The following is a 54,141-nucleotide window of genomic DNA, read 5'->3' as shown; positions in this document are numbered from 1 at the left end:
GCGAGGCACCGAGTGGTGGGGCAAAGACCTTTTGGTTACTTTTGGCTGGGCCGGCATTCCGGGCGTTTGCCAAAAGTGACCCGCTGTAAGAGCGGAACCATAGGCGGCCGTTACCTAAATAATGGATATGTACCCCGAACAAAAACCTCAGCGCACCAAGCTCAAATCCAACCGCCCATCACGCACCGGCGGACACCAGTAATACCCCCCAGTCAACGGCTTGCTAATGCGATACAACCCATCAACAATCCCATCCTCAAGCCCACTCATCCGCCGCAGTTGCGCTTCAAACGCATCAAACGAATGCCCAAACGCCAGGAACATCAACCCCGCCTGACCATTCTCGGCCCATGGCATCGACCGCCGCACCACAAACGCCTCCGGGGTAAAACTCTCCTGAGCCGTACGCTTGGTGTGCGCCGACTCCGGCGCGTCCTCCAGCTCCTCGTTATCACCATGGCGCCGACCAATAATGTGGTCCCGCTCCAGAGCCGGCAACGCCGCAAACCCATCCAGATCATGCTGCCACTGCTGGATCGCCGCAAAGCTCGCACCACCCTGCGCCACCGCAGCCTCCACCGCCGCATCATCATGCGGATTCTCAGTGCCATCCTCATAGTCGGTCAGGTCAAACCCGGTCTTGTAGCGAAACCCCTCGGTCATCTGCACCAGACCAAACCCCGGCGCCAGGGCCTTCTCGAACGCCCGGCTGCGCAACAGCAACTCACCGCGATCCACACCGTGCAACCAGACCCACAGCGCCTGCTGGGTCGACGGATTCTCCGCCCCCGGCCCGTTCACATAAGGGAACGCCCGCAACCCGTCAATCCGGGCGCCAAGGGCATTGACCAGCGGCTCACCAAAACCGACCACCGCACTGGCGTCCACCAACTGCACCAGCGCACCCAGTGCGGCAGGCACGGCATCCAGCGACTCAATGGCAAAAAACAGATGGCGTGCCTGCAACGGCACCGGTGCGGCAAGAATGCCCGGCTGGTACTGACTCATGTGAACTCCTTCAAGAAAGCCGCGCAGTTTACCCGGCGAGCTCACGGTTGTGCTCAAGGTTTTCCAAGGTTCGCGGGTTAATGCGTCTAGCCCTTGCCACACGGGCCGTTGATGGGTGAATCTCTAGTCACGTTTTGCAACCATTCCAGGGGTAGCGACATGACCACCGACAACCTGCTCGCCCAGCTGTTTCCCACTGCTGCCGAGATTCCCGAGCAATTCCGGCTCGCGGCGCCCATCGAACAACGTGATTACCTGGTCGGCGGCCAGTTGCATGTGTGGAACGGCCCTTTGGCCGAAGTGCGCAGCCCGGTGCAGTTGCGCGGTGCCGACGGTGACACGCCGGTGATCATCGGCAGCACCCCGCTGCTGGACGCCGACACCGCCTTGACCGCCCTCGACGCTGCCGTGGCCGCCTACGACCGTGGCCAGGGCGCGTGGCCGACCATGCGCGTGGTGGATCGCATCCAGCATGTCGAAGCGTTTTTGCGGCGTATGCGCGAACAGCGTGACGCAGTGGTCAAGCTGCTGATGTGGGAGATTGGCAAGAACCTCAAGGACTCGCAGAAAGAGTTCGACCGCACTTGCGACTACATCACCGACACCATCAACGCCCTCAAGGAACTCGACCGCCGCTCCAGCCGCTTCGAGCTGGAACAGGACACCCTGGGGCAGATCCGCCGGGTGCCGCTGGGCGTGGCGCTGTGCATGGGCCCCTACAACTACCCGCTGAACGAGACCTTCACCACGCTGATCCCGGCGCTGATCATGGGCAACACCGTGGTGTTCAAGCCGGCCAAGCTCGGTGTGCTGCTGATTCGCCCGTTGCTGGAGGCGTTCCGCGACAGCTTCCCGGCCGGCGTGATCAACGTGATCTACGGCAGCGGTCGCGAGACGGTCAGCGCGCTGATGGCCAGCGGCAAGATCGATATCTTTGCGTTTATCGGCACCAACAAGGCCGCCAGCGATTTGAAGAAACTGCACCCGAAACCGCACCGGCTACGCGCGGCGTTGGGCCTGGATGCAAAGAATCCCGGGATCGTGCTGCCGCAGGTCGACCTGGACAATGCGGTCAACGAAGCTGTCACCGGTTCGCTCTCGTTCAACGGCCAGCGTTGCACCGCGTTGAAGATCCTGTTTGTGCATGAGGACGTGGTCGACAGCTTTATCGAGAAATTCAACCGCAAGCTGGCGACCCTCAAGCCTGGCATGCCGTGGGAAGACGGTGTGTCGCTGACGCCACTGCCCGAGCAGGGCAAGGTGGATTACCTCGGCGGCCTGGTGACCGACGCACTGGCCCATGGCGCCAAGGTGGTGAACGAGAATGGCGGCGCCAGCCGTGGCTCGTTTTTCTACCCGGCGGTGCTGTACCCGGTGAACCCGCAGATGCGCGTGTACCACGAGGAGCAGTTCGGCCCGGTGGTGCCGATCGTGCCTTACCGCGACCTGGAGACGGTGATCGACTACGTGCTGGAGTCGGACTTCGGCCAGCAACTGAGTATCTTCGGCACCAGCCCGAGGGAAGTCGGGCGCCTGGTGGACGCGTTCGCCAACCAGGTGGGCCGGATCAACATCAATGCCCAGTGCCAGCGCGGGCCGGACAGTTTCCCGTTCAACGGGCGCAAGAACTCGGCCGAGGGCACGCTGTCGGTACATGATGCGTTGCGGGTGTTTTCGATCCGTACCCTGGTGGCGACCAAGTTCCAGGCGAGCAACAAGGAACTGGTCAGTGACATCCTGCAGGAACGCACGTCGAGCTTTCTGACCACTGACTATATTTTCTGAGCCCGACACCGATCTAAAAATGTGGGAGCGGGCTTGCTCGCGAAAGCGGTGGTTCAGTCGCCGGATGTATTGACTGACACGCCGCCTTCGCGAGCAAGCCCGCTCCCACATTGGAACTGAGTGAAGCCTGAACAACGAGGTTACCCTGATACCAATGAATCTCCCTCTCTTCGCCCGCCGCTTGCTGCGTCCGTTGCTGGACCCGTACCGGCGCTACCGTCACGCCAAGTTGATCCACGCGGTGCGGGTTTCCATTGGGTTGCTCGCAACGATCCTGCTCACCACCGGCATCAACCTGCCCCATGGTGAGTGGGCCTCGGTGACGATGCTGATCGTGATCGGCGGTTTGCAGCACCACGGCAATATCGGCAAGAAAGCCGTCGAGCGCGCCTACGGCACGTTGATCGGCGCCAGCGTCGGTTTGCTGCTGGTGCTGCAACAGGCGTATCTGGGGCAGCCACTTTTGACCTATTTGCTGATGTCGGTGGTGTGCGGGTTCTTTTCCTATCACGCCATCGGCAAGGGCGGATACATCGCGTTGCTGTCGGCCATCACCGTATTTATCGTTGCGGGCCATGGCGATAATCCGATATCGGACGGGTTGTGGCGCACGGTCGACATCCTGATCGGCATCGTCCTGGCCCTGGCGTTTTCCTTCGCCCTGCCGCTGTATGCGGTGTATTCCTGGCGCTACAACCTGGCCAGTGCCTTGCGCGATTGCGCGGCGATTTATAGCCGGATCATCAGCGGCCAATCGGTCACCGATGATGAACACCTCAAGCTGCTGAATCGCCTGAACGCCGCGATGCTGCAACTACGCTCGCTGATGCCATCGGTGTCCAAGGAAGTGCGGATTTCCATGACCGAGCTGGACACCCTGCAGCGGCATTTGCGGATGTGCATCAGCACCCTGGAGATCCTCGGCAACACCCGCCCCGACCCACGGGACAAGGAAGCCCTGGCTCGCATGCAGGTGGCGTTGAAAGCCGAGCACCGGCAGATTCGGGTGCAGTTGATCGGGATGGCGCGGGCGTTGCAATCCGGGGCCACCGACCGGCTGGAACGTCCGAGCACCACGCCGACCCACGAACAGACCTTTGAAGTGCCGGTGGTCAACGCGTTGGACGGTTACCGGTTATTGACCCTGCAACTGGCAGCCAATATTGACGCCATGCGCCAGCGCCTGGCCAAGAGCGCCAGCCACTGGAAAATCTGATCAGCCCCGGTGCAGCGCCTGTATCAACAGCTGCTGCAACGCCTGTAACCGGGGCTCGGGGCTGTCCTCGGCAAAGCGCAACACGTTCGCCACTTCGGGCAGCGGCATCCGCTGGTCGAAGAGGCGATACACTTCCACGCGCTTGTCGAGATGGTCACTGCTGAGCAGGCCGATGCCCAACCCGGCGGCGATGGCCGATACCACACCCTCCACCGACCCACATTCCACCACCACCTGCCAGCGAATGCCCAAGGCGCTCAGGCGTTCCTGGGCCAGTTGCCGGTAAAAACAGCCGGGGCCGAAGGTGATCAGCCGCACGCATTCGTCAGGCGCAGGCTGCCAGCCTGGCCGGGCGCACCAGTGCACCTGTTCGGTCCACAGCAATTGGTCCCGCGCTTCGATACGCGGGATGAAATCCTGGTGCAGCGCCAGGTCCAGCTCACGGTCCACCAGGGCCTGGCGAAGCACGTGGCTCTGCTCCACCACAATTCGCACATCCAGTTGGCGGTGTTGCCGGGAAAACTGGCCGAGCAAGTTCGACAACTCGGCCATCGGCACCTGTTCGGTGGCGCCCAGGCGGATGGAACCTTGTAACTGCACCGGATTGAAATGCGTCAGCGCCGCGTCGTGGGCGCCTGCGCAACGACATCCGTGGGGCTGTGCTGCTGGTGGTGGAAAACGCCGGGCACTTTCTGATGGAGGATGCGCCGGAACGGGTGAGTGAGTACCTTGTAGACTTTATCGGCCAGGTTCACAGTAAACGCTGACTGCCATTTGTCGGGATTACACAAGCCAATAGACTTCACACTTTCTCTTACATATTTTTCACGTTTTATTCACATCCAGAGACGTAGGGTAAAGCCTCATCCGTTACAAACGTTGTAGTTAAAAACCCGCCGCCCCAGCGGGTTTTTTTTGCCCGGGATTTGAGTGGCCACACGGTTTCTGGAGAGAGGAGTCGAAGCAAACCGGCTCATTGCGAGCCGGTCTTGATGGGTCAACGAGCCACCTTGTTGACAGGCGACGCCGCTTGCTCACGTATCGCGCGCTGGGTATCGAGCACCCGCGCCAGGGCCGTTTCGGCTTCAGGACTTTGCTGCGGCACACGAATCGCCGCCGACACCAGGGTAATCAGCTTGGCCATGACCTCGGCATCCGTGGCCGGGCGTCCCAGGCTCATGGAGTTCATCAGCAAACGCAGCTCGGTACCGGCCATCACCCCGGAGATCGCCTTGAGGGCAAATTGCAGGCGTACCCCCAGCTCGTTGCGCGGCAAGTCCGGAAGCGCCAGGGCGAAGGCTTCGAAGAAGCGCTGGAACACCGGCTGGTAATGCACCTTGAGGTATTCCTGGATAAACGGCGACGTGTCGCTGTACACCCGCCCCAGGAACCGGATGAATGAACGCCCTTCCCCGCTGGCCGGGTCGCTGCGTTCCAGGCCCATGGCCGGGGCGAACAGCACCCCGAGCAAGGTGTCGCAATCCAGCGGGCCGTCGGATTCGGCTTCGCACCGGGCGAGCAACTCCAGGCGCTGCTCGTTGAGCGGCTCCAGGCGCTGCATCAGCAGGGTTTTCATCAGGGAGTCCTTGTCCCCGAAGTGGTAATTCACCGCAGCGAGATTGACCTGGGCCCTCTCGGTTATCTGCCGCAACAAAACAGCGTCATAGCCGTATTTGATGAAAAGAGCCTCTGTCGCATCCAGCAATCGGGTCTTGGTAACGTTTGGAGCGCTGAGTTTCTTCGCGACCATAGGGATTGGGGTTCCACTGCGGAAATATTGTTTTAAAAATTAATTTGATTTTTTATACCGGGGCCGCTGCCTGAAAGCAAGTAGTGACACAGCGCCATACTATTCAAAGCCAACAGCAACGGGCTCATTGAGGGTAGCTGATGGATTTTTGCAGTGCCGGAAACGTCCCTTTGAAGAATCGTTTCAAAGGGTAAAACCGCTCTATATCCATGGCTGGCGGAACGGCTGGATCGCGGTTAGTATTCAAACAATATTTTAAAAACAAGAAATAAAACCAGTCCGTGACGTGTACCAGGCAGCTCCTGAACTTGTTACAAGGATTTTCGGGGGAAGCACGGCGCTGTCGAGGCTGCAGGCGTAGTCATGATGACAGATACCCCCGCGCACCCAGGCTTTATCTCCTTGCAAGGCATCGGCAAAAGCTATCAGCTGGCCGGTCAACACCTGTCGATTCTCAATGATGTATGCCTGGCCATCGAAACCGGTGACAGCTGCGGCATCCTCGGCGCCTCCGGCTCCGGCAAAAGTACCCTGCTCAATATTCTCGGCCTGCTGGATTTGCCCGACTGCGGCCAGTACCGCTTTGCCGGCCATGACATCTTCAGCGCCAGCCCCGATCAACTGGCGGCGATCCGCAATCAGCAGATCGGTTTCGTCTTCCAGAGTTTCAACCTGCTGCCACGCCTCAGTGCCCTGGACAACGTCGCCCTGCCCCTGAGCTACCGCGGCGTGTCACGCCACGACTCGGTGGAACAGGCCCTGCGCATGCTCGACCAGGTGGGCCTGGCCGAGCGCGCCCACCATCGCCCGGCCGACCTTTCCGGCGGCCAGCGCCAACGGGTCGCCATCGCCCGGGCATTGGTCGGCAACCCGTCGGTGATCCTCGCCGACGAACCCACCGGCAACCTCGACAGCACCACCGCCCAGGAGATCATGGACCTGTTGCTGGCGCTCAACCGCGAGCAGCAGGTGACGCTGATCATCGTCACCCACGACCCGCACATTGCCGAACGCCTGAATCGCAAGATCCTGGTGCGCAATGGCGTGGTGCAAGAGGCCGGGCGCCTATGAGCCTGCGGGTCGAACAAAGCCTGAGCCAGTTGCTGTACGAGGCGTTTGTCAGCCTGCGCACATTGGGCAAGCGCTCGATCCTGGCCTTGCTGGGCATCGTCATCGGCAGTTCCTCGGTGGTGGCGCTGATCAATATCGGGCACAACGCCGCCGAAGACGCGGCGATGATTTTCAAGGACATGGGCACCGACACCCTGGTGGCGCAATTCCCGCCCAGGGGTGCCAGCACTGCGCAAATGCCCGCCAGCCTGGACCTAGAAGCCGTGCGCCGCAGCGTTCCAGGCATTGCCCATATCGGTGCGGTCTCGCTGTTCAGCGGGCCAGTGGTGTTCCATGGCCGTACCTGGAACGCAAGCCTCGTCGGCAGTACGCCGGACCTCAAGGATGCCATGCGCCTGTCGGTGCGCGACGGGCGCTTCCTGTCGAGTTTCGATGCTGGGGAAACCTATGCGGTCGTCGGTGACCAGGTCGTCCAGGCCTTGAGCGTGCCCGGCGACCCGCTGCAACTGGGCGACCGGGTACGTATCAACGATTACCTGTTCCTGATCGTGGGCATTCTGCACAGCCAGCCCCGGGCAATGCTGATTCCCGTACAGGCCAACGAATCGCTGTTCGTCCCCGCCCCGGGCATGCGCCGGATCTACGCCAGCCCGCAAATCGGCAACGTGATCATCCGTGCCACCCCCGGCCAGGATATGGAACGCCTCGCCCAGGACTCAGCCGTGGCACTGCGAGCCCAGCTCACCGACCACGATGTCGACATTCAGGTACCCCAGCAAATGATCGATGGCATGACCCGCCAAAGCCGGACCTTCGCCTACCTGCTGCTGGCCCTGGGCGCGATCTCCCTGGTGGGCGGCGGCGTCGGCGTGATGAACGTGATGCTGATGAACGTATCGGAACGGCGCCGGGAAATCGGGATCCGCATGGCCCTCGGGGCGCGCCAGCGCGACATTCGCAACCTGTTCCTGCTGGAAGCCGTGACCCTGACCGCCGTGGGTGCGGTATGCGGCGCGGTACTGGGCATGACCGCCGCGTACCTGTATGCCAGGCTGTCCGGCTGGCAGTTTTCCCTGGCGGTGGCCGCGCTGCCGCTCGGGGTCGGCAGCACGTTGCTGGTGGGGCTGTTTTTCGGGATCTATCCGGCGGTGTCGGCCTCGCGGCTGCAGCCGGTGGAGGCCCTGCGCGATGAATAAACGGCTGCTGTTGTTGACCGCCTTGGTAAGCCTGCACAGCGTGGCCGCCGACGTGGTGATTCGCCCCTCCGCACCCAGTACCACCCGCAGTGGCTATGAACGCAGCGTGTCGCTGAATGCCCAGTCCACCACCCTGACCCTGGGGGATGCGGTGTACCTGGGCCTGCGCAACAACCCGGCGATTCGCAGCGCGTACCTGCAACGGGTGGCGCAGAAATTCGACCTGCGGGTGGCTGAAGACACGTTCAACCCCAAGCTGACCCTGAACAGCTACTACCGCACGACTAAAGGCACTGAAGACAGCTCCCGCAACGCTAACCTCGCGCCCAATGCCACCTTGCTCGGTGAGTACGGCACGCGCCTGAGCATGAACTGGACCCAACAACTGAACAACGCCGATCGCGCCGGACGCTACCGCAGCGACGGCCTCGACCTGTCGCTGATCCAACCGCTGATGCGCGGTGCCGGCTGGGACGCCACCACCGCCCCGCTGCGCCTGTCACGCCTGTCGGAACAGGCCAACCGCCTGAACCTCAAGGCCAACGTGGCGCAAACCATCAGCAACATCATCGCCACCTACCGCGAGTTGCTGCGGGCCCAGGAACAACTGAGCATCGTGCAGGACGCCCTCAAGCGCTCCGGCACTTTGCTTGAAGTGAACAAGGCACTGATCAGTGCCGGGCGCATGGCCGAGTTCGAGATTGTGCAGACCGAAGCCGATATCGCCACCCAGCAACTGGGGGTGGAAGAAGCCCAGAACCAACTGGACACCAGCCGCCTGGCCCTGCTGCGTCTGCTGGCCCTCGACCTGTCGACACCGATCCGCGCCACCGAGGCCCTTGAAGCCAGGCCCATGGACATCGATAAACGCCAGGCTTTCGTGCTGGCGCAGAACCAGCAGCCGGAATACCTCGCCACCCTGCTCGGCAGCCAGCAGGCCGACCTCAACCTGGTGATCGCCAAGGACTCCGGCCGCTGGCAAGTGGACCTGGTGGCCGGTGCCAACCAGATTCGGGCCGCCACCAATGACGATAACGGCTACAACAGCAACCGGCGCTGGGACAGCTACGCGGGCGTGCAGGTGCAGATTCCCATCGGCGACATCAGCACTCGCCAGGCCGAGGTGCACGCGCGGGTCGATGTGGAAAACCAGGAGATCATCATCGCCGACGCCCGCCAGCAACTGGAGCGCGACGTCAACGATGTGGTGCGCGACCTGGGCACTCGCTGGCGCCAGTATGAAATTTCCCAGCGGGCGGTAGAGTTGTCCAAGCGCAAGATCGAAATCGAACGGGAAAAACTCAGCGCCGGGCGCTCCACGAACTTCCAGGTATTGAGTTTCGAAACCGACCTGCGCAACGCCGAGAACTCGCGGCTCAATGCGCTGATTGCCTATTTGAACGCCCAGACTCAGCTCGACTTGACCTTGGGCATGACGCTGGAAAGTTGGGAAATCGCCCTCAATGACTACTAATAAGAAGCGCCTGTTGGGCGTCGTGTTGATTGTGCTGGTGGCCGGCGTCGGCGTCTCGCTGCTCAGCCGTCAAAGCCCGGCCGCCAACCAGCCCGGCAACGCCGAGCAGTGGCTGGCGGTGAAGGTCGACCCGCTGGTGCATCAGATCGGCCTGGTGGGCAAGATCGAGCCTGACACCACCATCACCCTCACCGCGCCGTTCGACGGTAATGTGCAGGCCAACCTGGTGGAACAGGGCCAGCGGGTCGAGGCCGGGCAGGTGCTGCTGCGCATGGACCCGGCCACCCTCGAAGTGCAACTGCGCGACGCCCTCTCCGCCCAGCTCAAGGCCCGGCGCACGGTGCAGGAAATGCAGGACTGGGACAGCGGCCAGCAAGTCGGGCGCGCCCGCCGCACCCTGCGCACTGCCGAAATGACCGCCAGCAACACCCAGCGCAAACTCACCGAAAGCGAAAACCTGTTCAAGCGCGGCATCATCCCGCGCAACGAACTCGACGACCTGAAACAACAGGCCACCCAGCAACAACTCGACCTGACGGCCGCCCGCGCTGAGCTGCAACAGACCGTTGAACAAGGCAAGGGCGAATACCGGCAGATCGCCGATATGGAGCTGACCAACGCCACGGTGAAATATGAAGCCCTGCGCACCCTGCTCGATGGCAAGGAGGTCAAGGCACCGTTCTCCGGCATTGTGGTGCCGGCGCCGGGCAGTAACTCATCGACCCAGGGCGGCGGGAGCAATAGCGCGCCGGTGCAGGCCGGGAGCAAGGTCAGCCAGGGCCAGGTGCTGTTTGGACTGGCGAATATCGAGAAACTGAAAATCGTCGCCAAGGTGTCGGAGCTGGACATCAACCAGTTGCACCAAGGGCAGGCGGTGGAGGTGATGGGCGACGGGTTTGATGGGGAACGGCTGACGGGGTCGGTCAGCGTGGTCAGTGGCTTGGCGATTGCCAGCGACAGCCAGGGCAGCGCGCAGTTTCCGGTGACCCTGTCGATTCCCAAGCTGACCCCGCAACAGTTGCAACGGGTAAGGTTGGGGATGAGTGCGCGGTTGACCATTGTGACCTACAACAATGACCAGGCGATTGTCGTACCGGCCCAGGCGATCAGTCGCGGGGATGGGGTGATGACGGTGGAATATCGGGCAGCGATGGATAAACCGGTGGAGCGGGTGACGGTGACCACCGGGCAGTCGACGGCCCAGGGGGTTGAAGTGTTTGGGTTGAAGCCTGGGTTTGTGAAGGTCGGTCCATGAACCCGACCTGTAGGAGCTGGCTTGCCTGCGATAGCAATCTCTCAGTTGATAAAGATGCAGCTGACCCACCGCTATCGCAGTCAAGCCAGCTCCCACATTAGATTCAGAGGTGTGCCAACCTCGCGGCCAGCGCCTTGGCCTGAATCGCGACATCCGTCACTGCGGTACTTTCCCACCACATCCCGCGCAACGGCGGGCCCATGGCAAACAGCCGCCGGCTGACATTCCCGTGGGCATCCAGCACCGCCCCCGACACATCCGCCGCAATCCCCAACGCCAACGGCCCGGGCTGAATCAGCCCGCGCTTGAGCAACTGCCTGGGCAACGGCCGGGCCACGCGCCGCCAGTCATATTCAATCCCGCTGGAGTTGATCAGCGCTGCCCCCGACACCTGCACCACATCCTGCTCTCCACGATGACGCAGGCGGATCGTCACCTCACCTTGCGAAGGTACCAGCCCCTTGTACGAAGCCGCCCGGATCCGCAGCCGCCCTTCCCCATGCAACCGCGCCACCAACTCGGCACTCAACGGCGGCGAACGGTGGTGGTGGCTTTCCCACCAGGGCCGCACATGCCGCACGAACTGACGTTTCTCGCCCTCGCTGGCCTGGCTCCACAACCGCCCGATGTTGGCACGCACGGTGTCCAGCGGCGCTTGCCAGTCAATCCCCTGCTCCAGCGCGAGCCGGCATTGGCGCCGCACCTCCCGCAGCAATTGCCGGGGGCTGCGCAGGCTGTGGTCTTCTCCCAGGAAGTCGACCCAGGCCGGCGGCTGCCGACGGACATGGGGCAACAGGCCGTGGCGCGAAAAAATCTCGATGGGCCCGCGATGGCCGGCCTGTTCCAGGGACACCACGGCGTCCACCATGGTCAGCCCGGAACCGATGATCAGCACGGTGGATTGCGGGTCCAGTTGGGTCATGGCCGGTACATCCCACGGATCGACGGCAGCGGCATTCAAGCCGCTGGATTCGGTCTGTGGCGTGCGTGCCGCCGGGAACATGCCGGTGGCCAATACCGCACAGGCACCGCGCAGTTGCTGGCCGTCGCTCAAGGTCAGCCGCGTGGCGTGTTCATCCACCTCAAGGTCTGTCACCTCGGCGCGAATGTGCTCGACGGTCGACGCGGAGATCGCCTTGGCCTCGGCCAGCCGCTGCTGCGCGTACAGGCCAAAAATCCCGCGGGGCGGAAACAGTTCGCTGATGGGCACGTGCTGCTGGTCCGACTCGGGCCAGCCGCCGCCGGCGATGTAGGCGGTCAGCCACTGGGTCAGGTCATCGGCGTTGTCCGGGTCGACGCTCATGCGCGCGGCGTTGCCGTTCAAGGTGTGCCCAAGCTCTACCGCACTGTAGGCCTCGCCGCGCCCCAGTTCCTGGCGCGGCTCGATCACCAGGATCTGCCGCGTGCCCGGCAGGCGCAGCAACTGCACCGCCAGCATCGTCCCGCTCAGGCCGCCGCCGACAATCAGCACATCGGCGTTGCGAATGGCGCTCGTCGCCTGTCCGCGTTCGGTTTCACTCATGAAATTGCGCCCTTACTGTCTGCCTGAATGGTTGTGGTAAAAATCGCCCCGTGCAGTATCCAGCACATCGACCCGGGACGCCTAGTTCAGCCCGACTGCGGGAAGCCCAGGCTCTGGCCGCTAATCAGCCATTGCTCCAGCACCGTCGCCAGGCCGCCTTGCCAGTGGGTGCTTTCCCCGCTCCACAATTCGGTCTTGCCCGAAGGCTGCCACCAGCGACAGAGCCGTTGTGAGGTGTCCACAGGGTCGATCCGTCGCACCATCGCCAACGTCTGGAGCCCAGGGACATACGCGTGGGTAGGCCGGATGCGCCACACTTGTTGCTGCAGGGCAGCGGGCTCGAGGTCATCCGCCAGGGTCAGGATCTGGCCACCGATCACCTGGGCGGCCAGGGCCAGCAGCAATAGGCCGGGTTCGAAGGCACCGCTGAGGGCCAGCCGCGACTGCTCGGTAAAGCCCTGCTGACGCAAGCCATCAGCCAGGCGCTCGACATCCCGCAACGCATCGATCCAGCGCCAGGCATACCACTGGCCGTCACGCTTGTGGCGCAGGGCGCTGTGCAACGGGGTCACCTGTGCCCAATGGCGCAACTGCGCCAACGCCTCGGGCAACACCGTAACCCGTTCGGCGGGCCATTCCACATCCAGCGCAAGTTCAAGTTCATGCACGCTCATAGGGTGATGCTCCTATTGGTGAAACAAGCATGCGGTGGTCCGCTGGCCGGATTTATGTGGGCGGCGGTGGGACGGCTCGACTCGCTCGCGAAAACGGTGCGTCAGGCAACATCAATGCTGAATGTCAGTCCGCATTCGCGAGCAAGCCCGCTCCCACATTTGTTTTATGTACACCCGACAAATCACGATAGCTGGCCCCCGGATGGTTGTCCGCCAACCGCGCGCCGTCCCCAAACAATTTCTCCCGCAGGGTGCCCTGGGCATATTCGGTCTTGTACACGCCGCGCTTCTGCAACTCCGGCACCAGTAACTCGACCGCGTCGATAAAGGTCTCGTGGGTCAGTGCATAGGCCAGGTTGAAGCCGTCCACATCGGTCTCTTCAACCCATTCCTGCAACAGATCGGCCACGGTTTCCGGGCCGCCGACGAACAGCGGGCCGAAGCCGCCGATGCCGACCCAGTCTGCCAGTTCATTCGGGGTCCAGACCTTGTTCGGGTCGGCAGTGGAGAAGGCTTCCACCGCCGATTGAATGGCGTTGGTATGCACATGCTTGAGGGGTTCATCGGGCTTGAACTGGCTGAAGTCGATGCCGGTCCAGCCGGAGATCAGGGCCATCGCGCCTTCGTAGCTGACATAGGATTTGTATTCGTCGAACTTGGCCTTGGCCTTGGCATCGGTCTCGCCAACGATCACCGTCTGCAAGTTGAAGATCAGGATTTTCTTCGGGTCACGCCCCGCCTCGGCCGCACGGCGGCGGATATCGGCAACGGTTTTCTTCAGCAGCACTTTCGACGGTGCGGCAACGAACACGCATTCGGCCTGTTCGGCGGCGAACTGTTTGCCACGGCTCGACGCCCCGGCCTGGTACAGCACCGGCGTGCGTTGTGGCGACGGTTCGCACAGGTGAATGCCGGGCACCTGGAAGTGTTTGCCGACGTGGCGGATCTCGTGGATCTTGCTCGGGTCGCTGAAGATCCGCCGTTCGCGGTCGCGTAACACCGCGCCCTCTTCCCAGCTGCCTTCCCAGAGCTTGTAGCAAACCTCCAGGTATTCCTCGGCGTAGTCGTAGCGCGCATCGTGTTCGGTCTGGGCTTTCTGGCCGAGGTTCTTCGCGCCGCTTTCCAGGTACGAGGTGACGATGTTCCAGCCGACGCGGCCCTTGGTCAGGTGGTCGAGGGTGGAAAGGCGCCGGGCGAACGGGTACGGGTGTTCGAAGGACAGTGAAGCGGTGAGGCCAAAACCCAGGTGTTCGGTGACCAGCGCCATGGGTGCGATCAGCGACAGCGGGTCGTTGACCGGCACCTGGGTCGCCTGGCGAATCGCTGCGTCACCGTTGCCGTTATAGACGTCGTAGATGCCCAGCACGTCGGCGATGAACAGGCCGTCGAACTTGCCGCGCTCGAGAATTTTTGCCAGGTCGGTCCAGTATTCCAGGTCCTTGTACTGCCATGAGCGGTCACGCGGGTGGGCCCACAGGCCCGGCGACTGGTGGCCGACACAGTTCATGTCGAAGGCATTCAAACGGATTTCACGAGGCATTAAACGTTACTCCGGGGGGCGACACCGTTGAGGTGGTAGTTGCCGACAATCTGGTATTTCCAGCGCAGGGGATCATCAAGGGTCGGCGGCAGCGCAGTACGCTGGCCGGTGAGTTCGAATTCGGCGTTGCTGGCAGCGATGAGGGCCTCGGCAGCCGCTATCTGGGCTTCTGTGAGGGCCACCGGGCCTGGGTGGGTTTCGGCACGCTCAAACAAAGCAGCCGCTACCTCCACGCGAATCTGCAAATCGCCAAAGCGGCTGATCACGTAGGGGTCATCACTTTTCTCGACAAAGCGCCGGGTGCTTTCCAGCAGTTGGCGCGCCTGATTCAGTGCGGTCATGGATGCAGCTCCTCAGTTCCAGGCATGGCGTGCGGGCTTGACGCCGTTGAGCACGAAGTTGCCGATCAGGTGGTATTTCCAGCGGGCCGGGTCGTGCAGGGTGTGGGTACGCGCGTTGCGCCAGAAGCGGTCGAGGTTGTGCTTGCCGGACACCGAGCGGGTGCCGGCCAGTTCGAAGAGTTTGCTGCTGGCGAGCAAGGCGGTTTCCGCCGACAGCACTTTGGCCTGGGCGACGACCAACGAGGCATTGGCCACGGTGTCTTCGTTGGGGTTGGCCAGGGCCTGGTCGACGGCAATGCCGGCCTTGGCGAGGATCGCTTCGGTGCCGTGGACCCGCCATTCCAGGTCGCCGATGGCGGCGATGGTGAACGGGTCTTGCCAGCCGTGATCCTGCTGGCTGTCGATCCAGGGCCGGGCCTGGCGTGCATGAATCTTGGCTTGTTCCAGGGCCCCGAGGGCGATGCCGGTGTCGACGGCCGCCTGGATGATCTGCGAAATCGGGCCGTTGGCGGTGGGTTGGTCGAAGGCCTGGTGGGCGGGGATCACCGCACTCAGCGGCACCTTCACACCGTCGAGGGTCACGCCGCCGCTGGCGGTGGTGCGCTGGCCGAAGCCGTCCCAGCTGTCGATCACTTGCAGGCCCGGCGCGTCCCGTTCGACAAAGGCGATGAACGCCTGGTCTTTTTCGTTGACGCCCACCGTCGGCACGATATGGGCGAACAGTGCGCCGGTGCAGTAGAACTTCTCGCCGTTGATGTACGCACTGTCGCCGTCGAAGCGCACTTGTGTGTCAAACGTGCCGGCGTTCTTGCTCTTGGCTTCGGAGAAGGCATTGCCAAACCGATAGCCCTGCAGGACCTTGGCGAAGTAGTGCTGCTTTTGCTCCTCGCTGGCGGTTTGCAGGAGGATGTCGACGACGCCCAGGTGGTTCTGCGGAATCTGCCCCAGGGACGGGTCGGCGGCGGAGATCAGCTTGATCACCTCGGCCACCGTCACATAGGACACTCCCGCGCCGCCATAGGCCTTGGGAATGGTGATGCCCCACAGGCCACTGGCAGAGAATTCGTCCAGCTCGGCCACCGGCAGGCGTCGCTCGCGGTCGCGCACGCCGGCGTCCACGGCAAAACGCTTGGCCAACTCGGTGGCAACCGCAATGGCCTCGGCGTCCGAACGGATGATGTGGGCAGGTTGTAGGGGTTGGGCTGACATGGGCCGACTCCAGGCTCCAGAGAGATACTGGAGTGATTGCAGGAGTCGTGCCCGAATGCAATGTGCAATGAAATCAGCGGGTTGCCGGTATATCAGGGAAGTCGTTGGCGGTTCAAAACAGCAAAGTGTCCAACCACTGTTGCGCTGCCAACAGTTGATCATCCGGGAGCAAGGCCCCGTGGTGGCTTTCAATACCGGCGACACTGACTTCGGTATTGAAAGCCAACTCACTACCACTCAGGCATCGGCAGGACGGTCGTCCACGATATAAAAACTATGGTCAGAAAGGCGCTCGTCATGTCCATCTTGACGCACGCCATATTTTGCCTCCACCACCTCACGGCGGAAGACAATACCGTTCACAACATCTTTGTATTGGTGCTCCAGCGACTTTACCTCGATGTGACCAAACAGCAAGCCGTTCCCCCTGACCGTCCACCTGATTGTTTGCCCAATGGCCAGTCCCGGATACGCGGGAATAATGATCGAGGCTTGCCCACCCTGCATCTCGGGATAATTCACATGGTTCCCGTGAGAGGGATTAATGCGTGGACGGGGAAGCAAGTCACTACTCTTGATGTGCTTTGAGTCTTGCGCTGTCATCAGTGTGCTCTCCATTTAGTGAAGCCAACTGCCCCTTCCGCCCGCGCTCCGATTGAGCCAGTTCTCTGAGCAGTAACTCCCACACTAGATTCAATCCAACGCTGATGTAAGCTGTGAAATCTGACAGTTGACAACACTCAAAGCCAAGAGTCTTAAATCACCACGTTGCGCACAAACCGCACCGCCACGTCGCCGTCATTGCGATAGGCGTGAAGGTAGCGGCTGGCGAACATCAGGAACTCACCGGTGGCGACGTTTTTTTCCTCATCCCCCAGCACCAGCGTCAGGGTGCCTTCGAACACAAACAACTGCACGCTCCAACCCTCGGGGTCCGGTTCAGGCATGTAGCGATCGCCGGGCTCCAGGCGCATCTCCCATAGTTCCACCTCGCGACGCGCGGTGGCCTTGGCCAGCAGCACGGCTTTGCTGCCGGGGATGTCACCGGCCCAGGCCAGTTCGTTGATACGGCTGTGATCAGCGGCATCCGGGGCCTGGATCAAGTCGCTGAAGGCCACGTCCAGGGCTTCGGCCACCCGGTCGAGGGTCGACAGGCTGACGTTTTTCTCCCCCGCCTCGATTGCCACCAGCATGCGCCGGCTGACGCCGGATTTTTCGGACAGCGCCGTCTGGCTCAACTCAGCCGCATGGCGCAGGCGCCGAACGTTCTGGCTGACGTGTTGCAGGACCGAGGCCCGTTGCGGATTTTCTTTGTGCACTATATTGCTCACAGGGTGGGGTTGCGCAGTATACTGCCCAGCTTGCGGCGCATTGTGCGGTCCGCGCCCTTCCTGTGCAAGACCGAGCAGCCATGATCACCTCCCCGTTGTTTTCCCGTTTCAGCAAAGCCGAATGTGTATTGGTGGTGATCACCATGTTTTGGGGCGGCACCTTTTTGCTGGTGCAGCACGCCATGGCCGTCAGCGGCCCGATGTTTTTCGTCGGCCTGCGTTTTGCTGCGGCGGCGCTCATCGTCGGGGCGTTCTCATTCCGCAGCCTGCGGAACCTGACGCTGTTTGAATTGAAGGCTGGCTGCTTTATCGGTGTGGCGATCATGTTCGGCTACGGTTTGCAGACCATTGGCTTGCAGACGATCCTGAGCAGCCAGTCGGCATTTATTACTGCGCTGTATGTGCCATTCGTGCCGCTGCTGCAATGGCTGGTACTGGGACGGCGGCCGGGGTTGATGCCGAGCATCGGCATCATGCTCGCGTTTACCGGGCTGATGCTGCTGACCGGCCCGGCCGGGGCATCATTGAATTTCAGCCCCGGTGAAATCGCCACGTTGATCGGTGCGGTAGCGATTGCCGCCGAGATCATCCTGATCAGCGCCTTTGCCGGGCAGGTGGATGTACGCCGGGTAACGGTGGTGCAACTGGCCACGGCGTCGGTGCTGTCGTTCCTGATGGTGGTGCCGATGGGCGAGGCGCTGCCGGGGTTTTCCTGGTTGCTGCTGTTCAGCGCGGTGGGCCTGGGGCTGACCAGCGCGGTGATTCAGGTGGCGATGAACTGGGCGCAGAAAAGCGTCTCGCCGACTCGCGCCACGCTGATTTATGCCGGGGAGCCGGTGTGGGCCGGCGTAGTCGGGCGGATTGCCGGGGAGCGCTTCCCGCCGATTGCCATGGTGGGCGCGGCGTTGATCGTGGCGGCGGTGATTGTCAGTGAGATGAAAACCCGCCGGCAGCGGCTCGCCGAGCCCCAGGCCGAACTGGAACATGAAAACCAGGGTTGAACGGCCTCAGAGGCGCAACTCACCGTCCAGGTTGATGGCCTGCAGGAACGCCTCGTCATGGGACACCACGATCAGCGCGCCCTGGTACTGATTGAGCATTTGCTCCAGGGCAATCCGGCTGGGCAAGTCCAGATGGTTGTCGGGTTCGTCCAGCAACAACAATTGCGGCGGATGCTCGGCGTAGAGCTGTGCGGCCAGGGCAATTTTCAGGCGCTCGCCACCGCTCAGTTGGCAGGTGTCGAGCATCGCGCGGTCAGCATCAATGCCCATTTGCGCCAGCCGTGTACGCGCTTCGCTTTGCGGCAGTAGCGGATTACTTTCGTAGAGCCATTGCACCGCCGTGCGCTCGGGGTGCTCCAGCCCGGCGTGTTGGTCCAGCCAGCCGATATGACAACTGCGCACCAACTCACCGGCAGCCACCGGCAACTGGCCGGCAATCACCCGCAACAGGGTCGACTTGCCACTGCCATTGGCTCCCAGGATCGCCATGCGCGTCGGGCCGGTCAGGGTGAGATTGATCGGTGCGCGGTTGCCAAACGGCAACACCACGTCGTTCAACTGCAGCACCAGCTTGCCCTGGGGCACCACGCTTTCCGGCGACAGCATCATGCGCTGGATCTCGGGCGCACACCGCGCACGCGCCTCGGCGATCCGTTGCTGTTGCTGCTCACGCGCCAGCTGCTGGTTGAGGCGCAACTTGCCCTGGCTGTTTTCACTGCGCTCTTTCTGGGCGTTGGTGATCAGTTTGGTCTGGTTGCCATCCCGGGCCTGGCGGTCGCCCCGGGCATTGCGGCGTTGCTGACGCTCCATCTGGATAACCGCTTCACGTTGTTCACGTTTGGCGTGCGCGCGCTCCCCCTGCAACGCCGACTGGAACGCCTGCTGCTCCTGCTCCCGTGTCGCCGCATAGTGGCTGTAATTACCGCCGTACACCGCCAAGCCCTTGGGCGACAGTTCGACAATCTCATCCATGTGCTCCAGCAGCCCGCGATCATGGCTGATCAGCACCAGGCCGCCGGGCCACCGATCAATCTGCTGGGCAAGCTTGTGCTGCTGATCAATGTCCAGGTGGTTGCTGGGCTCATCGAGGATCAACCAGTCTGCCCTCGACAACCAGGCGCCCAGCAAAGCGACGCGCTGGCGTTCGCCGCCACTGAAGGCCGCGGTTGGCGAGTCGGCAGTCAAGTGCCCCAGGCCGATTTGCTCCAGGGCCGCCGCCAGTCGAGGCGCGCAATCCCATTGATCAACGGCCAGTGCATGGTCGTGTTCGTCCACGCTGCCCTCGGCGATGCGCGCCAACGCTGCCAGCACTTGGTCGACACCCGCCAACGCCGCCACGCTGGGATAGTGTTCGGGCTCCAGCAGTTGCGTCACCGCGTACACACTGCCCTCGCGGCGCACATGCCCGCGGGTGGGCTGCAGGGTGCCCGCGAGCATTGCGCCCAGCAAGGACTTGCCAGTCCCGTTGGCCCCCACGAGGCCGGTCGCACGGGCGCTGAAGGCATGGTTCAGGTTGTCGAACAGGCTGCGTCCATCCGGCAGGCTGCAGGCGACATGGTCAAGGTGGAGCAATCGCTGGGTCATCACACGTCCTTATGCAACAGGCTGAAAAAAACCTTTGAACAGCATACCTTCCCTGGATACAGGCATTGAAACAATGCCAAACAGCCTTTTTCAGCCTACCTTGTAGGATCCTGCCACATCTTGCCGTTTGGTGATCAAGATTCCGGCACGTATGATGCATCCCAAACTCCCGCAGATTAGAAGCCTATGTCCCTGATAGTTCTACTGCTTCTGCCTTTTATCGGCAGCTGTCTGGCGGCCTTGCTGCCGCACAACGCACGCAACACAGAGTCCCTGCTGGCCGGCCTTGTGGCCCTGGTCGGGACGGTTCAAGTCGCCCTGCTGTACCCCCAGATCGCCCATGGTGGCGTGATACGTGAAGAATTCATGTGGTTGCCCAGCCTCGGGCTGAACTTCGTATTGCGCATGGACGGTTTTGCCTGGTTGTTCTCGATGCTGGTGCTGGGCATCGGGACCCTGGTGTCGCTGTACGCCCGGTATTACATGTCGCCGGAAGACCCGGTGCCGCGCTTCTTCGCGTTTTTCCTGGCCTTCATGGGTGCGATGCTCGGCCTGGTGATCTCCGGCAACCTGATCCAGATCGTGTTTTTCTGGGAGCTCACCAGCCTGTTCTCGTTCCTGCTGATCGGCTACTGGCACCACCGCGCCGATGCCCGGCGTGGCGCCTATATGGCGCTGATGGTCACCGGCGCGGGCGGCTTGTGCCTGCTGGCGGGGGTGATGCTGCTCGGGCATATCGTCGGCAGCTACGACCTGGACCAGGTCCTGGCTGCCGGTGATCAGATCCGTGCCCATTCGTTGTACCCGATCATGCTCGCCCTGGTGCTGATCGGCGCCCTGAGCAAAAGCGCGCAATTCCCCTTCCACTTCTGGCTGCCCCACGCCATGGCTGCACCGACGCCGGTGTCGGCCTACCTGCACTCGGCAACGATGGTGAAGGCCGGCGTGTTCCTGCTGGCCCGCCTGTGGCCGTCGCTGTCCGGCAGCGAAGAGTGGTTCTGGATTGTCGGCGGTGCCGGTGCCATTACCCTGCTGCTCGGCGCTTATTGCGCCATGTTCCAGAACGACCTCAAAGGCCTGCTGGCCTACTCCACCATCAGCCACCTCGGGCTGATCACCTTGCTGCTGGGCCTCAACAGCCCGCTGGCCGCTGTCGCCGCCGTATTCCATATCCTTAACCACGCCACTTTCAAGGCGTCGCTGTTCATGGCGGCGGGGATCATCGACCACGAAAGCGGCACCCGTGACATCCGCAAGCTCAGCGGCCTGTTCAAGCTGATTCCGTTTACCGCCACCCTGGCGATGGTCGCCAGTGCGTCCATGGCCGGCGTGCCGCTGCTCAACGGTTTCCTGTCCAAGGAAATGTTCTTCGCCGAGACCGTATTTATCTCCGCCACCGCCTGGGTGGAAATCGCCCTGCCGGTCATCGCCACCATCGCCGGTACCTTCAGCGTGGCCTATGCCCTGCGCTTTACCGTGGATGTGTTCTTCGGCCCCAAGGCCACCAACCTGCCCCACACCCCGCACGAGCCGCCACGCTGGATGCGTGCGCCGGTGGAGTTGCTGGTGTTTACCTGCCTGCTGGTGGGGATTTTCCCGGCCCAGGTGGTCGGTTCGATCCTCGCCGCAGCGGCCCTGCCGGTGGTCGGCGGCGAACTGCCGGAATACAGCCTCGCCATCTGGCACGGCTGGAACGCGCCAATGATCATGAGCCTGGTGGCCATGTCCGGCGGTGTCGTGCTCTATCTGCTGCTGCGCAAGCAACTCAAGTTGGGCCGCTTCAAATACCCGCCGATCATCAGCTACTTCAATGGCAAGCGCGGCTTCGAGCGCTGCCTGGTGGTGATGATGCGCGGGGTGCGCAAGATCGAAAAACGCATCAGCACCAAACGCCTGCAAACCCAGCTGTTCCTGCTGGTGCTGGCGGCGGTGATCGCCGGGTTGATCCCGATGCTCTACAGCGGCATCAGTTGGGGCGACCGGCCGAAGATCCCGGGCTCCATCGTGTTCGTCACCCTGTGGCTGCTGGCAATCGCCTGCGCCCTGGGCGCCGCCTGGCAAGCCAAGTACCACCGGCTGGCAGCCCTGACCATGGTCAGCGTGTGCGGGATGGTGACCTGCGTGACCTTCGTCTGGTTCTCGGCGCCAGACCTGGCGCTGACGCAACTGGTGGTTGAAGTGGTCACCACCGTGCTGATCCTGCTGGGCCTGCGCTGGCTGCCACGGCGGATCGAAGAAGTTTCCCCACTGCCCAGCTCGCTGCGCAAGGCACGCATCCGCCGCCTGCGGGACTTCCTCCTGTCCACCGTGGTCGGTGGCGGCATGGCGCTGCTCTCCTACGCGATGCTGACCCGCCAGACCCCCAACGACATCTCCTCCTTCTACCTCAGCCGTGCCCTGCCAGAAGGCGGTGGCAGCAATGTGGTGAACGTGATGCTGGTGGACTTCCGGGGCTTCGACACCCTGGGAGAAATCACCGTGCTCGGCGCCGTGGCGCTGACCGTCTACGCCCTGCTGCGCCGCTTCCGCCCGTCGAAGGAAAGCATGGAGCTGCCCGCGCAACAGCGCCAACTGGCACCCGACGTGGCCACCGACCTGATCAACCCGCGCCAGGCCAGCGACACCGCCCTGGGCTTCATGATGGTGCCGGCGGTGCTGGTGCGCCTGCTGCTGCCGATTGCGCTGGTTGTCTCGTTCTACCTGTTCATGCGTGGGCACAACCAACCGGGCGGCGGGTTTGTCGCCGGCCTGGTGATGTCCGTCGCGTTCATCCTGCAATACATGGTCGCCGGTACCCAGTGGGTCGAGGCGCAGATGAGCCTGCGGCCGATGCGCTGGATGGGCTTTGGCTTGTTGTCGGCAACCCTGACCGGGCTGGGCGCACTGCTCGCCGGCTACCCGTTCCTCACCACGCACACCTGGCACTTCAGCCTGCCGGTGCTGGGGGACATCCACGTCGCCAGCGCGCTGTTCTTCGACGTCGGTGTGTACGCCATGGTGGTCGGCTCGACCTTGCTGATGCTCACCGCCCTCGGCCACCAATCGGTGCGCGCCCATAAACCCAGTAACCAGGCGAAAGCCGTTGCCAGCCCAGGAGGAGCCGCCTGATGGAAGAAGTCATCGCAATTGCCATTGGGGTCCTGGCGGCCTCCGGCGTCTGGCTGATCCTGCGGCCACGGACGTTCCAGGTGGTGATGGGCCTGTGCCTGCTCTCCTACGGGGTCAACCTGTTCATCTTCAGCATGGGCAGCCTGTTCATCGGCAAGGAGCCGATCATCAAGGATGGCGTGCCGCAAGACTTGCTCAACTACACCGATCCGCTGCCCCAGGCCCTGGTGCTGACGGCAATCGTGATCAGCTTCGCCATGACCGCACTGTTCCTGGTGGTGCTGCTGGCATCCCGGGGCCTGACCGGCACTGACCATGTGGACGGCCGGGAGCCCAAGGAATGACCTGGATGAATCAACTGATCATCGCGCCGATCCTGCTGCCGTTGCTGACCGCCGCGCTGATGCTGATGCTCGGCGAGAAGCACCGCCCGCTCAAGGCGCGGATCAACCTGTTCTCCAGCATGGTGGGCCTGGGCATCGCCGTGCTGTTGCTGTACTGGACCCAGAAAGGCGGCCCCGGCTCCATCGGTGTGTACCTGCCGGGCAACTGGCAGGTGCCGTTCGGCATCGTGCTGGTGGTGGACCAACTCTCGGCGATGATGCTGGTGCTCACCGGGATCATTGGCGTCAGCGCCCTGCTGTTCGCCATGGCCCGTTGGGACCGCGCCGGCACCAGTTTCCATGCGCTGTTCCAGATTCAGCTGATGGGCCTGTATGGCGCCTTTCTGACCGCCGACCTGTTCAACCTGTTCGTGTTTTTCGAAGTGCTGCTGGCGGCGTCCTACGGCCTGATGCTCCACGGTTCCGGCCGGGCGCGGGTGTCGGCGGGGCTGCATTACATCTCGATCAACCTGCTGGCCTCGACCTTGTTCCTGATTGGCGCGGCGCTGATCTATGGCGTCACCGGTACCCTGAACTTTGCCGACCTGGCACTGAAAATCCCCCTGGTGCCGGAAGCCGATCGCGGCCTGCTGCATGCCGGTGCGGGCATCCTCGCCGTCGCCTTCCTGGCCAAGGCCGGAATGTGGCCGCTGAACTTCTGGCTGGCGCCTGCCTACTCCTCGGCCAGTGCGCCAGTGGCGGCGATGTTTGCGATCATGACCAAGGTCGGCGTGTACACCGTGCTGCGTCTGTGGAACCTGCTGTTCTCCGGCCAGGCGGGTGCCTCGGCACTGTTTGGCGGCGACTGGCTGATCTACGGCGGCATGGCAACCATCGTCTGCGCGGCGCTGGCGATGATCGCGGCGCAACGCCTGGAACGCATGGCCAGCCTGAGCATCCTGGTGTCCGCCGGGATCCTGCTGTCGGCGGTGGGTTTTGCCCAGCCAAGCCTGACCGCCGGGGCGCTGTTTTATCTGGTCAGCTCCACCCTGGCGCTGAGTGCGCTGTTCCTGCTGGCCGAATTGATCGAGCGTTCGCGCTCGGCCAACGACATGCCCCTGGACGACGAAATCGAAGCCCTGCCCAAGGCCATGGAATCCCTGCATCCACCGCCCGGCACCAATCTCGACGATGAACAGAAAGCCGTGGTCGGCCAGGTGATTCCCTGGACGGTGGCGTTCCTCGGCCTGAGTTTTATCGCCTGCGCCCTGCTGATCATCGGCATGCCGCCGCTGTCCGGGTTTATCGGCAAGCTCAGCCTGCTCAGCGCCTTGATCAACCCGATGGGCCTGGGCAATGCCATCGACGAATCGGTGCGTCCGGCCGCCTGGGGCCTGGTAGCACTGCTGATCTTCTCCGGCCTGGCTTCGCTGATCGCCTTCGCCCGCCTCGGCATCCAGCGTTTCTGGACCCCGGAAGAACGTCCATCGCCGCTGCTGCGCCGCTTCGAATGCGTGCCGATTTTCTTCCTGCTGGGCCTGAGCATCGCCCTGACGTTCAAGGCCGAGCCGCTGATGCGCTATACCCAGGCGGCCGCCGAGAGCCTGAACAACCCGGAACACTATGTGATGGCGGTCATGGCGACGCGTCCGGTGCCGAGCCCTGAAGCCAAGGCCGCCGCCCTGGAGGTGCAGCCATGAAGCGCCTGTTCCCTGCCCCGTGGCTGTCATTGGCATTGTGGTTGTTGTGGCTGGTGCTGAACCTGTCCGTCAGCCCCGGCAACCTGCTGCTGGGGGCAATCCTCGGCTTTGCCGCACCGCTGATGATGGCGCCGTTGCGCCCGCTGCCGATCCGCATCCGCCGCCCGGGGGTGATCATCCGGTTGTTCTTCCTGGTGGGGCGTGACGTGATCATCTCCAACCTCGCCGTGGCCTGGGGCATCCTGACCTGCGGCTCGCGCCCACCGCGTTCGCGCTTTATCAAGATCCCCCTGGACCTGCGGGATGCCAACGGCCTGGCCGTGCTGGCGATGATCACCAGCGTGACGCCGGGCACCGTATGGTCGGAACTGGCCCTGGACCGCAGCGTCCTGCTGATCCACGTGTTCGACCTGGATGACGAAGCGCAGTTTATCGAGCACTTCAAACACGCCTACGAACGGCCCCTGATGGAGATCTTCGAATGAGCGCCCTGCTCTCCAATGCGATCCTGTTCAGCCTGTTCCTGTTCTCCCTGGCCATGGTGCTGACCCTGGTGCGCCTGTTCAAAGGCCCGTCGGCCCAGGACCGGGTGCTGGCGCTGGATTACCTGTACATCCTGGCCATGCTGATGATGCTGGTGCTGGGTATTCGGTATGCCAGTGACACGTATTTTGAAGCAGCGCTGTTGATTGCGCTGTTTGGCTTTGTGGGGTCATTTGCCCTGGCGAAATTCCTGCTGCGTGGGGAGGTGATCGAATGATCAATGTCGACGTGTTGCCGCTGTGGGTTGAAGTGATCGTCGCGGTATTGTTAGTGCTTAGCAGCCTGTTTGCGCTGATTGGGGCGATTGGGTTGTTGCGGATGAAAGACTTTTTCCAGCGCATGCACCCGCCGGCGCTGGCCTCGACCTTGGGCGCCTGGTGCGTGGCGTTGGCCTCGATCATCTACTTTTCGGTGCTCAAGTCCGGTCCGGTATTGCACGGCTGGTTGATCCCGATTCTGCTATCGATCACGGTGCCGGTGACCACGTTATTGCTGGCACGCACTGCGCTGTTCCGCAAGCGCATGGCTGGGGATGATGTGCCGGCTGAAGTCAGTAGCCGTCGCACTGACAGCGGCAGCTGATCCCGGCAGGCGCCGCAGTGGTGAAATTCGTTCTCCAATAGAATCCATAAAATAGAACCTCAATCGCTAATCCCGGTATCGGGATCACTTTATGAGGTTCTCCCCCATGGCATTCACTCCCCTTGTCCAGGCCCATCTCGACGCGTGGGTTGCCTGCGCCGCTGACTTCGGCCCATTTCTCACGGGCCAGGAAACCACCCTCACCCTCAATGAGCAGCGCAAGGCTTATGAGCAGGTGCTTTGTTCCCATCCGATTCCCGCCGGTGTCAGCTTTTGTGACGTCGATATGGGTGGCGTACCGGGCATGATGGTCGTGCCTGATGGGTTTGAGGGTGACCAGGTGCTGCTTTACATCCACGGCGGTGGTTATGTCGGCGGCAGCCCGCGGGGCTACCTGGGCCTTGCCGGCCACTTCGCAAAACTGCTGGGTGCAAAAGTCTACCTGCCCGACTACCGCCTGGCGCCCGAGCATCCGTTCCCCGTACCTATTGATGACACGTTGCAGGCTTATCGCTGGCTGCTCGACCAGGGCAATGACCCCAGGTCCATCGTGTTCTCGGGCGATTCGGCCGGCGGCGCAATGGTGGTGTCGGTGATGGTCAAGGCCCGCAACGCAGGCCTGCCACTGCCCGCCGGGGGCGCCGCCTTGTCGCCGTGGGCCAACCTGGAACACACCGGCGCCTCCATCGACAACCGTGACGGCCTCGACCCGCAAGCCTCCCGCCTGGGGCTGACGCTGCTTGCAAAAGCGTTTCTCAATGGCGTGCTGCCGAATGATCCCGATGCGTCGCCGGTGTTCGCGGACGTCCGGGGATTGCCGCCCATTCTGGTGCAGATCGGCGAAAACGAAGTCATGCTCAGCGACGCCATGCGCCTGGCCACCCACCTGGGGGAAAACCGGGTACGCGTGTCGCTGGAGGTTTGGCCCGGGATGTTTCATGTCTGGCATTTGTTTGCGGCAATCTTGCCCGAAGGCATGCAGGCCGTGGCGAATGCGGCGTTGTTTCTGGACCAGGCAATACGTGGCAGCCGTAGCGCTTGAGGGGTTGCCCATAGCGCGGGAAAGGCAGCGCTCCTGCCGATAACTATCTGTCACCTGGGGCCCCACCGCCCCACCTACCTTTATCGGACAACGTATCCCGATACAGGTAATGATCATGTATACCCATTCCGATGCACTGACCACGCTGTTTGATTTGCTCAACTCGCTGAATGCGCTGATTTCACATTTGACGAGCCAGCAACAGGCAGCCAAGCAGCGGGGTCTCGAGTTGTATCAACTCGGTGAATTCGAAGAGTGCGAAATCCACCTGACCATCTCCGCCTCGGCCGGCGATGCGCCGTCCCAATACGCCCTGGGCGAAGCCATCCGGCGCCGGGTCGGCAGTGTCGACCCCGAGGCCCAGGCGTGGTACCGCCTGGCCGCTGCCCAGGATCATGTGTACGCCCTGATGCGCCTGGGTGGCGAAACCAACCTGGCCAAGGCCAAGGCCCTCGCCCAGGCAGGTGCCGATGCTGGCGACGGCGCAGCGATGCTGCAGCTATATGAACTGACCAAAGATCGCTCGTGGCTGAGAAAGGCAGGTGATGCCGGCTGCGCCGAGGCCTATTACATTGCGGCGCTGTTGTACGACAAAAACCCGGAGGCCAGTGACAACCGCGACTCCATGCTCAGGTATGCGGCCTTCAAGGGCTTCCCGCCAGCGATGAAGTGGCTGGCCAACATGCAGACCTACTACCGCAACCTCTCCTACCAGCGCATACACCTGGAAAAACGGCTGGCGCTGAATGACCTTGATGGCGTCATGACCTATGCCGGTGCGCTCGGCGGGTTCGATATCGATGAAAGTGGCACCAACCGCTATCACTACCCCGAGAACAAAATCCACGCCTATGGGCTCTACTGGCTGGTCATGGACAGTACCCGGCAAAACCCACGGCACGCCGATGCCGCAGGCTACCTGCAACAACTGGCCAGCGCGCTGACTGCCGAAGAAATGGAAACAGCCAAGGCGTATGGCCGCCAGTGGAAAACCGAGCACCCGGCGCTGTCGGAGTTCAGGTTGACCTACAGCGACCTGAAATGACCGGCGTTTGATGAAGGATTCGAGAGCACATCCGGCAGTTAAGGATTAATTAATCCAAAAACAGCTTGGCGAAGTATTTCCAGGCTGGTACGGTTTAGTGGATTATTTAATCCACTAAACTTCAGGCCTCCCCCATGACAGCTCACACCCCTCGCTTCAACCACAAAGTCGCCCTGGTCACCGGCGGTTCCCGCGGTATCGGCGAAGCGATTGTCCGCCGGCTTGCAGCTGAAGGTGCAGCGGTCGCGTTTACCTATTCCTCCTCTGCCGACAAGGCGCAAGCGCTGGTTGGCCTGATCGAAAGCAAGGGCGGAAAAGCCTTGGCGATTCAGGCCGACAGCGCCGATGTGGCGGCAATAGATCGGGCGGTCGCGGCCACTGTCGAGCATTTCGGCGCCTTGAATATCCTGGTCAACAACGCCGGGATCCTGCTGATGGGCACCGTCGACACCTTCAGCCTGGAAGACTTCGACCGAATGTTTGCGGTCAATGTGCGGGCCACGTTTGCGGCGGCCAAGGCCAGCTCGGCGGTGATGCACACGGGTGACCGAATAATCACCGTCGGCAGCGTGGTCGCCCAACGTTCGGGCTTCCCGGGCTCCAGCGTCTATAGCATGACGAAGTCGGCGATCGCCGGTATGATCCGCGGCCTGGCGATTGATTTCGCGCCGCGCGGCATCACCGTCAACAACGTGCAGCCGGGCCCGACCAGCACCGACATGAACCCGGCAGACGGGCCCCATGCGGACATGATCAAAAGCCTGATCCCCTTGGGCCGCGTAGGTACCGCCGACGATGTTGCCGGCATGGTTGCTTATCTTGCGTCCGAAGAAGCGGCATTTGTCACCGGCACAAGCATGACCATCGATGGCGGCTACCTGGCCTGAGCCTTCACCTGCAATTTCCCCCGAGGTAACCATGGCAAGACCCAGAGCATTCGACCGCGACCAGGTGCTGCGCGAGGCCATCCGGGTTTTCTGCGACAAGGGTTTTGCCGCGGCCTCGACTGAAGAACTGATGCAGGCCATGGGACTGAGCCGCCAGAGCATGTACAACACCTTTGGCGACAAACGTCAGTTGTACCTGCTGGCGATGGCCGAGTATCAGCGCACCGGTGTCGATGACTTGATCGAGCGCCTGAACCAGGGCCCGACCCCGCTGCTGGCACTGCACGACACCCTGCAATCCTTCGCCACCCGCGCCCTGCGGGAAGGGACGGCGGGTTGCATGGGCGTCAATGCCATCTGCGAGTTCGGCCTGGAAGATGATGAGATCAATCAACTCACCGCCCACAGCGCCGAACGCTTGCGCAATGCATTCGAACAGACGCTGGAGCGTGCGCAGGAACAAGGCGAATTGACCGTCGGCACCGATCGCTCGGGCGCGTGTGATTTTCTGATGGCCACCCTCAGCGGCATGAAAGTCGCCAGCAAGGGCGGCGCCACCACTGAGCAGCTGGAGCGCATTGCGGGTTTTGCACTGCGGGCGCTGAGCGCAAACGCGTGATCAGCCCACTACAGGATCGGCGCGCCAAATCGGTCCAGTCGTGGCATCCAGTGGTCCAGGATCTGCGCTGACGCCAGGATATGGTGCGCATGCCCGATCAACAGCCGACGCGGCACAAACCCGATATAGCGGGAGTCATCGCTGTTATCGCGATTGTCGCCCAGCATGAAGTAACTGTCGGCAGGCACCACCACCGGGCCGAAATCGCGCAGCGCCCGTACTGTCGGCATGAACTGCACCGTGCGCTGGCTGCTGTTCGCACGCTCCGTCACCTTGATCCCCGGAACTGTTTGGCCAGGCGCGATGGGCTCGCTGATGTCCTGCCCATTACTGTAGGTGGCCGGCGTACCGTTGACCCACAACACCTCGTCGCGCATTTCCAGGGTATCGCCGGGGATACCGACAATGCGTTTGATCAAGCGCGTGCCGTCCTTGGGCGAGGAGAACGTGACGACATCTCCGCGCTGGGGGTTATCCAGTCTCGCCAGGGAAATATCGGTGAGGGGCAATTTGAGGTCGTACGCGACGCGATTGACCAGCACCACATCGCCCTCAAGCAACGTCGGGCGCATGGAACCGGACGGGATGGGATTCCAGTCAGCCAGGGAGGTGCGGAAAACCCCGAAGCACAGCCAGAAAATGATCGCGTAACGGTAGCGGATTAACCAACGGCGCATAGAGCCTCGCAATACGAAAAGGCACACCGGCCTGCGCCGGGTACCCACGGTGATTTTTGGCAATGCTCGCTTATTGCATCGCAAGATTAAATTAACATTAGCGTTGCCGACCCATGACAGTCGATATTTTCAAGCACACGGAAAAGGAGTTTCACGCCCCATGGATAGCAAATGTTCGGTCTTTATCGCAGCCAGCGTCGACGGCTTTATTGCCCGGCCAGACGGTGATATCGAGTGGCTTCATCGCCCTGAGTACGAAGGCGCCGAATTGAACGGCGTGACCTATGAACACTTCATCGCCACCGTGGATGCGCTAGTGATGGGCCGCAAGACCCTGGAAAAAGTGTTGTCCTTTCCGGAGTGGCCCTATGAGGGTTTTCCGGTGTTTGCGCTCTCTCATCAGCCGCTTGAGCTACCTGCACATTTGAAGGGCAAGGTTGAGGTCGTGAGCCAGGATGTGAACGCCCTCGTGGCCGAGTTAGCCGAGCGCGGGATGAAACACCTGTATATCGACGGCGGCCAGACGATTCAGCAGTTTCTTGAGGCGGGTTTGATCGACGAGATGATCATCACGCGTATTCCGGTTGTGCTGGGCCAGGGGATCCCCTTGTTCAGCCAGTTGGGTGGCGAGCATGAGCTTCGGCATATCGGCACGTATGCGTCGGATAATGGGTTTGTTCAAAGCCGGTATGAGGTCGGTGGCAAGCGCTGATGCTCATTGAGTAATTGGGTTAAATCGAGGTGTCTGTATCGCAGGCAAGCCAGCTCCCACATTAAGCAGCTATGCGCTTGATCCTGAACCGGCCTGATCTGTCCTTGAATGTGTCAACTATGTCCCCGCACAGGCGTCCGGCCCGTGGTCCGCTGCAAGCGCGGTCGCCATAGCCGCCAATACCCGAATAACGGATAGACAGGCCAAAAAAAACGCCCCGAACCAGTCGGGGCGTTTTTCATTCAGCAATCACCAATCAAGCCTGATCAGCCAACCGCCACGTCGTCCCGCCCTTCCCGTCTTCCAACACCACACCCATCGCGGTCAGTTGGTCACGGATACGGTCAGACTCCGCCCAGTCCTTGTTGGCCCGGGCAGTCAAACGTGCCTGGATCAGCGCATCAACTTCAGCGGCATCCACACGCCCTTCAGCGCCCGCCTGCAGGAAGTCATCGGCTTCCATCTGCAATACGCCCAGCACGCTAGCCAGCTCTTTCAAACGTGCGGCAAGCCCCGCCGCTGCGTCGAGATCGCTCTCGCGCAGGCGGTTGATCTCACGCACCATTTCAAACAGCACCGCGCAGGCCTCAGGCGTACCGAAGTCGTCGTTCATCACTTCGGTGAACCGCGCAACAAACGCTTCGCCGCCCGCAGGCGCCACGGAGGGCAGGCCTTTCAACGCGTGGTAGAAACGCTCCAGGGCGCCCTTGGCGTCCTTGAGGTTGTCTTCCGAGTAGTTGATCGCGCTGCGGTAATGGCTCGACACCAACAGGTAGCGCACCACTTCCGGGTGGTACTTTTCCAGCACGTCGCGAATGGTGAAGAAGTTGTTCAAGGACTTGGACATCTTCTCGCCATTGATGCGAATCATGCCGCAGTGCATCCACGCGTTGGCGTAGGTCTTGCCGGTGGCCGCTTCGCTTTGGGCGATTTCGTTTTCGTGGTGCGGGAACTCAAGGTCGCTGCCGCCGCCATGAATGTCGAAGGTCTCGCCCAGGCAGCAGGTGGACATCACCGAGCATTCGATGTGCCAGCCCGGGCGCCCGGCGCCCCATGGCGACTCCCAGCTCGGCTCGCCGGGCTTGGTGCCTTTCCACAGCACGAAGTCCAGCGGGTCTTGCTTGGCTTCGTCGACTTCGATCCGCGCACCGATGCGCAAGTCTTCGATTTTCTTGCGCGACAGCTTGCCGTAGCCCATGAACTTGGCGACGCGGTAGTACACGTCGCCATTGCCCGGGGCGTAGGCGTAACCCTTGTCGATCAGGGTCTGGATCATCGCGTGCATGCCCGGGATATGGTCCGTGGCGCGCGGTTCCATGTCCGGCTTGAGGATGTTGAGGCGTGCCTCGTCCTCGTGCATCGCAGCAATCATGCGCTCGGTCAGCGCATCGAACGACTCGCCGTTTTCGTTGGCGCGATTGATGATCTTGTCGTCGATGTCGGTGATGTTGCGCACATACGTCAGGTCATAACCGCTGAAACGCAACCAGCGGGTCACCAGGTCGAAGGCAACCATGCTGCGGCCGTGGCCGATGTGGCAGTAGTCGTACACGGTCATGCCGCACACGTACATGCGCACCTTGTTGCCATCCAGCGGCTTGAAGACTTCTTTGGTCTTGCTGAGTGTGTTGTAGATCGTTAGCACGACAGTTCCTTAAAACAGAATCACTGGCCCCACGAATCACGCAAGGTCACGGTACGGTTGAATACCGGCTGACCAGGTTTCGAGTCCTTGATATCCGCGCAGAAGTAACCTTCGCGCTCGAACTGGAAACGGTCTTCCGGCTGTGCGTCGCCAAGCGATGGCTCGGCACGACAACCCGTGAGAACTTGCAGCGAGTCAGGGTTGATGTTGTCCAGGAAACTGGCACTGTCTTCGGCCTTCTCGGGATTCGGCGAGCGGAACAGGCGATCGTACAGGCGCACTTCGCACTCGACGCTGGCCGCCGCCGGCACCCAGTGCACCACACCCTTGACCTTGCGGCCTTCCGGGTTCTTGCCCAGGGTGTCCGGGTCGTAGGAGCAACGCAGTTCGACGATGTTGCCATCGGCGTCCTTGATCGCTTCGTCGGCACGGATCACGTAGCTGCCGCGCAGGCGTACTTCGCCGTTCGGCTCCAGGCGCTTGTAGCCTTTTGGCGGCTCTTCCATGAAGTCATCGCGGTCGATGTAGATTTCACGGGCGAACGGCAGCTTGCGCACGCCGAGTTCTTCTTTCTGCGGATGACGCGGCAGTTCGAGGTTTTCGACCTGGCCTTCCGGGTAGTTGGTAATCACCACCTTCAACGGACGCAGCACGCACATGGCGCGCGGGGCGTTCGCGTCGAGGTCCTGACGGATGCTGAATTCGAGCATGCCGTAGTCGACCACACCGTCGGAGCGGTTGGTGCCGACCATCTCGCAGAAATTGCGGATCGATGCCGGGGTGTAGCCACGGCGGCGGAAGCCCGACAGCGTCGACATACGCGGGTCGTCCCAGCCAAACACGTGCTTTTCATCGACCAGTTGCTTGAGCTTGCGCTTGCTGGTGATGGTGTAGTTCAGGTTCAGGCGGCTGAACTCGTACTGACGCGGGTGCGCCGGTACCGGCAGGCTGTCGAGGAACCATTCGTACAGAGGACGGTGGCTTTCGAACTCCAGGGTGCAGATGGAGTGGGTGATGCCTTCGATGGCGTCCGACTGACCGTGGGTGAAGTCGTAGTTCGGGTAGATGCACCACTTGTCACCGGTCTGGTGGTGATGGGCGTGGCGGATGCGGTACATGATCGGGTCGCGCAGGTTCATGTTCGGCGAGGCCATGTCGATCTTGGCACGCAGTACGCGGGCGCCGTCCGGGAACTCGCCGGCGCGCATGCGGTTGAACCAGTCCAGGTTCTCTTCCACCGAACGGTCGCGGAACGGGCTGTTCTTGCCCGGCTCGGTCAGGGTGCCACGGTATTCCTTGGCTTGCTCCGGGGTCAGGTCGTCAACGTAGGCCTTGCCGGCCTTGATCAACTCGACGGCCCAGTCGAACAGCTGGTCGAAATACTTGGAGGCATAGCGCACTTCACCGGACCATTCGAAGCCCAGCCACTTGATGTCGCTCTCGATGGCGTCGATGTATTCCTGGTCTTCCTTGGCCGGGTTGGTGTCGTCGAAACGCAGGTGCGTGACGCCACCGAACTCCTGGGCCAGGCCGAAGTTCACACAGATCGACTTGGCGTGGCCGATGTGCAGGTAACCGTTGGGCTCAGGCGGGAAGCGGGTGACGATCTGCGTGTGCTTGCCCGAATCCAGGTCCGCCTGGATGATCGGGCGCAGGAAATTGACCGGGACGGCAGGTCCGGCCTTGGAATTCGAGGTAGGGTCGACAGTGGGCTTGCTCATAGGATCCTTGAACAGACGAAGTACTTGGCCGGGTGAGGCCGACAAACAAAGGGCTTATCATAGCCGATGCTGTCAAGGCCCTGACAGAGCGTGGCCAAAAACTGCTGCATTTATTGCATGGGCGGTAAAAAACCACCTCGAAATTCCCGCAGGTCACGCTAAACTGCGCGCCTTGGCTGCCGTTTTTGCCAAGCAGGTAAGGCGCAAAACGCCCAAACCCACGAATTCCTTGAAAGAGTAGTGAACATGACTCAAGTCAAACTGACCACCAACCACGGTGACATCGTCATCGAGCTGAACGCCGAGAAAGCGCCGATCACCGTCGCCAACTTCATCGAGTACGTTAAAGCCGGCCACTACGAAAACACTGTTTTCCACCGTGTCATCGGCAACTTCATGGTCCAGGGCGGCGGTTTCGAGCCTGGCATGAAAGAAAAGAAAGACAAGCGTCCCAGCATCCAGAACGAAGCGGACAACGGCCTTTCCAACGACAAGTACACCGTCGCCATGGCCCGTACCATGGAGCCGCATTCGGCCTCCGCGCAGTTCTTCATCAACGTCGCCGACAACACCTTCCTGAACCACAGCGGCAAGAACGTGCAGGGCTGGGGCTACGCGGTATTCGGTAAAGTCACCGAAGGCCAGGACGTTGTCGACAAGATCAAGGGTGTGCAAACCACCGGCAAGGCAGGTCACCAGGACGTTCCGGTAGAAGACGTTATCGTCGAGAAAGCCGAGATCGTTGAGTGATATTGCTGATTTCAGATTTGCATCTGGAAGAGGAGCGCCCGGACATAACCCGGGCGTTTCTGGATTTACTGCACGGCCGCGCCCGTTCCGCCCAGGCGTTGTACATTCTGGGGGACTTCTTTGAAGCCTGGATTGGCGACGATGGGATGACGCCCTTCCAGCGTTCGATTTGCCTGGCCCTGCGCGAGCTGAGCGACAGCGGCACCCAGATTTTCATCATGCATGGCAACCGGGATTTCCTGATCGGCAAGGCGTTCTGCAAAGCCGCAGGCGCAACCTTGCTCAAGGACCCGAGTGTGGTGCAACTCGCAGGCGAGCCCGTGCTGTTGATGCACGGCGACAGCCTGTGTACCCGCGACCTTGGCTATATGAAGCTGCGGCGCATCCTGCGTAACCCCATCACGCTGTTCATCCTGCGCCACCTGCCCTTGCGCACGCGGCACAAGCTGGCGCGCAAGCTGCGCAGTGAAAGCCGCGCGCAGACGCGAATGAAGACCAACGACATTGTCGATGTAACGCCCGAGGAAGTGCCGAGGGTGATGCAGCAGTTCGGCGTGCGTACGTTGGTGCATGGCCACACCCACCGCCCGGCGATTCACAAGTTGCAGATTGGCGAGCAAGCGGCCAAGCGCATTGTGCTGGGGGATTGGGACAAGCAAGGGTGGGCATTGCAGGTGGATGAGCAAGGGTTTCAACTGGCGGCGTTTGACTTCGTCAACCCGCAGTTGGCCTTGCCTGGCGCCTGATCCTCAGACACAACACCCATCAAATGTGGGAGCTGGCTTGCCTGCGATAGCATCACCTCGATGCATCTGATGTACCGAGGTGCCTGCATCGCAGGCAAGCCAGCTCCCACATTGACCGAGTTCGGTCTTTCGATCAGTGGCCAGAAGCCTCCGGCCCCGCCTTCGCTGCAAACGGCGGTTTCGCCAGCCATACAATCACGATCAACGCCATGAACATCCACCCCAGCAACGTGAAGTAATCCACGGTGGACATCATGTACGCCTGGCTCGTCAGTATCTGGTCCAACTGCGCATACGCCTTGTGCCCTGCCCCGCCGAGCGCCTGCAAGGCGTCCCGGGTGGCCGAGTCGTAGGTGGTCATGTTTTCGCTCATGTAGGCATGGTGCTGGTCCGCCCGGCGAATCCAGATCCAGGTGGTCAACGAGGCCGCAAAGCTGCCGCCCAGGGTCCGCAGGAAGGTCGCCAGGCCAGCGCCGTCGGCGATTTGCGCCGGCGGCAGGTCGGACATCAGGATGCTCAAGGTCGGCATGAAGAACAGCGCTACGCCGATCCCCATGAACAACTGCACCAGGGCGATGTGCGTGAAGTCCACTTCATTGGTAAACCCGGCGCGCATGAAGCAACTCAAGCCAATCGCCAGGAACGCCAGCCCGGCCAGCAGGCGCAGGTCGAACTTGTGCGCATATTTGCCCACGAACGGCGACATCAACACCGGCAGAATCCCGATCGGCGCCACCGCCAGGCCCGCCCAGGTGGCGGTGTAGCCCATCTGGGTTTGCAGCCATTGCGGCAGGATCAGGTTGATCCCGAAGAAACCCGCGTACCCGAGTACCAACACAATCGTGCCGATGCGAAAGTTGCGATAGGCGAACAGCCGCAGGTTGACCACCGGGTGCTCGTCGGTCATTTCCCAGATCACGAACACCGCCAGGGCGACAGCCGAGATCACCGCGCCGATGATGATGAAGTTCGACTCGAACCAGTCCAGGTCGTTGCCCTTGTCGAGGATGATCTGCAAGGCGCCGACGCCGACGATCAGGCTGAGCAAGCCGACGTAGTCCATCGGTTGGTAGCTGGTGACCACCGGGCGTTTCTTCAGTTGCGAGCGCACCACCATCACGGCAAAGATGCCGATGGGTACGTTGATAAAGAAGATCCACGGCCAGCTGTAGCTGTCGGTAATCCAGCCGCCGAGGATCGGCCCGGCAATCGGCGCCACCACCGTGACCATCGCCAGCAACGCCAGGGCCATGCCACGCCTGGCGGGGGGATAGACCGCGATCAGCAGCGTCTGGGTCATCGGGTACAACGGGCCGGCAACCAGGCCTTGCAATACCCGAAAGCCGATCAGCTCGGGCATCGAGGTGGAAATACCGCAGAGAAACGAGGCCAGCACAAACAGGATGGTGGCCCACAGAAACAGCTTCACCTCGCCGAAGCGACGGCTCAGCCAGCCGGTGAGCGGCAGCGCGATGGCGTTGCTCACGGCAAACGAGGTGATGACCCAGGTGCCCTGCTCCGAACTCACGCCGAGGTTGCCGGAAATCGTCGGCAGCGCCACGTTGGCGATGGTGGTGTCGAGCACCTGCATGAAGGTCGCCAGGGACAGGCCGATGGTGGCCATCAGCAAGCTGGGCGGCGTGAAGGAGGCGTTAGCGTTACTCATCGCGAATCCTGTGCAACATGATTGGCGCTACGGCCGCCGGGGCCGCAGCTGATGGATTGGCGAATCAGCGCTGGGCAGCCTTGGGAGCGGCGACGCTGTTGTCATGGATCAATTGGGTGATCATCGCGTCGGCTTCGGCCAACTGGCGGTCGTAAACGTTGGTGGTGAACGACGCCTTCTGCGGCGCCTGCTGGGCCAGTACCGGGCCGCTCTGGTCGTGCAGGTCGACGTCGACCACGGTGGACAGGCCCACGCGCAGCGGGTGCTTGGCCAACTCATCGGCGTTCACATGGATACGCACTGGCACCCGTTGCACGATCTTGATCCAGTTACCGGTGGCGTTCTGCGCCGGCAGCAAGGCAAACGCGCTGCCCGTGCCCGCGCCGAGGCTGTCGACGGTGCCACTGAATTTCACGTCGCTGCCGTAGATGTCGGATTCGATATCCACCGGCTGGCCGATACGCATATTGCGCAGCTGGGTTTCCTTGAAGTTGGCGTCAATCCACAGTTGATCCAGCGGGATCACGGCCATCAGTGCAGTACCCGGCTGGACCCGCTGGCCCAGTTGCACGGTACGCTTGGCCACATAGCCGGTCACCGGTGCGATCAGGGTGCTGCGGGCGTTGGTCAGGTAAGCCTGGCGCAACTGTGCGGCGGCAGCCTGCACGTCCGGGTGGGACGAAATCACCGTGTCATCCACCAGGGCGCTGCTGGTCTTGAACTGTTGCTGCACGTTGGCCAGGGCGTTTTGCGCCGAGGTCAGGTCGTCACGGGCGTGGGACAGTTCTTCCTGGGAAATCGCCCCGCCGGCAGCGAGGTTCTTGCGTCGGTTGTAGTTGTCCTGGGCCTTTTGCACGTTGGCTTGTTGCGCCAGCACCTGGGCTTTCATGCCATCGACGTTGCTGTACAAACCACGCACCTGGCGCACGGTGCGGGCCAGGTTGGCCTGGGCACTTTGCAGGCCGACGGCCGCGTCGTTGGGGTCGAAGTTGATCAGCACCTGGCCTTCATGCACCAGGTCGCCGTCGTCAGCGCCGATGCTCACCACGGTGCCGGTCACCAGCGGGGTGATTTCCACCACGTTGCCGTTGACGTAGGCGTCGTCGGTGCTTTCGCTGAAGCGACCATACAATTCGTACCAACCCCACACGCCCAAGGCGCCGAGGATGACGATCAGCGCCAGCACAAACAGCATGACTTTGCGTTTGCGCGGATTGCTGGTGTTGGGTTGTTCAGCCTTGTTTGTTTCAGGAGCGTTGTTGCTGGTTTCGGCAGTGGCCATGACAAGTACCTTGAATTATTCAGTGCGCGTGGCTGGGGTGGTCGAGGCCACGTTATCGGCGTGGAAACCGCCGCCCAGGGCCTGCATCAGTTGAATCGAAAGATCGATTTGCTCGGCATTCAGGGTGGCCAACTGACGCTGGGCCTGGAGCAGTTGCTGTTCGATGCTGAGCACGTCCAGGTAATTGCCGATACCTGAGCTGTAACGCTGGACGCCGGTGTCGTAGGACTGCTGGGCAATGTCAGCGGCGTGTTGCTGGGCCTGGATCTGGCGGCCGGTCTCGCGCAATTGCGAGAGTGTGTTGCCGATATCGCCCAAGGCTTGCACCAGGGTTTTGTTGTACTGGGCCACGGCCAGGTCGTAGTCGGCGTCGCGAGCGTCGAGGTCGGCGCGCAGGCGGCCGCCGTCGAAGATCGGCAGCGAGACGGTCGGCGCAATGCTGAAGAAGCGGCTGGCCGAACCAAACATCGCATCCCCCAGCAACGACTCGGCCCCGGCGCTCGCGCTCAGGTTGAGGTTGGGGTAGAAACGGGTCTTGCTGGCCGCGATGTTCTTGCTCGCCGCCTCCACCCGCCAGCGTGCGGCGATCAGGTCCGGGCGACGGCCCACCAGCTCGGCAGGCAACACCGAAGGCACCGCAACCGCGCTCGGCTTGAGCACGTTGGGGCGTACCAGTTCGCTGCCACGGTCCGGGCCTTTGCCGAGCAACACCGCGAGGGCGATCTTCGCGCTCTGCAGTTGTTTTTCCGCATCGATCAGTTGCGACTGGGAGCTGGCTTCCAGGCTTTCGGTTTGCTGGTACTGGTACTGGCTGTCGATCCCGGAGTTCAGGCGACGCTGGCCCAGGTCGAGCATCTGCCGGGTGCGCTTGAGGTCATCATTGGCCAGGTCACGCACGATATGGGCCTGGCCCAGGTCGCTGTAGGCCTTGGCGACGTTGGCCGCCAGGGTCAGGCGCGCGGCCTGTTGGTCGACTTCGGCCGCGCGGGCCTGGCCCAGTGCGGCTTCCCAGGCGGCGCGCTGGCCACCCCACAGGTCGAAATTGTAATTGAAGCTGGCACCGATGTTACGCACGGTGGCGTAGGCATCGCCCTGGCCCAACGGGTCCTGGTCCTTGGCCAGGCGCGAACGGCTGACACCGGCGCTGGCATCCAGGGTTGGCATGCGCTCGGCGTCGGCAGCATAGGCAGCGGCTTCGGCCTGGTGGGCGCGGGCGCTGGCCACTTGCATGTCGGGGCTGTTCTGCAGGGCTTCCTGGATCAGGCCGTCGAGCTGTGGATCGCCAAGGCCTTTCCACCAGTCGGCGGTGGGCCAGGCAGCGGTGGACAGGGTCACGCCGCTGAGGGATTTGCCGGTTTGCAGGTTATTGGCTTCGAGGCGTTTGCCTTCTGTGTCCAAGCCGCTGAAATTGGCACAACCGGCCATAGTCATGGCCACCAGCACAAGGCTGAGGCCGGCACGCAAGGAGCGATTGTTCATGCACTACCTACCCGCTGGATGGTGATGGGGTCACCCGCAGCTATCAGAATTTTCTTCAGGATTTTTTCCAGGGTTTGCAATTCACCCGGCTCCAGGGCGCCCGCCAACTGGTTCAGGGCCTGGGCACCGATGTGCGGCAGCATGTCGGCCACGCGCTGGCCTTCGGCGGTCAGCACCAACTGCACCTGGCGCCGGTCCTGCTCGGAACGCTTGCGCGCCAGCAGGTCCTTTTGTTCCAGGCGGTCGAGCATGCGGGTCATGGAGCCGCTGTCCAACGACAGGTTGCGGCACAGCTCGGCGGGGGTGTCGACGCCGTACTGGGCCATGATGATCAACACCTTGAACTGCGCGGCCGTGATGCCGTGGGGTTCCATGTGGGTGTCGATGATCTTGTCTTTGAGCAGCGCAGCCCGGCCCAGCAGCAGGCCGAGGTGGCAGTTGTGGAAGTTTTCGGGGGTGAAGTGCTTCATCGAGATCAACCTATTAACTGCCTAAGCAGTGAATGTATGTCACGATGTTACTGCCTAGGCAGCGAATGTCAAACGAATAGTTAGGTTGCTTGCTAATTAGCGGATAAATGGTGGGAGCCGGGCTCCCACCATTACCGTGGACGGATCAGAAATCCCGCTTGTAGAAAATATCCAGGGAGCTGGCCACGCCGCTGGCCACTTCCAGGTACACCTTCTTGCTCAGCAAATAGCGCAAGGCGATGGTGTTGGCCGGCTCGAACACCCCAACGCCATAACGCAGGCTGAGCTTCTCGGAGATCTTGCCGCTGGCCACCACGGCGGTGTTGTTGCCGCTGCCCTGGGTGTCCAGTTCAAAGTCCTGGATGCCCAGGTTCTTGGCGATGTCCGACGTGACCCCGGCACTGCCCATCAACCCAAGACCCAGCGCCGCTTCGGCCAGCATGTTGTTGTCCTCACCGTTGGTGGTGCGCGAACGCCCCAACACCAGGTACGACAAGGCATCCTCCTGGGCCATGGCCGGCTCCGAGAAAATTTGCGTAGTCGGCTGCTCGGCACTGCCGCTCAGACGAATACCGGCGGTGACGGTCCGGGACGGCTCGGTGGTGATCCGCACCGCTTCGATATCCAGGAACGGCTGGTCAATCGGCCCGGCAAACAACAATCGCGCGCGGCGCACAGTCAGGCGTTGGCCGTAGGCACGGTAGCGGCCGTCGTTGAGCCACAGTTCACCACGGGTGTCCATGTTGTCGCCGATGTGCACATGGCCTTGCAGGTTGGCGGTAAGGCCAAACCCGGCGAAGCTCAGCTTGTCCTTGCCTACCTCCACATCGATGTCCATCGCCATGGCCATCGGCGGCTTGCCCTCTTCGGTCTGGCTGCCGACGATCACCGTGTCATCCGAGACCTTGACCGTCGATGGGGGCAATTCCCGCACGGTGATCTCGCCCTTGGGAATCTGCACCTTGCCGGAGATCGCCAGCTTGTCGTTCTTCATGCTGATCTTCAGGTCGGGCGCCACCTCCAGGGCCGCGTACGGTTCCACGGTGACCGGCAGTTGCGTGCCTTGCAGCGCGATATCCACCGCCAGGGCCTGGCCCCAGTCGATCTGCCCCTTGATAGTGCCCTGCCCGGCCTTGCCGCTGCGCCAGCCGCCATTGAGCTGCACGCTTTCGCCGGCAATCAACGCCTGGATATTCAGGCCTTCAATGCTGGTGGGCAGTTCCGGGCCGGAGATTTCCCCCCCCACCAGGTTGATGCTGCCGTTGACCTGAGGCGCCAGCAGGCTGCCGCCGATTCGCCCGTTACCGTTGAGCTTGCCGTTGAGCTTCTCGACCATGGGTACAAAGGGGCGGGCCACCGCGAGGTCGAGGCCGGTCAGGGTGAAGTTGCCGGTGATCGGCTTGTTCTTCGCCAGCGGATTGAGCTGCGCCTGCAACAGCAACTCGCCGAGCTTGCCGCCACGGAAATTGAGCTGGGTGTCGATGCGCGTGGGGTTGAGGGTGGTTTCCAGCTTCAGCGTGTCGTAGGGGAAATCCAGCCACTGGTCCTTGTCCTTGACCCGCAGGGTACCGCCGCTGGCGTCCACCGAGACCACGCCTTTGGGGCCGCTGGCCGGCAGGTCGAGCTGCACGTCGGCATTGAGCTTGCCCTGCCAGGCGAAATCCTTGGGCAACCACTGCGCCAGGCTATCGATCGGGAACTGCTTGAGGTGGTAACGCAGCTTCGGCTCGGGCATCAGGCGCTGGTCTTCGCCGCACAGGCTCGCCGGGCCGGAGACCCAGCAGTGCGCCGCAAAGGTCAGCTTGCCATCGGCCAGGCGCTCGATCTTCGCCGGCGCTTGCAGCTTCCAGTCCTGGCCACCGGCTTGCACATCGCCGCTGGCCAGGCGCCCGCGCCAGTTGCCTTTGTCGAGGTTGCCGTCCAGGGCCAGGGCCAGCTTGAGCAACGGGCCGGCCAGGTCGAGCTGGACTTTCTGGCTTTTGATATCGCCCTGGGCGCTGGCAGTGAAGGTGCCGAGCTGGGTTTCACCGGCCTGGATGCCACTGCCTTTCAGGTCGACTTTGGCGCGCTGGGCATTATCCAGGTTCGCGTCCAGGGTCAGGTTTTGCAGGCGGTTATCTTCAAACGCCAGTTGCTGGCCAACCAGGTTGAGCTTGCCTTGCGGCGCTTTCAGGGTGCCGGCGACGTCGAGGCGACCATTCATCTGCCCGCGCAGTTGCGGCCAGAGCTGGGCGAGGCGCGTCAGCTTGATGTCGATCTGCCCGGCAAGGCGCTGTTGCAGGCTGCCGCTGCCATAGATGCGGTTGTCGCCGAGGCGAATGTCGAGGGTGCCGAGGGTCCATTGCTCGCCAGCGCCTTCGGCCTTGGCCTGGAGCACGGCAGGTTGGCCACGCAGACGGCCCTTGAGGTCGAGGTCGGCATTGAGCTTGAGTTGCTCGTTCTTCATTTCACCCTTGCTGCGCAACGGGCCCGCGAGGGTGCCGGGCAACTCCGCGACCCAATACGCCGGGTTGATCGCCGACAAGTCCAGCGCCGTGTCCCAGGCGATGCCATCGGCAAATTGCAGGTTCAGGTGGCCTTCGGCCTTGCCCTGACCAGCCGCGAGTTTCAACTCGGGGAGGAACACTTGCTTGAGGTCGCCACTGAACGGGCTGGCAAGGCTGAACTTGCCCGCAGGGCCGTCGAGGTCGGCCTTGAAGTTGCCCAGATAGTTGCCGTCCTTGTAGGAAACTTCACCATTGAAGGTACGCAAGGCCACCTGGGGTTCGTCGATCACCGGGTACAGGCGATGCCACGGGAAATCCAGCCAGTCGATTTTCGCGTCGGCGCTGAAGCCTTGCTGCCAGTCCAGATTGGCACTGAGCTTGAGGCTTTGCTTGTCACCGGCATTCAAATCCAGCCCGGCGATCTGCGCGCCCTTGGCGTCGACCTTGCCTTGCAGCAGCAGGTCCACCGGGCCTTTTTCCGCGGGCAGTACGGCTTTGCCCAGCAACTGGTAACCGTTGCTCAGGTCGCCCTTGGCGGTCAGGTCCAGCTGATTGAGTTGCAGGGTATCGGGCAAATCGGCGCTGGGTTTGAAGCCGTCGGCGGTGATGTGCAACTGCGCCGGCAGGTTTTCCACCAGCGGTTGCAATTCGCCGCTGAGCTTGGCCGGCAGGTAGCCGCTGCTGTCGGCGTCGAGCTTGAGGGTCTTGAGCAAATCGCCATCGACCTTGAGCGCCAGCGTCCAGGGCGCACCGCCCGGCGCGTAAGGCAGGCTCAGGTTGCCGCTGGCGGCCAGCGGCCAATTGCCGGTGGGTTGCAGCAGGCCGGACAGGTCAAGGACCAAACCGTCCCGTTGCAGGTGCACCGAATCGATCTGCATCCCGGCGGCAGTCCAGTGCGCCGCCAGCTGCAGGCCCTGGAGCTCTTCGCTGCCATTGAACAGCAGGCTGCCAACGCGGATGTCACCCAACTGAAGGGCGACCGGCAGTTTCAGGTCCGGCAGGGTAATCGGGCCGCTGCTTTCTTCGGTGCCGGGTGGAAATTGCAGGCTCACCTGCTCCACATCCAGTTGGTTGATGCACAAGGTCATGCGCATCAAACAGGCCGGCGACCAGTCGAACTTTGGCGACTGAAGCTCCACGCGGCTGCTGTCCTGCTGCCATAACAGATGGTCGGCACTCCACTGCCCGCCCAGGCGACCCTGGAAATTCTCCACGGTCAAACCCGGCACCTGGCCCAGCACCCACCGGCTGCCGGCTTGGGTACCCAGCACCGTCCACAGTGCCAGCACTATCACCGCGAGGACCGCCAGAATGGCCAGCCCCGCTATTTTCAAACCACGCATCACAGCTCAGGCCCCATGGAAAAGTGCAAACGAATGCCGCCCGGGTCTTCGAGGGCATGGGCCAGGTCGAGGCGGATCGGGCCAACCGGCGACACCCAGCGCACACCCACACCCACGCCGGTTTTCAGGCTTGGCATTTCCAGGGTGTTGAACGAGTTGCCTTGGTCGATAAAGGTCGCGATCCGCCATTTTTCGGCGATGGAATATTGGTACTCGGCGCTCAGGGCCACCATGTAGCGGCCGCCGATGCGGTCGCCACGATCGTTTTCCGGGGACAGGGTCTGGTACTCGTAACCCCGTACGCTCTGGTCGCCACCGGCAAAAAAGCGCAACGACGGCGGCACGGATTTGTAGCCGTTGGTGGCACTGCCGCCAAACTGCGCCCGGGCCAGGAAACGGTGGTTGTCCCACAGGGTGGTCAAGCCCTTGATGGTCGCCGTGCCGTAAAGCAGGTTGGTGTCGGAACCCAGGCCTTCCTTGGCGACCTTGGCGTCGAACAGCAGGCGATAGCCATTGTGCGGGTCGATGCGGTTGTCGCTGCGCAGGTAGGAATAACTGATGCCCGGCATCAGCAGCGTACTCAGGCCCGAGTCGTTGCCCAGGCGATACTCTTCGCGCTGCCATTTGAGCGAGATCACCCGCGTCCAGCCGCTGGGCAACTTGCTGTGCCACTCGGGGCCGAGGGTGAGCAGTTTACTCAGGGTGTCGGTGTTGGCGATTTCTTCATTCTGGTAACCGCCGGCAAAGCGCAGTTTGTCGGTCAGTGGCGGGTCCATGGGAATGTCGTACCACAACCCGACGTTCTGCCGAGGCGCGGAAAGCTCGGCTTCCCAGCCATAACTGTGGCCCTGGGGGTTGACCCAGTGGCGCGTCCAGTTGGCCTTGCCCCGCGGGCCGACGTCGGTCGAGTAACCGAGGCCCAGGCCCATGGTGCGCGGCTTGCGGGTTTCAAGTTGCACGGCCACCGGGATCACGTCATTGGTCGAGGCCGCCGGAGCGGCGTCCACGCGCACGCCTTCGAAAAAGCCGCTGGATTGCAGGTTCTGGTTGAGTTCGGCGATCAGTTCGGAGTCGTAAGGCGCGCCGCTCTTGAACGGCACCATGCGTTGCAGCAGGTCTTCATCAAACGGCGTATCGCCGGCAAAGCTGACCTTGCCCAAGGTGTAGCGTGGGCCACTGTCATAAATCAGTTCGATATCGGCCACACCCGCCTTGGGGTCGACCGAGAGTTTCTGGCTGGTGAAGCGCCCGCTGAAAAAGCCGTAGCGTGACGCCTGGTTCTGGATGACGCGCTTGGCGTCTTCGTAGTTGCCGTGGTTGAGCACGGCGCCGGATTTGAGTTGGTCGCTGGCGGGCACGCGAAAGGCCTTGAGGTCGGCGGCCTGGCCGTCGACCCGAATGGTCACATTGCGCAAATGCACCGGTTCGCCGGGGTCGATGGTGAGGATCAGGCGCGGGTTCTTGCCGCCCTTCACATCGCTGGCAATCTGCGGTTGGTAGTAGCCCAGCGCCTGGGCGGCCTTGCGGGCCTGCTCCTCGGCGCCACGGCTGAACCGCAGCAGGGCTTCTTCGTCACGATCGCCGACCCCGCCGATATAGCCTTCGATGTTGGCTTTCAACGAGTCGTTTGAAGGCTTGATACGCACATCCAATTCGCTTTGCGCCAAGGCGCCGCAGCTCGTGAACAGCAGAATCAAGCCGCTGGTAAATCTTCCTGGAAACTTCATAGGCCGGGATGCTACACGAGCTTGGGAGCGAGTTAGAACCCGGATTTGTCTGAATAATTCTGTCTTAAACCGTTGCAGCCTGTAACACCTGCGGATTTGCGTGAAAGAACACGTGTTCCAGTACCGGTCCTACAGCGACCTCGCCGATCTCTTCATAGCCCTGGCGCTTATAGAATTCCAGATAGCGAGAATTCCCCGTGTCCAGCACCACGCCCGAGGAATGCGGGTCTTCGGCGCACCAGTTGTGCACCGCTTCCAGCAGTTGCTCACCGTAGTGCTTGCCCTGGAATTGCGGGTGAATCCCCAGCAACGGCAGCACATGCACCGAATCCGAGGGCAGGCACGCCAGCACTGCCTGATGGTATTCCAGGTAACGCCGGGTACCGCGCACACCGGTACTCAGCCACATGCGCAACTGCCAGGCCCAGCTTTCGGTGATGCCCAGGCGGCGGGTCGGTGGCGCGATCAGGGCGATGCCGATCAGCCGGTCGTTGACCAACAGGCCAATCGCCGGGAGTTTCTGGAAGAAGTGCTGCTTGACCAGCTCACGCACCGTGGCGCGCACCCGCTGTTCGTAGCCGGGACGTTCGGCTTCGAAGATGTAGGCGAACGTCGGCTCATGGCGATAGGCCTGGTACAACAGCGAACGGGCTTCGCGGGAGTAGCCGCTGTCGAGCATGTGGATCTGGGCGATGGCAGTCGAGGTGTCAGGCATAACAGTGAATCTCCCCTGGGCGCTGACTCAAAAGGTCGCGCTCTTGTTATTACGAACGTCTGCGGCACTGTTTCGTTCAGTGTAGCCACCGGACGCCGTTTCGTAGCCCAACGCAGCCTTGTGCCTCGGCAGCTGCTACAAGGCTGGCTCCCGTCCTGCATTGTCGGCTAGCATCGCCCTTTTGCCAGACTGGACCGCCGACCATGAAAATCGTGTCTTTCAATATCAACGGGCTGCGCGCCCGCCCTCATCAGCTGGCGGCACTGATTGAGAAACACCAGCCGGACGTGATCGGCCTGCAGGAAACCAAGGTCCACGACGACCAGTTCCCGCTGGATGAGATCAAGGCCCTCGGCTATCACGTGTATTACCACGGGCAGAAAGGCCACTATGGTGTTGCCCTGCTCTCACGCCAGGAACCGCTGGCGCTGCACAAAGGCTTTGCCAGTGACGAAGAAGACGCCCAGCGCCGGTTTATCTGGGGCACCTTCGCCGACGCCAACGGCAACCCGATTACCATCATGAACGGCTATTTCCCACAGGGCGAAAGCCGCGACCACCCCACCAAGTTCCCGGCCAAACAGCGCTTCTACGAGGACCTGCAAACCCTCCTGGAGTCGCAGTTCAGCAATGACCAGGCCGTGGTGGTGATGGGGGATGTGAATATTTCCCCGGAAGACTGCGACATCGGCATCGGTGCCGACAACGCCAAGCGCTGGCTGAAGACCGGCAAGTGCAGCTTCCTGCCGGAAGAACGCGAGTGGATGGCCCGCCTGAAGAACTGGGGCCTGGTGGACAGCTTCCGCCACCTCAACCCGGATGTGGCAGACCGCTTCAGCTGGTTCGATTACCGCAGCCGTGGTTTTGAAGACGAGCCAAAGCGCGGGCTGCGAATCGACGTGATCCTGGCTTCCCAGGGCTTGTTGCCCCGGGTAAAGGATGCCGGTGTGGACTACGACCTGCGCGGCATGGAAAAACCCTCCGATCATGCACCGATCTGGCTGGAATTGAGCTGATTTCTTAACAGCAGCGCCGTTAAATGTGTGAGCGGGCTTGCTCGCTCCCACACTTTTTGACGGCGTGATGCCGGTCATATTGCTGAAACCTCTCTGACTTAATCTCGCGGCACTCCCTTTGGCTTGAGAAGGTGCCGGCATGATGCTGCGCGTTCTATCCCTGCTGGCCCTGCTCAGCGCATTTCCCCTCGCCGCTTTTTCCACCCCACTGCCCTTCCCCGAACATGGCCCGGCCTTGCGCATCCAGGGTTCCAACACCATCGGCGCGGCGCTTGGCCCGGCGCTCGTCAAGGGGCTGATGGAGCAACAGGGGTTGCAAGCGGTGCACAGCGAGCCATCTGACCAGGCCAACGAACAGCACATCGTCGGCAAGACTCGCCAGGGCCAGAAGGTGACGGTGGAAGTGGCGGCCCATGGTTCCAGCACCGGGTTCGCAGCCCTGAAAAACGCCAGCGCCGACCTCGCGGCGTCTTCCCGGCCGATCAAGGACAGCGAACTGGTGGACCTCGAAGCCCTCGGCGACCTGAAAAGCCCCGACGCCGAACAGGTCATCGCCATTGACGGGCTGGCGATCATCCTCAACCCACGCAACCCGTTGGGGACGTTGAATACCGCGCAACTGGCGCAAATCTTCAGCGGCGAAGTCTCGACCTGGGAACAACTGGGCGGCATCGGTGGCCAGATTCACCTGTACGCGCGGGATGATCAATCCGGCACCTATGACACCTTCAAGGAACTGGTGCTCAGCCGGCGCGGCAAGTCGTTGGATGGCAGCGCCAAGCGCTTCGAATCCAGCGAGCAGTTGTCGGATGCTGTCAGCCATGACCCCCAGGGCATCGGTTTTATCGGATTGCCCTATGTGCGCCAGGCCAAGGCGGTGGCCATCGTCGATGGCGACTCGCAGCCGATGCTGCCGCTGAACAGTTTGATCGCCACCGAGGACTACCCACTGTCACGCCGGTTGTTCTTCTACCTGCCACCTGTTGCACAAAACCCCTGGGCCAAGGCCCTGGTGGACTTTGCACAAAGCAGCAAGGGCCAGGCGATCGTCGCCGCCAACGGTTTTATCGCACAGCAGGTGCAGGCCATGGCGGTGGAACCACGGGCGCCGATGCCCGGGGATTACCAGGCGATTGCCCGACAAGCGCAGCGCCTGACGGTGAATTTCCGGTTTGAGGAAGGCAGTGCCAGCCTCGACAACAAGGCGCGCCAGGACCTGATGCGGGTAGTGGCTTATATAAAGAGCCACGGCAAGCTGGACAAGCAGGTGACGCTGGTGGGGTTTGGGGATGCCAAGAGTGATGCGCAGCGGGCGGCGCTATTGTCGAAGTTGCGGGCGATGGCGGTGCGCCGGGAATTGGTTAAAAGCGGCGTGGTGCTGAGGGACATTCAGGGGTTCGGTGCCGAGATGCCGGTGGCGGCAAATACGGCAGATGAGGGACGGATCAAGAATCGGCGGGTGGAGGTTTGGGTGTATTGAGGACGCGGAGCGTCCGGGGCAGCATTCCCACGCAGAGCGTGGGAACGATCAACTGGCCTCATCGCGGCAAGCCCGGCTCCCACAGTTGACTGCATTCCCCTGTGGGAGCTGGCTTGCCTGCGATGAAGACACCTCGGTTTTACTGCCCGCTGCGCATCATTTCCCGCGGCACATACTTGCCGATCTCAAACTTGCCGATTGCTGCGCGGTGCACTTCGTCCGGGCCATCGGCCAGGCGCAGGGTGCGCTGCATGGCGTACATGTAGGCCAGCGGGAAGTCATTGGATACGCCGGCGCCACCGTGGATCTGGATGGCGCGATCGATCACCCTCAACGCCACGTTCGGCGCCACCACCTTGATCTGGGCGATTTCGCTTTTCGCGACCTTGTTGCCCACGGTGTCCATCATGTAGGCAGCTTTCAGGGTCAGCAGGCGCGCCATGTCGATTTCCATCCGCGAGTCGGCGATCTTGTCGATATTGCCACCCAGGCGGGCCAGCGGCTTGCCGAAGGCAGTACGGCTGACGGAACGCTTGCACATCAGTTCCAGCGCGCGCTCGGCCATGCCGATGGAACGCATGCAGTGGTGAATACGGCCCGGACCAAGGCGCCCCTGGGCAATTTCAAAGCCCCGGCCTTCGCCCAGCAGGACGTTTTCGTACGGCACGCGGACGTTTTCAAACAGCACTTCGGCGTGGCCATGGGGTGCGTCGTCGTAGCCGAACACCGGCAGCGGGCGCACGATCTTCACACCGGGCGCATCCACCGGTACCAGGATCATCGAGTGCTGCTGGTGACGCGGCGCATCCGGGTTGCTCAGGCCCATGAAGATCAGGATCTTGCAGCGCGGGTCACAGGCGCCGGAGGTCCACCATTTTTTACCGTTGATCACCCACTCGTCGCCGTCGCGTTCTGCACGGGCGGCCATGTTGGTGGCGTCGGAGGAAGCCACGTCCGGCTCGGTCATGGCAAATGCCGAGCGGATTTCGCCGCGCAGCAGCGGTTCGAGCCAGCGTTGTTTTTGCTCTTCGTTGGCGTAGCGTACCAGCACTTCCATGTTGCCGGTATCCGGTGCCGAGCAGTTGAACGGCTCCGGCCCCAGCAAGGAGCGGCCCATGATTTCGGCCAGGGGTGCGTATTCCAGGTTGGTGAGGCCGGCGCCCAATTCGGATTCAGGCAGGAACAGGTTCCACAGGCCTTCGGCTTTAGCCTTGAGCTTCAACTCTTCCATGATGGCGGTGGGCTGCCAGCGGTCACCTTCGGCAACCTGGCGTTCGAACACAGGCTCGGCCGGATAAACGTAGGCGTCCATGAACGCGGTGACGCGTTCACGCAGTTCCTGAACCTTGGGCGAATAGGCGAAATCCATGGGCAGCACCTTCTCAATGGAGGTTGTTGAGGTCATGAAACGATGCTAGAACAGCGTTGATAATTTACCTAGCCTATTCTCGGCGTGTATTAACATTCATCACCGATATATGATCGGCGTATGGACACCTAACAATAAGAGCGCAGCGAAATGAATCTGAGCAAGGTCGACCTCAACCTCTTCATCGTCTTTGACGCGATCTACACCGAAGCCAACCTGACCCGCGCCGGGCAGATTGTCGGGATTACTCAACCTGCGGTGTCGAACGCTCTGGCCCGCCTGCGGGAGACCTTCAACGACCCGCTGTTCGTGCGCACAGCCCAAGGCATGGTGCCCACACCCATGGCCCAGAACATCATTGGCCCGGTGCGTAACGCGCTGTCGCTGCTGCGGGTGTCGGTACAGGAAAGCCGGATCTTCAACCCGCAACAGGCGGCCAAGACCTACCGCATCAGCATGACCGACCTCACCGAAGCGGTGATTCTGCCGCCGCTGTTCCAGCGCCTGCGCCGCCTGGCACCAACGGTGGTAATCGAGAGCTTCCTGTCCAAGCGCCGGGAAACCACCAAGGAACTGGCGGCCGGTCGCCTGGACTTTGCCGTGGATGCGCCGCTCAACACCGACCCGCAAGTGCGCCACGTCAAGCTCATGGAAGACCGCTACGTGTGCGCCATGCGCAAGGGCCATCCGATGGCGGGCAAGGACAAACTGACGCTGGATGACTACCTGTCGCTGACCCACATTCATATCTCCAGCCGGCGCAACGGCCTGGGCCATGTCGACCTGGCGCTGGGCAAGATGGGCCTGCAACGCAAGATCGCCCTGCGCTCCCAGCACTACCTGATGGCCTCGCAGGTGCTGCAGCAAACCGACATGGTAATGACCGTGCCGGAGCGCTTCGCACGGCGCCATGAACTGCACTGGTTCAACCTGCCGGTGAATGATGTGCCGATGGTGGAAACCCATCTGTACTGGCATGAAAGCACCGACCAGGATCCGGCCAACCGCTGGATGCGCGAGCAGATGATCGAGTTGTGCCAGCAGGTGACGGCCCATGAGAAGAAGCTGGACAAACTGTAGGAGCGAGCTTGACGTTAACGTCAACCAGCCATTAGCTTAACGCTCAAGACACTCCTTGAGCGCCCTCATGAGCACGACCTACAGCATCTCCGACCTCGCCCGCGAGCTCGACATCACCACCCGCGCCATTCGTTTCTATGAAGAACAAGGCCTGCTGTCCCCGGAACGCCGGGGCCAGGAGCGCATTTATTCGCCCCGCGACAAGGTCAGCCTGAAGCTGATCCTGCGAGGCAAGCGCATCGGTTTTTCCCTGGCCGAGTGCCGGGAACTGATCGAACTCTACGACCCTACCAGCGGCAACCAGAAACAGCTGCACAGCATGCTGGCGAAAATCGCCGAGCGCCGCGAGCAGCTGGAACAACAGTTGCTCGACATCGAACAGATGAAGCTCGAACTGGACACCGCCGAAGAGCGTTGCATCCAGGCGCTGGAACAGACCATTCAGGGCCAGGTTGGCCATTCATAAAAGGTAGCTGCCATGTCCCTCCCCTCTCATGTGCGCCTGGTGGAAGTGGGCCCCCGCGACGGCCTGCAGAATGAAGCGCAACCCATCAGCGTCGCCGACAAGGTGCAATTGGTGGACGCCCTGAGTGCCGCCGGCCTGGGTTACATCGAAGTCGGCAGTTTTGTGTCGCCCAAATGGGTACCGCAGATGGCCGGGTCGGCCGAGGTGTTTGCACAGATCCAGCGCAAGCCGGGCGTGACCTATGGCGCGCTGGCGCCAAACCTGCGGGGTTTTGAAGATGCACTGGCGGCGGGCGTAAAAGAAGTGGCCGTATTTGCGGCGGCTTCCGAGGCGTTTTCCCAGCGCAATATCAACTGCTCCATCAGCGAAAGCCTGGAACGCTTCGTGCCGATCATGGAAGCGGCCAGGCAGCACGGTGTGAGTGTGCGGGGTTATGTGTCGTGTGTGTTGGGTTGCCCTTATGAAGGTCAGGTCGCGCCGGAACAGGTCGCGGCAGTCGCTCGCGAGCTGTTCGCCATGGGCTGCTATGAGGTGTCCCTGGGCGACACGATTGGCACCGGCACTGCAGGCGCAACACGCCGGATGTTCGAGGTGGTCGGCGCGCAGGTGCCACGGGACAAGCTGGCCGGGCACTTCCATGACACCTATGGCCAGGCCATCGCCAATATCTACGCCAGCCTTGAGGAAGGTATCCAGGTGTTCGACAGCTCTATTGCGGGCCTCGGCGGGTGCCCCTATGCCAAAGGGGCCAGCGGTAACGTTGCCACTGAAGATGTGTTGTACCTGCTCAATGGCTTGGGCATCGAGATGGGTATCGACATGGACAAGCTGATTCTGGCGGGTCAGCAGATTTGTACGGTACTCGGCCGCCCCACCGGTTCGCGCGTGGCGAAGGCTCGCAGTGCCGGTTGAGTAGTGCGCTTGTGACGATGTGTTACCTCGCGGCTACACATCGGGTAACACGGGAACATATTTTGTCGCATTTCCTGAAGGAAATTTCTCGCCAAAAAATCAAGACATTGATTTTAAAGGACTTTATAAAGTTGGCACGGCTTCTGCTATCTCTACTGCATAACAAGAATAAAAAGCACCAAACCTAATAAAAATAAGACGTAACGACTCTGACATAACAAAAACAACACGGCAGAGACGCAGCTAACAGATTTTTTTGGAGAAGATGTGCTTCGCAGGGTACGGCTTGCCGAAACCCGCAACCGGATAGAGAAGAACAAAAAACTACCTCAAGGTAGCTACCCACTGGTTGGATCGCGTGCGAAGAAGCAGATCAGCGCTCAAAAAAATACGTTTGCTCTTGACCCCGGATGGGGGTCGCCAAAAACAGCGGTAAAGGGCCACGGTTGCCAAAAACAACAATAGACCGCCCCTCAATAATAAAAAAAGAGCACGCAACGACAAATTAAAGGGGACCTTCGGGTCCCCTTTGTGCTTTCTCGGGGAAGGTGATTTGCGTGTATATCCGTTTTTTGGGTGATGGCTGAGATTGG

At 61.8% G+C, this 54,141-nt stretch carries 46 protein-coding genes and 1 pseudogene; 25 read left to right on the top strand and 22 right to left on the bottom strand.

Annotated features, from left to right (window positions below):
• Positions 1 to 147 precede the first annotated feature (147 nt).
• Entirely contained in the window at positions 148 to 1,008 is an 861-nt protein-coding gene (locus HX807_RS00460; protein ID WP_177049037.1) for a Dyp-type peroxidase, read from the bottom strand.
• Between the two features lie 159 nt (positions 1,009 to 1,167).
• Here HX807_RS00460 and HX807_RS00455 point away from each other — a divergent pair, with 159 nt between their 5' ends.
• Both HX807_RS00455 and HX807_RS00450 read left to right on the top strand, forming a co-directional pair.
• Positions 1,168 to 2,793: an NADP-dependent glyceraldehyde-3-phosphate dehydrogenase gene (locus HX807_RS00455; RefSeq protein ID WP_008432465.1), complete on the top strand. Its 1,626-nt coding sequence runs from the start codon at positions 1,168 to 1,170 to the stop codon at positions 2,791 to 2,793.
• A 154-nt stretch (positions 2,794 to 2,947) separates the two neighbouring features.
• A complete protein-coding gene (locus HX807_RS00450) occupies positions 2,948 to 4,009 on the top strand; it encodes an FUSC family protein (protein ID WP_003211716.1) in 1,062 nt (353 codons plus the stop codon).
• Here HX807_RS00450 and HX807_RS00445 read toward each other — a convergent pair whose 3' ends face one another.
• On the bottom strand, positions 4,010 to 4,609 hold the full coding sequence (locus HX807_RS00445; RefSeq protein ID WP_371316437.1) for a LysR family transcriptional regulator substrate-binding protein: 600 nt from the start codon (positions 4,607 to 4,609) through the stop codon (positions 4,010 to 4,012).
• Positions 4,610 to 5,006: 397 nt separating this feature from the next.
• Positions 5,007 to 5,759, bottom strand: a complete 753-nt coding sequence (locus tag HX807_RS00440; RefSeq protein WP_003211721.1) for a TetR/AcrR family transcriptional regulator — start codon at positions 5,757 to 5,759, stop codon at positions 5,007 to 5,009.
• 363 nt (positions 5,760 to 6,122) lie between these two features.
• Here HX807_RS00440 and HX807_RS00435 point away from each other — a divergent pair, with 363 nt between their 5' ends.
• From HX807_RS00435 to HX807_RS00420, 4 genes are read left to right on the top strand one after another with little or no spacing between them, the layout of a single operon-like run.
• Complete coding sequence (locus HX807_RS00435; protein ID WP_023658970.1) at positions 6,123 to 6,830, top strand: ABC transporter ATP-binding protein; 708 nt, start codon at positions 6,123 to 6,125, stop codon at positions 6,828 to 6,830.
• Positions 6,827 to 8,026 (top strand): ABC transporter permease, encoded by a 1,200-nt coding sequence (locus tag HX807_RS00430; protein WP_177020717.1) that lies wholly within the window; start codon positions 6,827 to 6,829, stop codon positions 8,024 to 8,026. The genes HX807_RS00435 and HX807_RS00430 overlap by 4 nt, the downstream gene beginning before the upstream one ends.
• Positions 8,019 to 9,500: a TolC family protein gene (locus HX807_RS00425; RefSeq protein ID WP_008432459.1), complete on the top strand. Its 1,482-nt coding sequence runs from the start codon at positions 8,019 to 8,021 to the stop codon at positions 9,498 to 9,500. The genes HX807_RS00430 and HX807_RS00425 overlap by 8 nt, the downstream gene beginning before the upstream one ends.
• Positions 9,490 to 10,755, top strand: coding sequence for an efflux RND transporter periplasmic adaptor subunit (locus HX807_RS00420; RefSeq protein ID WP_177049036.1), 1,266 nt, complete (start codon positions 9,490 to 9,492; stop codon positions 10,753 to 10,755). Before HX807_RS00425 ends, HX807_RS00420 begins: the two co-directional genes overlap by 11 nt.
• A 103-nt stretch (positions 10,756 to 10,858) precedes the next feature.
• On the opposite strand, the gene HX807_RS00415 is transcribed toward HX807_RS00420, so the two are convergent.
• The 7 genes and pseudogenes from HX807_RS00415 to HX807_RS00385 all read right to left on the bottom strand — a co-directional run bounded on the left by HX807_RS00415 (position 10,859) and on the right by HX807_RS00385 (position 17,360).
• Positions 10,859 to 12,277 carry an FAD/NAD(P)-binding protein gene (locus HX807_RS00415; protein ID WP_003211731.1) on the bottom strand — a complete coding sequence of 473 codons (1,419 nt, stop codon included), beginning with the start codon at positions 12,275 to 12,277 and terminating at the stop codon, positions 10,859 to 10,861.
• Between the two features lie 92 nt (positions 12,278 to 12,369).
• A pseudogene (locus tag HX807_RS00410) lies at positions 12,370 to 12,951 on the bottom strand (AMP-binding protein); the annotation flags it as partial.
• 124 nt (positions 12,952 to 13,075) lie between these two features.
• The gene (locus HX807_RS00405; RefSeq protein WP_003211735.1) at positions 13,076 to 14,491 is read right to left on the bottom strand and encodes an LLM class flavin-dependent oxidoreductase; all 1,416 of its coding nucleotides are present in this window, start codon (positions 14,489 to 14,491) and stop codon (positions 13,076 to 13,078) included.
• Positions 14,491 to 14,832 carry an acyl-CoA dehydrogenase gene (locus HX807_RS00400; protein ID WP_134326981.1) on the bottom strand — a complete coding sequence of 114 codons (342 nt, stop codon included), beginning with the start codon at positions 14,830 to 14,832 and terminating at the stop codon, positions 14,491 to 14,493. The genes HX807_RS00405 and HX807_RS00400 overlap by 1 nt, the downstream gene beginning before the upstream one ends.
• Positions 14,833 to 14,844: 12 nt before the next feature.
• Positions 14,845 to 16,041, bottom strand: coding sequence for an SfnB family sulfur acquisition oxidoreductase (locus HX807_RS00395; RefSeq protein WP_177045376.1), 1,197 nt, complete (start codon positions 16,039 to 16,041; stop codon positions 14,845 to 14,847).
• Between the two features lie 237 nt (positions 16,042 to 16,278).
• Positions 16,279 to 16,644: a hypothetical protein gene (locus tag HX807_RS00390; RefSeq protein WP_134326982.1), complete on the bottom strand. Its 366-nt coding sequence runs from the start codon at positions 16,642 to 16,644 to the stop codon at positions 16,279 to 16,281.
• A 152-nt stretch (positions 16,645 to 16,796) separates the two neighbouring features.
• The gene (locus tag HX807_RS00385; protein WP_003211741.1) at positions 16,797 to 17,360 is read right to left on the bottom strand and encodes a helix-turn-helix domain-containing protein; all 564 of its coding nucleotides are present in this window, start codon (positions 17,358 to 17,360) and stop codon (positions 16,797 to 16,799) included.
• 92 nt (positions 17,361 to 17,452) lie between these two features.
• Here HX807_RS00385 and HX807_RS00380 point away from each other — a divergent pair, with 92 nt between their 5' ends.
• Positions 17,453 to 18,373 (top strand): DMT family transporter, encoded by a 921-nt coding sequence (locus HX807_RS00380; RefSeq protein WP_177049035.1) that lies wholly within the window; start codon positions 17,453 to 17,455, stop codon positions 18,371 to 18,373.
• Positions 18,374 to 18,379: 6 nt separating this feature from the next.
• Here the strand turns inward: HX807_RS00380 and HX807_RS00375 are convergent, their stop codons facing one another.
• Positions 18,380 to 19,957 (bottom strand): ABC-F family ATP-binding cassette domain-containing protein, encoded by a 1,578-nt coding sequence (locus tag HX807_RS00375; RefSeq protein ID WP_177049034.1) that lies wholly within the window; start codon positions 19,955 to 19,957, stop codon positions 18,380 to 18,382.
• 186 nt (positions 19,958 to 20,143) lie between these two features.
• On the opposite strand from HX807_RS00375, the gene HX807_RS00370 reads away from it, so the two are divergent.
• The 10 genes from HX807_RS00370 (at position 20,144) to HX807_RS00325 (ending at position 29,806) form a co-directional block, all read left to right on the top strand.
• Positions 20,144 to 23,065 (top strand): monovalent cation/H+ antiporter subunit A, encoded by a 2,922-nt coding sequence (locus HX807_RS00370; protein WP_003211746.1) that lies wholly within the window; start codon positions 20,144 to 20,146, stop codon positions 23,063 to 23,065.
• Positions 23,065 to 23,409: a Na+/H+ antiporter subunit C gene (locus HX807_RS00365; RefSeq protein WP_003192163.1), complete on the top strand. Its 345-nt coding sequence runs from the start codon at positions 23,065 to 23,067 to the stop codon at positions 23,407 to 23,409. The genes HX807_RS00370 and HX807_RS00365 overlap by 1 nt, the downstream gene beginning before the upstream one ends.
• Entirely contained in the window at positions 23,406 to 25,088 is a 1,683-nt protein-coding gene (locus HX807_RS00360) for a monovalent cation/H+ antiporter subunit D (protein WP_134326984.1), read from the top strand. Before HX807_RS00365 ends, HX807_RS00360 begins: the two co-directional genes overlap by 4 nt.
• Positions 25,085 to 25,573: a Na+/H+ antiporter subunit E gene (locus tag HX807_RS00355; protein WP_003211750.1), complete on the top strand. Its 489-nt coding sequence runs from the start codon at positions 25,085 to 25,087 to the stop codon at positions 25,571 to 25,573. The genes HX807_RS00360 and HX807_RS00355 overlap by 4 nt, the downstream gene beginning before the upstream one ends.
• Entirely contained in the window at positions 25,570 to 25,848 is a 279-nt protein-coding gene (locus HX807_RS00350) for a K+/H+ antiporter subunit F (RefSeq protein WP_003211751.1), read from the top strand. The genes HX807_RS00355 and HX807_RS00350 overlap by 4 nt, the downstream gene beginning before the upstream one ends.
• Positions 25,845 to 26,213 carry a Na+/H+ antiporter subunit G gene (locus HX807_RS00345; protein ID WP_003211753.1) on the top strand — a complete coding sequence of 123 codons (369 nt, stop codon included), beginning with the start codon at positions 25,845 to 25,847 and terminating at the stop codon, positions 26,211 to 26,213. The genes HX807_RS00350 and HX807_RS00345 overlap by 4 nt, the downstream gene beginning before the upstream one ends.
• A gap of 106 nt (positions 26,214 to 26,319) precedes the next feature.
• Positions 26,320 to 27,255 carry an alpha/beta hydrolase gene (locus HX807_RS00340; protein WP_177049033.1) on the top strand — a complete coding sequence of 312 codons (936 nt, stop codon included), beginning with the start codon at positions 26,320 to 26,322 and terminating at the stop codon, positions 27,253 to 27,255.
• 115 nt (positions 27,256 to 27,370) lie between these two features.
• Positions 27,371 to 28,300 (top strand): hypothetical protein, encoded by a 930-nt coding sequence (locus HX807_RS00335; protein WP_008432438.1) that lies wholly within the window; start codon positions 27,371 to 27,373, stop codon positions 28,298 to 28,300.
• Between the two features lie 134 nt (positions 28,301 to 28,434).
• Positions 28,435 to 29,187, top strand: coding sequence for a 3-oxoacyl-ACP reductase family protein (locus HX807_RS00330; protein WP_177023297.1), 753 nt, complete (start codon positions 28,435 to 28,437; stop codon positions 29,185 to 29,187).
• 31 nt (positions 29,188 to 29,218) lie between these two features.
• Complete coding sequence (locus HX807_RS00325) at positions 29,219 to 29,806, top strand: TetR/AcrR family transcriptional regulator (protein ID WP_177049032.1); 588 nt, start codon at positions 29,219 to 29,221, stop codon at positions 29,804 to 29,806.
• 8 nt (positions 29,807 to 29,814) lie between these two features.
• On the opposite strand, the gene lepB is transcribed toward HX807_RS00325, so the two are convergent.
• Positions 29,815 to 30,483: a signal peptidase I gene (lepB, locus tag HX807_RS00320; protein WP_003211763.1), complete on the bottom strand. Its 669-nt coding sequence runs from the start codon at positions 30,481 to 30,483 to the stop codon at positions 29,815 to 29,817.
• Between the two features lie 160 nt (positions 30,484 to 30,643).
• Here lepB and HX807_RS00315 point away from each other — a divergent pair, with 160 nt between their 5' ends.
• Positions 30,644 to 31,195 (top strand): dihydrofolate reductase family protein, encoded by a 552-nt coding sequence (locus HX807_RS00315; RefSeq protein ID WP_102605514.1) that lies wholly within the window; start codon positions 30,644 to 30,646, stop codon positions 31,193 to 31,195.
• A gap of 256 nt (positions 31,196 to 31,451) precedes the next feature.
• Here HX807_RS00315 and cysS read toward each other — a convergent pair whose 3' ends face one another.
• Both cysS and HX807_RS00305 read right to left on the bottom strand, forming a co-directional pair.
• Entirely contained in the window at positions 31,452 to 32,840 is a 1,389-nt protein-coding gene (gene cysS / locus HX807_RS00310; RefSeq protein ID WP_008432427.1) for a cysteine--tRNA ligase, read from the bottom strand.
• Between the two features lie 20 nt (positions 32,841 to 32,860).
• Entirely contained in the window at positions 32,861 to 34,561 is a 1,701-nt protein-coding gene (locus tag HX807_RS00305) for a glutamine--tRNA ligase/YqeY domain fusion protein (protein ID WP_177020708.1), read from the bottom strand.
• 246 nt (positions 34,562 to 34,807) lie between these two features.
• On the opposite strand from HX807_RS00305, the gene HX807_RS00300 reads away from it, so the two are divergent.
• Positions 34,808 to 35,311, top strand: a complete 504-nt coding sequence (locus HX807_RS00300) for a peptidylprolyl isomerase (protein ID WP_003211783.1) — start codon at positions 34,808 to 34,810, stop codon at positions 35,309 to 35,311.
• Complete coding sequence (lpxH, locus tag HX807_RS00295) at positions 35,308 to 36,057, top strand: UDP-2,3-diacylglucosamine diphosphatase (protein ID WP_177028448.1); 750 nt, start codon at positions 35,308 to 35,310, stop codon at positions 36,055 to 36,057. The genes HX807_RS00300 and lpxH overlap by 4 nt, the downstream gene beginning before the upstream one ends.
• A 133-nt stretch (positions 36,058 to 36,190) precedes the next feature.
• Here lpxH and HX807_RS00290 read toward each other — a convergent pair whose 3' ends face one another.
• From HX807_RS00290 to HX807_RS00260, 7 genes are all read right to left on the bottom strand, one after another.
• Positions 36,191 to 37,723 carry a DHA2 family efflux MFS transporter permease subunit gene (locus tag HX807_RS00290; RefSeq protein WP_003211786.1) on the bottom strand — a complete coding sequence of 511 codons (1,533 nt, stop codon included), beginning with the start codon at positions 37,721 to 37,723 and terminating at the stop codon, positions 36,191 to 36,193.
• A 64-nt stretch (positions 37,724 to 37,787) separates the two neighbouring features.
• Positions 37,788 to 39,005, bottom strand: a complete 1,218-nt coding sequence (locus HX807_RS00285) for an efflux RND transporter periplasmic adaptor subunit (protein WP_003211788.1) — start codon at positions 39,003 to 39,005, stop codon at positions 37,788 to 37,790.
• Positions 39,006 to 39,020: 15 nt separating this feature from the next.
• Entirely contained in the window at positions 39,021 to 40,484 is a 1,464-nt protein-coding gene (locus HX807_RS00280; protein WP_008432421.1) for an efflux transporter outer membrane subunit, read from the bottom strand.
• A complete protein-coding gene (locus tag HX807_RS00275; protein WP_003211792.1) occupies positions 40,481 to 40,954 on the bottom strand; it encodes a MarR family winged helix-turn-helix transcriptional regulator in 474 nt (157 codons plus the stop codon). Before HX807_RS00275 ends, HX807_RS00280 begins: the two co-directional genes overlap by 4 nt.
• A gap of 145 nt (positions 40,955 to 41,099) precedes the next feature.
• A complete protein-coding gene (locus HX807_RS00270) occupies positions 41,100 to 44,783 on the bottom strand; it encodes a translocation/assembly module TamB domain-containing protein (protein ID WP_177049031.1) in 3,684 nt (1,227 codons plus the stop codon).
• Positions 44,783 to 46,510 (bottom strand): autotransporter assembly complex family protein, encoded by a 1,728-nt coding sequence (locus HX807_RS00265; RefSeq protein ID WP_177049030.1) that lies wholly within the window; start codon positions 46,508 to 46,510, stop codon positions 44,783 to 44,785. Before HX807_RS00265 ends, HX807_RS00270 begins: the two co-directional genes overlap by 1 nt.
• Positions 46,511 to 46,574: 64 nt before the next feature.
• Positions 46,575 to 47,225 carry an N-acetyltransferase gene (locus tag HX807_RS00260; protein ID WP_003211798.1) on the bottom strand — a complete coding sequence of 217 codons (651 nt, stop codon included), beginning with the start codon at positions 47,223 to 47,225 and terminating at the stop codon, positions 46,575 to 46,577.
• A gap of 203 nt (positions 47,226 to 47,428) precedes the next feature.
• Here HX807_RS00260 and xthA point away from each other — a divergent pair, with 203 nt between their 5' ends.
• Entirely contained in the window at positions 47,429 to 48,241 is an 813-nt protein-coding gene (gene xthA, locus HX807_RS00255; RefSeq protein WP_003211800.1) for an exodeoxyribonuclease III, read from the top strand.
• 139 nt (positions 48,242 to 48,380) lie between these two features.
• Positions 48,381 to 49,721: a substrate-binding domain-containing protein gene (locus HX807_RS00250; protein ID WP_003211801.1), complete on the top strand. Its 1,341-nt coding sequence runs from the start codon at positions 48,381 to 48,383 to the stop codon at positions 49,719 to 49,721.
• 139 nt (positions 49,722 to 49,860) lie between these two features.
• On the opposite strand, the gene HX807_RS00245 is transcribed toward HX807_RS00250, so the two are convergent.
• Complete coding sequence (locus HX807_RS00245) at positions 49,861 to 51,090, bottom strand: acyl-CoA dehydrogenase (RefSeq protein ID WP_003211803.1); 1,230 nt, start codon at positions 51,088 to 51,090, stop codon at positions 49,861 to 49,863.
• 150 nt (positions 51,091 to 51,240) lie between these two features.
• Here HX807_RS00245 and HX807_RS00240 point away from each other — a divergent pair, with 150 nt between their 5' ends.
• The 3 genes from HX807_RS00240 to HX807_RS00230 all read left to right on the top strand — a co-directional run bounded on the left by HX807_RS00240 (position 51,241) and on the right by HX807_RS00230 (position 53,548).
• Positions 51,241 to 52,170 (top strand): LysR family transcriptional regulator, encoded by a 930-nt coding sequence (locus tag HX807_RS00240; protein WP_003211805.1) that lies wholly within the window; start codon positions 51,241 to 51,243, stop codon positions 52,168 to 52,170.
• A 67-nt stretch (positions 52,171 to 52,237) separates the two neighbouring features.
• On the top strand, positions 52,238 to 52,636 hold the full coding sequence (locus tag HX807_RS00235) for a MerR family DNA-binding transcriptional regulator (RefSeq protein WP_102369517.1): 399 nt from the start codon (positions 52,238 to 52,240) through the stop codon (positions 52,634 to 52,636).
• A gap of 12 nt (positions 52,637 to 52,648) precedes the next feature.
• Positions 52,649 to 53,548, top strand: coding sequence for a hydroxymethylglutaryl-CoA lyase (locus HX807_RS00230; protein ID WP_177049029.1), 900 nt, complete (start codon positions 52,649 to 52,651; stop codon positions 53,546 to 53,548).
• Positions 53,549 to 54,141 lie beyond the last annotated feature (593 nt).

Origin of the sequence: Pseudomonas sp. D8002, from assembly GCF_013385695.1 — a bacterium.
GTDB lineage: Bacteria > Pseudomonadota > Gammaproteobacteria > Pseudomonadales > Pseudomonadaceae > Aquipseudomonas.
This window is presented reverse-complemented; position numbering and strand designations above follow the sequence as displayed.

Excerpts from the sequence above, each read along its gene's own strand:
- lepB (WP_003211763.1), bottom strand. The coding sequence starts at position 30,483 with ATGCGCCGTTGGTTAATCCGCTACCGTTACGCGATCATTTTCTGGCTG.
- HX807_RS00360 (WP_134326984.1), top strand. The coding sequence starts at position 23,406 with ATGACCTGGATGAATCAACTGATCATCGCGCCGATCCTGCTGCCGTTG.
- HX807_RS00245 (WP_003211803.1), bottom strand. The coding sequence starts at position 51,090 with ATGGATTTCGCCTATTCGCCCAAGGTTCAGGAACTGCGTGAACGCGTC.
- HX807_RS00390 (WP_134326982.1), bottom strand. The coding sequence starts at position 16,644 with ATGACAGCGCAAGACTCAAAGCACATCAAGAGTAGTGACTTGCTTCCC.
- HX807_RS00285 (WP_003211788.1), bottom strand. The coding sequence starts at position 39,005 with ATGGCCACTGCCGAAACCAGCAACAACGCTCCTGAAACAAACAAGGCT.
- HX807_RS00460 (WP_177049037.1), bottom strand. The coding sequence starts at position 1,008 with ATGAGTCAGTACCAGCCGGGCATTCTTGCCGCACCGGTGCCGTTGCAG.
- HX807_RS00380 (WP_177049035.1), top strand. The coding sequence starts at position 17,453 with ATGATCACCTCCCCGTTGTTTTCCCGTTTCAGCAAAGCCGAATGTGTA.
- HX807_RS00240 (WP_003211805.1), top strand. The coding sequence starts at position 51,241 with ATGAATCTGAGCAAGGTCGACCTCAACCTCTTCATCGTCTTTGACGCG.
- HX807_RS00455 (WP_008432465.1), top strand. The coding sequence starts at position 1,168 with ATGACCACCGACAACCTGCTCGCCCAGCTGTTTCCCACTGCTGCCGAG.
- HX807_RS00305 (WP_177020708.1), bottom strand. The coding sequence starts at position 34,561 with ATGAGCAAGCCCACTGTCGACCCTACCTCGAATTCCAAGGCCGGACCT.
- HX807_RS00330 (WP_177023297.1), top strand. The coding sequence starts at position 28,435 with ATGACAGCTCACACCCCTCGCTTCAACCACAAAGTCGCCCTGGTCACC.
- HX807_RS00450 (WP_003211716.1), top strand. The coding sequence starts at position 2,948 with ATGAATCTCCCTCTCTTCGCCCGCCGCTTGCTGCGTCCGTTGCTGGAC.
- HX807_RS00430 (WP_177020717.1), top strand. The coding sequence starts at position 6,827 with ATGAGCCTGCGGGTCGAACAAAGCCTGAGCCAGTTGCTGTACGAGGCG.
- HX807_RS00435 (WP_023658970.1), top strand. The coding sequence starts at position 6,123 with ATGATGACAGATACCCCCGCGCACCCAGGCTTTATCTCCTTGCAAGGC.
- HX807_RS00270 (WP_177049031.1), bottom strand. The coding sequence starts at position 44,783 with ATGCGTGGTTTGAAAATAGCGGGGCTGGCCATTCTGGCGGTCCTCGCG.
- HX807_RS00365 (WP_003192163.1), top strand. The coding sequence starts at position 23,065 with ATGGAAGAAGTCATCGCAATTGCCATTGGGGTCCTGGCGGCCTCCGGC.
- HX807_RS00425 (WP_008432459.1), top strand. The coding sequence starts at position 8,019 with ATGAATAAACGGCTGCTGTTGTTGACCGCCTTGGTAAGCCTGCACAGC.
- HX807_RS00300 (WP_003211783.1), top strand. The coding sequence starts at position 34,808 with ATGACTCAAGTCAAACTGACCACCAACCACGGTGACATCGTCATCGAG.
- HX807_RS00280 (WP_008432421.1), bottom strand. The coding sequence starts at position 40,484 with ATGAACAATCGCTCCTTGCGTGCCGGCCTCAGCCTTGTGCTGGTGGCC.
- HX807_RS00275 (WP_003211792.1), bottom strand. The coding sequence starts at position 40,954 with ATGAAGCACTTCACCCCCGAAAACTTCCACAACTGCCACCTCGGCCTG.
- HX807_RS00340 (WP_177049033.1), top strand. The coding sequence starts at position 26,320 with ATGGCATTCACTCCCCTTGTCCAGGCCCATCTCGACGCGTGGGTTGCC.
- HX807_RS00325 (WP_177049032.1), top strand. The coding sequence starts at position 29,219 with ATGGCAAGACCCAGAGCATTCGACCGCGACCAGGTGCTGCGCGAGGCC.
- HX807_RS00315 (WP_102605514.1), top strand. The coding sequence starts at position 30,644 with ATGGATAGCAAATGTTCGGTCTTTATCGCAGCCAGCGTCGACGGCTTT.
- HX807_RS00345 (WP_003211753.1), top strand. The coding sequence starts at position 25,845 with ATGATCAATGTCGACGTGTTGCCGCTGTGGGTTGAAGTGATCGTCGCG.
- HX807_RS00370 (WP_003211746.1), top strand. The coding sequence starts at position 20,144 with ATGTCCCTGATAGTTCTACTGCTTCTGCCTTTTATCGGCAGCTGTCTG.
- HX807_RS00420 (WP_177049036.1), top strand. The coding sequence starts at position 9,490 with ATGACTACTAATAAGAAGCGCCTGTTGGGCGTCGTGTTGATTGTGCTG.
- HX807_RS00355 (WP_003211750.1), top strand. The coding sequence starts at position 25,085 with ATGAAGCGCCTGTTCCCTGCCCCGTGGCTGTCATTGGCATTGTGGTTG.
- HX807_RS00415 (WP_003211731.1), bottom strand. The coding sequence starts at position 12,277 with ATGAGTGAAACCGAACGCGGACAGGCGACGAGCGCCATTCGCAACGCC.
- HX807_RS00230 (WP_177049029.1), top strand. The coding sequence starts at position 52,649 with ATGTCCCTCCCCTCTCATGTGCGCCTGGTGGAAGTGGGCCCCCGCGAC.
- HX807_RS00265 (WP_177049030.1), bottom strand. The coding sequence starts at position 46,510 with ATGAAGTTTCCAGGAAGATTTACCAGCGGCTTGATTCTGCTGTTCACG.
- HX807_RS00440 (WP_003211721.1), bottom strand. The coding sequence starts at position 5,759 with ATGGTCGCGAAGAAACTCAGCGCTCCAAACGTTACCAAGACCCGATTG.
- HX807_RS00405 (WP_003211735.1), bottom strand. The coding sequence starts at position 14,491 with ATGCCTCGTGAAATCCGTTTGAATGCCTTCGACATGAACTGTGTCGGC.
- HX807_RS00335 (WP_008432438.1), top strand. The coding sequence starts at position 27,371 with ATGTATACCCATTCCGATGCACTGACCACGCTGTTTGATTTGCTCAAC.
- HX807_RS00260 (WP_003211798.1), bottom strand. The coding sequence starts at position 47,225 with ATGCCTGACACCTCGACTGCCATCGCCCAGATCCACATGCTCGACAGC.
- HX807_RS00250 (WP_003211801.1), top strand. The coding sequence starts at position 48,381 with ATGATGCTGCGCGTTCTATCCCTGCTGGCCCTGCTCAGCGCATTTCCC.
- HX807_RS00235 (WP_102369517.1), top strand. The coding sequence starts at position 52,238 with ATGAGCACGACCTACAGCATCTCCGACCTCGCCCGCGAGCTCGACATC.
- xthA (WP_003211800.1), top strand. The coding sequence starts at position 47,429 with ATGAAAATCGTGTCTTTCAATATCAACGGGCTGCGCGCCCGCCCTCAT.
- HX807_RS00400 (WP_134326981.1), bottom strand. The coding sequence starts at position 14,832 with ATGACCGCACTGAATCAGGCGCGCCAACTGCTGGAAAGCACCCGGCGC.
- HX807_RS00290 (WP_003211786.1), bottom strand. The coding sequence starts at position 37,723 with ATGAGTAACGCTAACGCCTCCTTCACGCCGCCCAGCTTGCTGATGGCC.
- HX807_RS00350 (WP_003211751.1), top strand. The coding sequence starts at position 25,570 with ATGAGCGCCCTGCTCTCCAATGCGATCCTGTTCAGCCTGTTCCTGTTC.
- HX807_RS00375 (WP_177049034.1), bottom strand. The coding sequence starts at position 19,957 with ATGACCCAGCGATTGCTCCACCTTGACCATGTCGCCTGCAGCCTGCCG.
- HX807_RS00395 (WP_177045376.1), bottom strand. The coding sequence starts at position 16,041 with ATGTCAGCCCAACCCCTACAACCTGCCCACATCATCCGTTCGGACGCC.